The organism is Bartonella sp. AD24XZML (assembly GCF_042196485.1).
GTDB lineage: Bacteria > Pseudomonadota > Alphaproteobacteria > Rhizobiales > Rhizobiaceae > Bartonella.
The window spans coordinates 1-57,671 of record NZ_JBHIQH010000104.1 but is presented as its reverse complement, the minus strand read 5'-3'; the positions used below and the strand labels follow the sequence as shown (position 1 = coordinate 57,671).

General features: G+C 36.2%; 44 protein-coding genes, 2 tRNA genes and 2 pseudogenes. 8 read left to right on the top strand and 40 right to left on the bottom strand.

Translation table 11 applies throughout. From position 1 onward, the window contains the following. Positions 1 to 199 precede the first annotated feature (199 nt). On the top strand, positions 200 to 730 hold the full coding sequence (sodC, locus tag ACFIMX_RS09220) for a superoxide dismutase [Cu-Zn] SodC (RefSeq protein ID WP_375639694.1): 531 nt from the start codon (positions 200 to 202) through the stop codon (positions 728 to 730). Positions 731 to 1,269: 539 nt separating this feature from the next. Here the strand turns inward: sodC and ACFIMX_RS09215 are convergent. The 9 genes from ACFIMX_RS09215 to ACFIMX_RS09175 all read right to left on the bottom strand — a co-directional run bounded on the left by ACFIMX_RS09215 (position 1,270) and on the right by ACFIMX_RS09175 (position 13,729). Continuing rightward, entirely contained in the window at positions 1,270 to 2,208 is a 939-nt protein-coding gene (locus ACFIMX_RS09215; protein WP_375639696.1) for a COG2958 family protein, read from the bottom strand. Positions 2,209 to 2,585: 377 nt separating this feature from the next. Then, positions 2,586 to 5,339, bottom strand: a complete 2,754-nt coding sequence (locus ACFIMX_RS09210) for a DEAD/DEAH box helicase (RefSeq protein ID WP_375639697.1) — start codon at positions 5,337 to 5,339, stop codon at positions 2,586 to 2,588. 22 nt (positions 5,340 to 5,361) lie between these two features. Continuing rightward, complete coding sequence (locus ACFIMX_RS09205) at positions 5,362 to 6,981, bottom strand: site-specific DNA-methyltransferase (RefSeq protein WP_375639698.1); 1,620 nt, start codon at positions 6,979 to 6,981, stop codon at positions 5,362 to 5,364. 83 nt (positions 6,982 to 7,064) lie between these two features. Continuing rightward, positions 7,065 to 7,466 (bottom strand): SUF system Fe-S cluster assembly protein, encoded by a 402-nt coding sequence (locus ACFIMX_RS09200; protein ID WP_273787976.1) that lies wholly within the window; start codon positions 7,464 to 7,466, stop codon positions 7,065 to 7,067. Next, on the bottom strand, positions 7,459 to 8,703 hold the full coding sequence (locus ACFIMX_RS09195) for a cysteine desulfurase (protein WP_375639700.1): 1,245 nt from the start codon (positions 8,701 to 8,703) through the stop codon (positions 7,459 to 7,461). Before ACFIMX_RS09195 ends, ACFIMX_RS09200 begins: the two co-directional genes overlap by 8 nt. A 10-nt stretch (positions 8,704 to 8,713) precedes the next feature. Beyond that, positions 8,714 to 9,976 carry a Fe-S cluster assembly protein SufD gene (gene sufD, locus ACFIMX_RS09190; protein ID WP_375694372.1) on the bottom strand — a complete coding sequence of 421 codons (1,263 nt, stop codon included), beginning with the start codon at positions 9,974 to 9,976 and terminating at the stop codon, positions 8,714 to 8,716. A gap of 11 nt (positions 9,977 to 9,987) precedes the next feature. Beyond that, on the bottom strand, positions 9,988 to 10,743 hold the full coding sequence (sufC, locus tag ACFIMX_RS09185) for a Fe-S cluster assembly ATPase SufC (protein WP_375618156.1): 756 nt from the start codon (positions 10,741 to 10,743) through the stop codon (positions 9,988 to 9,990). Positions 10,744 to 10,902: 159 nt separating this feature from the next. Further along, complete coding sequence (gene sufB, locus ACFIMX_RS09180) at positions 10,903 to 12,414, bottom strand: Fe-S cluster assembly protein SufB (protein WP_375694371.1); 1,512 nt, start codon at positions 12,412 to 12,414, stop codon at positions 10,903 to 10,905. A gap of 139 nt (positions 12,415 to 12,553) precedes the next feature. Further along, positions 12,554 to 13,729, bottom strand: a complete 1,176-nt coding sequence (locus tag ACFIMX_RS09175; RefSeq protein WP_375618157.1) for a cysteine desulfurase family protein — start codon at positions 13,727 to 13,729, stop codon at positions 12,554 to 12,556. A gap of 160 nt (positions 13,730 to 13,889) precedes the next feature. On the opposite strand from ACFIMX_RS09175, the gene ACFIMX_RS09170 reads away from it, so the two are divergent. From ACFIMX_RS09170 to ACFIMX_RS09160, 3 genes are all read left to right on the top strand, one after another. Further along, positions 13,890 to 14,570, top strand: coding sequence for an alpha/beta hydrolase (locus ACFIMX_RS09170; protein WP_375613441.1), 681 nt, complete (start codon positions 13,890 to 13,892; stop codon positions 14,568 to 14,570). 320 nt (positions 14,571 to 14,890) lie between these two features. Next, positions 14,891 to 16,144: a tyrosine--tRNA ligase gene (gene tyrS, locus ACFIMX_RS09165; protein ID WP_375618158.1), complete on the top strand. Its 1,254-nt coding sequence runs from the start codon at positions 14,891 to 14,893 to the stop codon at positions 16,142 to 16,144. 191 nt (positions 16,145 to 16,335) lie between these two features. Further along, positions 16,336 to 16,821: a peroxiredoxin gene (locus tag ACFIMX_RS09160; RefSeq protein WP_375611894.1), complete on the top strand. Its 486-nt coding sequence runs from the start codon at positions 16,336 to 16,338 to the stop codon at positions 16,819 to 16,821. A 338-nt stretch (positions 16,822 to 17,159) separates the two neighbouring features. Here the strand turns inward: ACFIMX_RS09160 and prfB are convergent. The 3 genes from prfB to ACFIMX_RS09145 form a co-directional block, all read right to left on the bottom strand. Beyond that, positions 17,160 to 18,288 (bottom strand): peptide chain release factor 2 gene (prfB, locus tag ACFIMX_RS09155; RefSeq protein ID WP_375694370.1). Its coding sequence is split into 2 segments (ribosomal slippage): positions 17,160 to 18,218 and positions 18,220 to 18,288, totalling 1,128 coding nucleotides; the frame shifts between segments, so codons are not numbered across the junction. A gap of 169 nt (positions 18,289 to 18,457) precedes the next feature. Beyond that, positions 18,458 to 20,923, bottom strand: a complete 2,466-nt coding sequence (locus tag ACFIMX_RS09150; protein ID WP_375694369.1) for a penicillin-binding protein 1A — start codon at positions 20,921 to 20,923, stop codon at positions 18,458 to 18,460. 169 nt (positions 20,924 to 21,092) lie between these two features. Next, positions 21,093 to 22,322, bottom strand: coding sequence for an N-acetylmuramoyl-L-alanine amidase (locus ACFIMX_RS09145; RefSeq protein WP_375694368.1), 1,230 nt, complete (start codon positions 22,320 to 22,322; stop codon positions 21,093 to 21,095). 586 nt (positions 22,323 to 22,908) lie between these two features. Here ACFIMX_RS09145 and ACFIMX_RS09140 point away from each other — a divergent pair. Beyond that, positions 22,909 to 25,539 carry an Rne/Rng family ribonuclease gene (locus tag ACFIMX_RS09140; protein WP_375694367.1) on the top strand — a complete coding sequence of 877 codons (2,631 nt, stop codon included), beginning with the start codon at positions 22,909 to 22,911 and terminating at the stop codon, positions 25,537 to 25,539. Positions 25,540 to 25,627: 88 nt separating this feature from the next. Here the strand turns inward: ACFIMX_RS09140 and ACFIMX_RS09135 are convergent, their stop codons facing one another. The 24 genes from ACFIMX_RS09135 to ACFIMX_RS09020 form a co-directional block, all read right to left on the bottom strand. Continuing rightward, positions 25,628 to 26,239 (bottom strand): invasion associated locus B family protein, encoded by a 612-nt coding sequence (locus ACFIMX_RS09135; RefSeq protein WP_375618164.1) that lies wholly within the window; start codon positions 26,237 to 26,239, stop codon positions 25,628 to 25,630. 1,505 nt (positions 26,240 to 27,744) lie between these two features. After that, the gene (locus ACFIMX_RS09130; RefSeq protein ID WP_375694366.1) at positions 27,745 to 28,584 is read right to left on the bottom strand and encodes a hypothetical protein; all 840 of its coding nucleotides are present in this window, start codon (positions 28,582 to 28,584) and stop codon (positions 27,745 to 27,747) included. Positions 28,585 to 28,848: 264 nt separating this feature from the next. Continuing rightward, positions 28,849 to 32,349: a transcription-repair coupling factor gene (gene mfd, locus ACFIMX_RS09125; RefSeq protein ID WP_375694365.1), complete on the bottom strand. Its 3,501-nt coding sequence runs from the start codon at positions 32,347 to 32,349 to the stop codon at positions 28,849 to 28,851. 4 nt (positions 32,350 to 32,353) lie between these two features. Next, a complete protein-coding gene (locus ACFIMX_RS09120; protein WP_375618167.1) occupies positions 32,354 to 32,641 on the bottom strand; it encodes a succinate dehydrogenase assembly factor 2 in 288 nt (95 codons plus the stop codon). 65 nt (positions 32,642 to 32,706) lie between these two features. Next, positions 32,707 to 33,387: an ABC transporter ATP-binding protein gene (locus tag ACFIMX_RS09115; RefSeq protein ID WP_273791269.1), complete on the bottom strand. Its 681-nt coding sequence runs from the start codon at positions 33,385 to 33,387 to the stop codon at positions 32,707 to 32,709. Then, entirely contained in the window at positions 33,387 to 34,655 is a 1,269-nt protein-coding gene (locus ACFIMX_RS09110) for a lipoprotein-releasing ABC transporter permease subunit (protein WP_375639709.1), read from the bottom strand. Before ACFIMX_RS09110 ends, ACFIMX_RS09115 begins: the two co-directional genes overlap by 1 nt. A gap of 11 nt (positions 34,656 to 34,666) precedes the next feature. Continuing rightward, positions 34,667 to 35,992 carry a proline--tRNA ligase gene (gene proS, locus ACFIMX_RS09105; protein ID WP_375639711.1) on the bottom strand — a complete coding sequence of 442 codons (1,326 nt, stop codon included), beginning with the start codon at positions 35,990 to 35,992 and terminating at the stop codon, positions 34,667 to 34,669. A 202-nt stretch (positions 35,993 to 36,194) separates the two neighbouring features. Continuing rightward, positions 36,195 to 37,871 carry a ribonuclease J gene (locus tag ACFIMX_RS09100; RefSeq protein WP_375618170.1) on the bottom strand — a complete coding sequence of 559 codons (1,677 nt, stop codon included), beginning with the start codon at positions 37,869 to 37,871 and terminating at the stop codon, positions 36,195 to 36,197. Positions 37,872 to 37,916: 45 nt separating this feature from the next. Beyond that, complete coding sequence (locus tag ACFIMX_RS09095) at positions 37,917 to 38,726, bottom strand: biotin--[acetyl-CoA-carboxylase] ligase (RefSeq protein ID WP_375618171.1); 810 nt, start codon at positions 38,724 to 38,726, stop codon at positions 37,917 to 37,919. After that, positions 38,726 to 40,180 carry an NADH-quinone oxidoreductase subunit NuoN gene (gene nuoN / locus ACFIMX_RS09090; protein ID WP_375639712.1) on the bottom strand — a complete coding sequence of 485 codons (1,455 nt, stop codon included), beginning with the start codon at positions 40,178 to 40,180 and terminating at the stop codon, positions 38,726 to 38,728. Before nuoN ends, ACFIMX_RS09095 begins: the two co-directional genes overlap by 1 nt. Before the next feature lie 17 nt (positions 40,181 to 40,197). Next, positions 40,198 to 41,667, bottom strand: a complete 1,470-nt coding sequence (locus ACFIMX_RS09085) for an NADH-quinone oxidoreductase subunit M (protein ID WP_375618183.1) — start codon at positions 41,665 to 41,667, stop codon at positions 40,198 to 40,200. Further along, positions 41,667 to 43,631: an NADH-quinone oxidoreductase subunit L gene (gene nuoL, locus ACFIMX_RS09080; RefSeq protein WP_375618173.1), complete on the bottom strand. Its 1,965-nt coding sequence runs from the start codon at positions 43,629 to 43,631 to the stop codon at positions 41,667 to 41,669. The genes ACFIMX_RS09085 and nuoL overlap by 1 nt, the downstream gene beginning before the upstream one ends. A 6-nt stretch (positions 43,632 to 43,637) precedes the next feature. Beyond that, a complete protein-coding gene (nuoK, locus tag ACFIMX_RS09075; protein ID WP_273791275.1) occupies positions 43,638 to 43,946 on the bottom strand; it encodes an NADH-quinone oxidoreductase subunit NuoK in 309 nt (102 codons plus the stop codon). 14 nt (positions 43,947 to 43,960) lie between these two features. Then, entirely contained in the window at positions 43,961 to 44,581 is a 621-nt protein-coding gene (locus ACFIMX_RS09070) for an NADH-quinone oxidoreductase subunit J (protein ID WP_375618174.1), read from the bottom strand. 94 nt (positions 44,582 to 44,675) lie between these two features. After that, positions 44,676 to 45,167, bottom strand: a complete 492-nt coding sequence (gene nuoI, locus ACFIMX_RS09065) for an NADH-quinone oxidoreductase subunit NuoI (protein WP_375618175.1) — start codon at positions 45,165 to 45,167, stop codon at positions 44,676 to 44,678. A gap of 14 nt (positions 45,168 to 45,181) precedes the next feature. Then, on the bottom strand, positions 45,182 to 46,228 hold the full coding sequence (gene nuoH, locus ACFIMX_RS09060) for an NADH-quinone oxidoreductase subunit NuoH (protein ID WP_375618184.1): 1,047 nt from the start codon (positions 46,226 to 46,228) through the stop codon (positions 45,182 to 45,184). A 22-nt stretch (positions 46,229 to 46,250) separates the two neighbouring features. Continuing rightward, a complete protein-coding gene (gene nuoG, locus ACFIMX_RS09055) occupies positions 46,251 to 48,320 on the bottom strand; it encodes an NADH-quinone oxidoreductase subunit NuoG (RefSeq protein WP_375618176.1) in 2,070 nt (689 codons plus the stop codon). Between the two features lie 68 nt (positions 48,321 to 48,388). Continuing rightward, on the bottom strand, positions 48,389 to 49,693 hold the full coding sequence (gene nuoF, locus ACFIMX_RS09050) for an NADH-quinone oxidoreductase subunit NuoF (RefSeq protein WP_375694364.1): 1,305 nt from the start codon (positions 49,691 to 49,693) through the stop codon (positions 48,389 to 48,391). A 166-nt stretch (positions 49,694 to 49,859) separates the two neighbouring features. Beyond that, positions 49,860 to 50,513 (bottom strand): NADH-quinone oxidoreductase subunit NuoE, encoded by a 654-nt coding sequence (gene nuoE / locus ACFIMX_RS09045; RefSeq protein ID WP_375618178.1) that lies wholly within the window; start codon positions 50,511 to 50,513, stop codon positions 49,860 to 49,862. Then, complete coding sequence (locus tag ACFIMX_RS09040) at positions 50,513 to 51,703, bottom strand: NADH-quinone oxidoreductase subunit D (protein ID WP_375613457.1); 1,191 nt, start codon at positions 51,701 to 51,703, stop codon at positions 50,513 to 50,515. Before ACFIMX_RS09040 ends, nuoE begins: the two co-directional genes overlap by 1 nt. A gap of 120 nt (positions 51,704 to 51,823) precedes the next feature. Beyond that, positions 51,824 to 52,435, bottom strand: a complete 612-nt coding sequence (locus ACFIMX_RS09035) for an NADH-quinone oxidoreductase subunit C (protein ID WP_375618179.1) — start codon at positions 52,433 to 52,435, stop codon at positions 51,824 to 51,826. Positions 52,436 to 52,449: 14 nt separating this feature from the next. Next, positions 52,450 to 53,031, bottom strand: coding sequence for a NuoB/complex I 20 kDa subunit family protein (locus tag ACFIMX_RS09030; protein WP_375606831.1), 582 nt, complete (start codon positions 53,029 to 53,031; stop codon positions 52,450 to 52,452). After that, positions 53,022 to 53,387, bottom strand: coding sequence for an NADH-quinone oxidoreductase subunit A (locus ACFIMX_RS09025; protein WP_005773599.1), 366 nt, complete (start codon positions 53,385 to 53,387; stop codon positions 53,022 to 53,024). The genes ACFIMX_RS09030 and ACFIMX_RS09025 overlap by 10 nt, the downstream gene beginning before the upstream one ends. A gap of 298 nt (positions 53,388 to 53,685) precedes the next feature. Beyond that, positions 53,686 to 53,762, bottom strand: a tRNA-Asp gene (locus tag ACFIMX_RS09020). Between the two features lie 174 nt (positions 53,763 to 53,936). Here ACFIMX_RS09020 and ACFIMX_RS09015 point away from each other — a divergent pair. Beyond that, a tRNA-Val gene (locus ACFIMX_RS09015) sits at positions 53,937 to 54,009 on the top strand. A gap of 29 nt (positions 54,010 to 54,038) precedes the next feature. Here the strand turns inward: ACFIMX_RS09015 and ACFIMX_RS09010 are convergent. The 4 genes and pseudogenes from ACFIMX_RS09010 to ACFIMX_RS08995 form a co-directional block, all read right to left on the bottom strand. Beyond that, a pseudogene (locus ACFIMX_RS09010) lies at positions 54,039 to 54,481 on the bottom strand (XRE family transcriptional regulator). A gap of 49 nt (positions 54,482 to 54,530) precedes the next feature. Beyond that, the gene (locus tag ACFIMX_RS09005; RefSeq protein WP_375639714.1) at positions 54,531 to 55,274 is read right to left on the bottom strand and encodes a hypothetical protein; all 744 of its coding nucleotides are present in this window, start codon (positions 55,272 to 55,274) and stop codon (positions 54,531 to 54,533) included. Next, positions 55,207 to 55,587 carry a hypothetical protein gene (locus tag ACFIMX_RS09000; RefSeq protein WP_375639715.1) on the bottom strand — a complete coding sequence of 127 codons (381 nt, stop codon included), beginning with the start codon at positions 55,585 to 55,587 and terminating at the stop codon, positions 55,207 to 55,209. The genes ACFIMX_RS09005 and ACFIMX_RS09000 overlap by 68 nt, the downstream gene beginning before the upstream one ends. 99 nt (positions 55,588 to 55,686) lie before the next feature. Further along, positions 55,687 to 56,079, bottom strand: coding sequence for a hypothetical protein (locus tag ACFIMX_RS08995; protein ID WP_375639717.1), 393 nt, complete (start codon positions 56,077 to 56,079; stop codon positions 55,687 to 55,689). A gap of 98 nt (positions 56,080 to 56,177) precedes the next feature. On the opposite strand from ACFIMX_RS08995, the pseudogene ACFIMX_RS08990 reads away from it, so the two are divergent. Next, positions 56,178 to 57,312 (top strand): annotated as a pseudogene (locus ACFIMX_RS08990) (tyrosine-type recombinase/integrase). A gap of 209 nt (positions 57,313 to 57,521) precedes the next feature. Beyond that, positions 57,522 to 57,671 (top strand): helix-turn-helix transcriptional regulator (locus ACFIMX_RS08985; protein ID WP_375694378.1); only part of this gene is annotated, 150 nt, incomplete at its 3' end.

The window sequence follows — 57,671 nt, the reverse complement described above, 5'->3', positions numbered from 1 at the left end:
TTTATAGATCAAAAAATAAAAGTTATGTTCAGAAATATATATAAACATACTTTAATTTATTTGCTCTTTCTAAAAACTAATATTTCTATGTAAATTATTTTTCTTAAAGTTAAATTTAAGACACTTATATAACATATAATTAGTATAGATTATTATCTATAGATAATAATCTATTTAAAGATAAGTATAAAGGTATTTCATGAAAAAAATATTATTATTATTATTATTGTTTTTTATGGCATTTTTAATTCATAAAAATTCTGCATTAGCACTATCAAAACAAGTAAATATTTATAAATTAGAATATAACAATTCCAAAAAGGCTATTGGTAGCATTAAAATTGAAGAAACCACATACGGTTTGATTTTCATCCCTAATTTATCTACCTTATCAGAAGGAATGCATGGTTTTCATGTACATGTAAATCCTTCATGTGATACAAAAGATGGTATAATTGGTGGAAGCGCAGGTGGACATTATGATCCGGAACATACCGGAAAACATTTAGGACCTTATAATGTCAATGGTCATCTTGGTGATTTACCAGCACTTTATGTTGATAAGCAGGGATATGCCATAATGAGCGTTCTTGCTCCACGATTAAAAAAAATCTCTGAAATTAAAGGGCGCTCTTTAATCATTCATTTAGGGGCTGATAATCAATCAGATAAACCATTACCGCTTGGCGGAGGTGGAGCACGTTTAGCGTGCGGTATTATTGAAAAATAAAGAGAGTATTGTGGCAGACTCCGACAAGTACACACTCCCTTTACCATAAGGTGTGAGAGAAATTTATTTTTTAAATCTATTTCAAGAAATTGAGTAAACTATGTGAATATTTTATAAAATTAATGTTTTTTTGAATGTTTACTTCGGATAACAAAAAGCTTAATAATCATCAAAATGAACAGTAATAGAAATTAAAGAAATAGTAGTGTAAATTCTCCGTAAGAAGACTTCAATATGAGGAAGTAATATTTTTCATGCTTGATGTAAACAAAGCAAAAAAGTCGAATTTAACCCTCTATAATAGCAAATTTATAATAAATTATAATCATTAAGTCTAGTATCTAATGGAATCACGCTCAATGCACAAAATAGAACAGGCCTAAAACAGAATTTTTACTCTTCCCCTACTCATGAGGTACGTGAGAAAAATTTTAATTGATACAATATCAATATAATAAGTCAAACAAAATAGTTAGAGTAATTTTTCATCACTCTGAAAAAAAGTCTTTTAAACAATAGAGTCTTTTTAAAAATACCCCTCATAGATACATATGATCCCAATCTAGTGGACGCATCTCACCAATTTGATAAAATTGACGAATGAGCTTAATATAATCAAGAAAATCTTTGTTTTCCTCCACTAATCTATTAGCAGTATCCCAATCAATATCACTACGTTCTTTGGCAGGAATTAAGATCTCACTCTCGGAAGAGTTTTCCTTATTAAGTCTTATAAACCCAATTCCATGCAAACTTGAAAGCATCCGAAGCTCTTTTAATGTATCAACTCCTTCAATTTCACTAGCAACTAAATAACTCAAATTAGCCCATGAAGAATTACTAACTGTTTGAAAAAATGCTTTTCGTAAATTTGAACGATTGATGAGAATTTTTACTTCAAAAGACCAAAGCTTTGTCTTTTTATCAAAATATTGCAAAACACAGTCTTTGATTTCACGATTCCATTCCTTGCTTAAATCTTGCATCCCTACGAGATCTGGATAAAGCCATTTATTTCCGCCTGCACCATGTTTATTACGAGAACATTTCTCATTAATGCGTTTGCTATAAACTGCAAGTTCTGACCATAAAAATTTAGATAATAACCGATAAAGATCATGCTCTTTAACAGAGCCATCTTCTGTTCTACTCTTTGCTTTGTCCTCTATTGCATCAATTTCAGCACTATCTGTTTGTTTAGTAAAATAATATTGTCGCGGTCGTCCTTCAGTGGTTTTAATTTCTGGATAACGCTTTTGTAATTGAGGGCGCTGCGATCCTACTTCAGCAACAATTTGCTGAATAAGAGCTGCATCACTATTAAGGGGATTGATTATCGCCGTTGAATGCTTTTGTTTTTGACGGCATTTTTCTGGGTAATTTTCAAATATCCATTGAGCAATTTCTCGAGCTGTAAACTTTTTTGTCGGGTTTTTCTTTAAAAAATTAAAAACAGTGTTTGTTAAATTTAAAGTCATATGAAAAACTCCCCCTTTTATCCTCTGGGTATTTCATTATATTCAGGCGTTTTAAATGAAAGAACAATAAACTGTTTAAGTTTTTTAAAAAAAGAACATTTATCAAATTACTCAATAAAATTAAAATATTTTTTTAATTTATGACTATAACTCAAAGATCTTTTCACATAACGAAAATAAGATTGTACTTTTATAAAAAATTGTAAATGTACTACAAATCACCATAAAAAAGCATAATCTTGTATAACTTTTCTATACATTTTTCCTTTTATTTTAACGTCGTTAGAAAAAAGTTAAAAATAATTATTCAAACATTTGATTAAACCTCACACCCGTCAATTAAAAAAACTTATGTGTTTTATTTTTGAAGCAAAAAGTTATAAGCTCTCAAGTATAGATTCTGAAATGGTAAACTCTGCACACAAACCTTCAAAACTACTATTTGCTTTAATAGCATCATGGGGAATAAGAACATAATACCATTTTTTACCGCCATAAGCCGCCGCATAGCGCGTTGCATGACAACACCATTGAACTGCAGCTTCTCTCTTTTTTAAAACAATAGGATTTTGCATTTCAGAGGCTTTTTTAGGCTCACAAAGATATTTGGCATCCTTTGTTTCTGCAACAAAGTCTGGTTCATAGATTGATCCTTTATCATATTCTATCTTGAAAAAACCTCGAGCAGGTTTCATCCATTTCAAGACTTGTTCATCATCCTCTAATATTTGAGCAAATCGTAATTCCCCTTCTACTGAATCAAACTTTTGTAAAGGATAACAGCATTTTCTAAAGCCGCTGAATACAAGTTTTTTAATATCGCTTTTAATGGCAGGAATATTACGAAAATCAAGAGGAGACGTCCCTTGCGGCAACACATAATGGATAGGTTGTAAAGTTGTAAAACCTCGTGTAACTTTAACCGCATAATCTTTTTGCGTTTCCCATTGATGTTCTCTTAATTGCGCAACAATAAAACTAGTAAGCTTGTGCTGATAGTGAATTAATACGTTCTCAACAGCTGTATCATTGGGTAAATAAGATCGGAAATGTTCTACTATCTGACTAGCTAATTTTCGTAATAAGAGCGTATGATTATCATAATCGACAAAGTCATTATCAATCAAACCACGAATGATGTAGTTTTCAAGATAAGGCTCTTTGACATATTCATTCTTAGATGTGAGAAAAATGCTTTTATGGGTACGCAATTCTCGAATTAAAAGTTCTTTACTAACAGGTTGAAAATTTAAGCTTTCTAGATTTTTTAAATCAAAATCATAAAAATCATAAGTAACATCACGCGAAGGTATGAGTATAATATTTGGAATATCTATTATCAGTTCTGTTAATTGTTTTGTCAGAATTGTCACCACTTTTGATACAAGAGACTTTTGTGATGAAGGCTTAATATTCATAACTTTAATAGCAATTTTTTCTTGTATCTGTGCAGAACAAAGCATTTGAGAACTTGGCAATTTATCATTCTCTTTGATAAGATCCCACGCGATCGCTGCAATATCTTGCTCTTCAGGCGTTAATGTAGGGGAATCTGTATAACGTAATATGATACCTTGTAAATCAGAAGATGCTCCATTTATATCGGAATTACGTGTTACCATCGTTTGCATCAATAAAGCTTCTACTTGACTTGGAACTGTCACTATATCTGTCTTTTCAGAGGATATATCACCCCCTGTTCCAATCTCAATATGCTTTTTTATAATTGAGTTTGGATCGTTCGCACGATCAATAATATCTTGAAAACGATCATGCGCAATAATTGTTAAACGATCAATAGCTTCCACGCCTGTTCTATACCCATAAGGCAAACGCAATCCACGCCCAATTGTTTGCTCTGTTAAAATTTCTGAAGCCGATGCACGCAACGGTACAATAGTATAGAGATTCGTAACATCCCACCCCTCCTTTAATTTATTAACGTGAATAACAATTTCTGTTGGGTCATGAGAATCTTCAATTGCAATCAGCTTTTGAATATTTTGATCTTCTTCTATATTCGACTGTTTTGTATGAATCTCTATAACTTTTCCCTTATAAGCTCCTGCAAAAAAATCATCTGATTCCAATAAATCACGCAATTTCTGTGCATGATCTGTATCTTGAGCGACAACTAAAATAAAAGGCTTAACAAACTTTTTGTTATAATCTTTGGCATAGGCAATTAAATCTGCTTTCACGTTTTTATGGGCATAAATTGCATCTTGTAATTTGATATGTTCTAATTGTTCAGATGTATAATTTTGAGGTTGAAAATCTTTACGTGTAGCAACAGCAGGCTCTTTTACAAAACCATCTCTCATAGCCTCTGCAAGTGAATAACTATAGACAACATTTTTAAAATCTACGGGTTTTGCACCTATTGTTTTTGGTGTCGCTGTAAGCTCTATTCCTAAAACAGGTTTTAACTCATTAATTGCCGCTGCACCAGCAGAAGCACGATAACGATGTGCTTCATCCATTAACAAAACTAAATCAGGAAGATTTGCGAGATAATCAAAATAACTTTCGCCAATTGTCTCTTGTAAGCGTTTAATCCTCGGCATACTAGATTTTAGTGCGCCTTTTTTATTATCTGTTGTATTAATTTTAGAAATATTAAAAATATTGATAAAAGCCGTATCTCTATTCTCAAACAAACGCTTTTGTCCTTGAAAATGGTGTTCATCAACGCGAATACCTTTACCACTTTCATAATCTTCACCTGTAATAATAACGGGTCTATTGGCAATAAATTCACTCATTCCACTGAAAACATACTTCGGACTTTGGGGACTAAAATCCTGTTTTAACTTTTCATAAATAGTCAAATTTGGCGCTAAAACAAAAAAATGGCGACTGCGACCTGTTAAATAAAGATAGCTGATAAAAGCCCCCATAAGTCGCGTTTTCCCAACACCCGTTGCTAAGGCAAAACAAAAAGAGGGAAAGTTTCGTTCAAAATCTTGTACAGAAGGATAAAGATTTTTTATCACTTCTAACTCTGCAAACAAATCAGCATTTTTAGAAAGCTCTATATTTTCTAAGATTTTTACCAAAATATTTAAAGATTCACGTTGAGGATCACGTAACGATAAGCGAGCAGAAATCCTTTTTTCAACAGTGTTCATGAAAAACTCCGCTTTTTATATATTATTCAAATAGATCTAATTCTGCTTGCGCAATATCTTTATTTTTGTTGTTTTCTTTTACCACAATCACTGGTTCAAGATTGGCTACATTTAAACTGTAATCGTCCCTTCCCCATTCGCATTTTTCTAATATTGCACGGGGGATTTTAGTGAGTGTCAGATTTTCAAAGGATGCTGATTTTGTATCAAAGGCTGTACCACAAATCAGCAACGTGCGATGAGAGCCTACCTCTTCACTCATTATACGGAGTTGTTCATGGGTCATAGCGCTTGTTGTGACATAAATATAATCTGTTTCGGTTGAATACCCTTGCATCCAATAATGATTTTCATCAGGTGCATAGGTAAATCCCATATGTTTGCACATTGCTTCTGAAAGCATCGCAGCATTATATTCGCGACTGATAATCCATTGTCCCCATGGATCTTTTTGCAACAGAGAAGGTGCAAGGCGATAATAACGGAATCCACCGCCACCTTGCCAATTGACACTTTTGGAAATTCCCCCTTGATCAGTTCCATCAATGACTTGTTTTAAACGAGGGATAATGTGGGTGTGACAATGCTCACCAAGTTCAATCATAATCCACTTCCTTCCCATTTTATGGGCAACAGCACCGGTTGTGCCAGAACCAGCAAAAGAATCCAGTACAAGATCACCGGGATTTGTAGATATCTTAATAATTCTTTGAAGAAGATGTTCAGGTTTCGGAGTATTAAATAATTCTACTTCATGATTAATAAATATTTTTTTTAATTCATCTTTAGCATTTGCATTATTGGAGAGACCTATCCAAATAGTTTCTGGAATACTTCCTTTATTTTCTGAAAGAAAAAATTTACGGTATAAATTATTTCCTTTAATAAGAAGGCGATCCTCTTTATCTAACTGTTGCATACTCTCTAGATTAACAAGCCAAAGGCGTTTAGAAAAAAACTTCCCTGTTTTGGTGGTGTATTCATATTCAGATCCGCCTTGCTGTCTAGCCCACAACCCAAGAATACGATATGCACCTCTTGAATCATTATCTGGATTTACATATGCTTTTTTTGTTACATCATCTAATTCAATTCGATTAATATAAAATTTTGAAAAGTCTTTTGCATAAACTAAGATATGATCGTGGGTTGTGCTAAAATAACGAGAAGAATTATCCTTTCCTCTTTTTTTATGCCATATGAGATTAGCAACAAAATTATTACGTCCAAATAACTCATCACACAGTATTTTAGCATAATGTATTTCATTGTCATCCAACTGCATAAAAAGCGCACCATCATCCGCCAGTAAATGATGTAACAATTCTAGCCTGTCTCTCATAAGGCTTAGCCATAGAGAATGCTCCAAACCATCTTCATAATGTTCAAAGGCATTGCCTGTATTATAAGGTGGATCGATATAGATACATTTTACCTTTCCCGTATATTCTTGCTCAAGTGCCTTGAGTGCGAGTAAATTATCACCAAAAATGAGTTTATTATCAAAAATATCTTGGGTAGATACTTGGTGCGGAGCGTGATAAGATTTTTCAAGATCTTCCAATAAAATACGAGGCTCTAGTTTTGGGCGTTTTTCTTTTCCAATCCAAGTGAGTTCTAGTTTTTGTTTATTATAACTCATGCGATCGTCCTTAAATTTAAACGCTTATGAAAAGTAAACAGCTTATTCATGAATGGCTAAATTAGAGTCTCTTAACAATACTTTTAGTACCATCCGACAGCAATTTGAGCTTCTTCTGACATACAATCAGGTGTCCATGGTGGATCAAAAGTCATAGTGACTTCAACATACGAAACCCCTTCAACTGCACTGACTGCATTTTCTACCCACCCCGGCATTTCACCTGCAACAGGACATCCCGGTGCTGTAAGAGTCATTTCAATTTTTACTGAACGATCATCTTCAATATCAATACGATAAATCAATCCTAGCTCATAAATATCAGCAGGAATCTCTGGGTCATAAACTGTTTTAAGAGCAGCAATAATGTCATTTGTCATACGATCAATTTCGTCTGCTGGAATTGCTGATATGTAAGATTTTTTATTTTCGCTTACAGTTTCAACGGATTCTGTAGAATGACGCTCTTCAATTGATTCAGCCATTAAAAAATGTCCTTGTTTCTTGCAATGCTTCTACTAATTGATCTATATCCTCTTGAGTGTTATACATGGCTAACGATGCGCGGCAAATAGATGTTAGACCAAAGCGCTGTAATAAAGGCTGTGCACAATGGGTTCCCGCACGTATCGCAACCCCTTTTCTATCAATAAACATAGCAATATCATGGGCGTGAATCCCTTCAATTGTAAATGATATAATAGCTCCTTTATTGGGAGAATGACCATAAATACGCAATGACTCAACCATTTTAAGTTTTTCCTGCGCATAAGCTAAAAGGGACCTCTCATGGGCATGAATCGTGCTACGACCTTTCTCTTGTATATAATCAATAGCCGCAGTTAATCCAATAGCTTCAACGATAGGAGGAGTGCCTGCTTCAAAACGGTAAGGAGGAGCATTATAAAAAACCTTATCGGTTGTTACCTCCTCGATCATTTCCCCTCCCCCTTGAAAAGGACGCATTTCTTCTAATCTATCTTCTTTACCATACAAAACACCAATACCAGTGGGACCATAAAGCTTATGACCTGTAAAGACATACCAATCACAATCGAGATCTTGTACATCAACGGTTAAATGTACTGCTCCTTGAGAACCATCAACAAGAACAGGAATAGAATTTTGATGTGCTAGCTTAATAATCTCTTTAACAGGAGGCACAGTTCCTAATATATTGGACATATGCGTTATAGCAACAAGCCGCGTTTTTTCGCTTAAAGCCTTTTGGAAATCTTCAATGTGCAGAACACCATTTTCATCGACAGGAACAAAAATAAGTTTAACACCTTTTTGTTCACGGAGAAAATGCCAAGGAATAATATTTGAATGATGTTCTATGATCGTTAGAACAATCTCATCACCTTCTTTGAGTTTTGGCATCGCCCAACCATAAGCAACAGTATTAATAGCTTCTGTTGCATTTTTCGTAAAAACAATTTCTTCAGCTTTTTGAGCATTTAGAAAAACACGAACGGTTTCACGAGAATTTTCATAGGATTGTGTTGCTATATTGGCTAAAAAATACATTCCCCTATGCACATTAGCATAACTATAGTGATAATAATTATTCATTGCATTGAGTACTGACATTGGTTTTTGGGCAGAAGCACTACTATCAAGATATGCTAATCGCTTTCCATAAACTTGATGGTGCAAAATAGGAAAATCACGCCGAATTTCTTCGACATTATAAGTAAATGTTTGTACGTTATTTTCCATTTTTTCTACCTTAAACATTTTTTTCAAGCCACTTACTAATGATATTCTCCAAAACGATTTGAATATTATCTTGCTTGATGTCATCAATGAGCTCAGAGATAAATCCTTTAATCAAAAGCGCACGAGCCGTTTTAAAAGGGATACCACGTGTCATAAGATAAAAAAGATAATCATGATTAATATTAGCAACTGTTGCACCATGACCACATGCAACATCATCAGCAAAAATCTCCAGTTCAGGCTTTGCATTAAATTCTGCATCATCTGAAAGAATAAGGCTATTACAAGCCATGCGTGCATCTGTTTTTTGCGCTTTTTGAGAAACACGTATTATTCCTTGGAAAACACCAACAGCCTTATCTGTAACCACATTGCGTATAATTTCGGTTGATGTTGATTTTTCTTCCACGTGACGAACAGTCATTGTAAGATCACTATGTGTTTGTCCTGATAATAAATTTATGACGCGTAATTGAAAATCAGATTCTTCTCCCTGTAATTCAATATCGATTTCTTGGCGATTTAATTGACTCCCTATATTAATGACATAAAGCGATAACTTCGCTCTTTGATCAAGAACAGCACAAAATCGACCAAATTGTGTAGAATTAAAATCACGATTGCGAATGAGAATCCACGTAACATCACTATCAGCAGCAACATTTAATGAAAATATTGAACTGACAAAGGTATCTTTATCATTGCCAACCTGATGTTCAATAAACATAACTTGACTATTTTTATCAACTTTTATATCCGAAAAAATATGAGATTGTCCCCCCATTTGTATATTTTGTAATTCAATGGGGATATTTAACTTTGTATTTTCAGGGATGTGAAAAAGCCAACCATCTGTAACAAAAGCTGTATTTAACTGTCCAATAAAATCTTCATCAGAAATGTTTTGATTTATCTGTACAGAATTATCTTCTAATGCGTTTGAAAGGCGTTTTACTGCAATGTTGTCTACCTTTGACTCTATCGATGTTTTCCCATTGTTTATGGAGAAAACAGCACTTTCTGAAAGCAATGCATCAACCAATTGATTGTCTTGAACTTTTGAAAAATTGCTAATAGACTTCAGTAAGGTACGCAGATTGGTATAATGCCAACTTTCTATTTTACGGGAAGGAAGCCGTGTCGTTTGAAACTGCTCAATAGTTTTCTTGCGGATTTCCTGTACAGCTTTATCACCAGGTAAGTGGTTTACATACTGATTAAAATTACTGAGTATATTTTCTTCAACCGTTAACAAGTTTTGCTGTGCATTCATATTTAATAACCTCAAACCGCTTCTCTAATAAGATCAGCATACCCATTTTGCTCTAAATAAAGCGCTAAGGATTTATCACCGCTTTTGATAATTTGTCCTTTATAAAGAACATGTACCGTATCAGGAATAATATAATTAAGCAGCCGTTGATAATGGGTAATCACCAAAAATGAACGTTTTGAATCCCGAAGTTTATTAACACCATCTGCAACAATTTTTAGTGCATCAATATCTAAACCAGAATCTGTTTCATCTAAAATGCAAAGTGTAGGTTCAAGAAGTGCCATTTGTAAAATTTCAGCGCGTTTTTTTTCTCCACCTGAAAAACCTACATTTAATGGACGCTTTAGCATATCCATATCTATTTCAAGTTTGGCTGAAACTTCTTTAACACATTTTATAAATTCAGGAATTTTAAGTTCTTCGTCACCTCGCGCTTTGCGTTGAGAATTCATCGCAACTTTTAAAAATTCCATTGTTGCTACCCCTGGTATTTCCATTGGATATTGAAATGCAAGAAAAACACCATATGCAGCACGTTCTGCTGGATCCATTTCTAAAAGTGATTGTCCATTATAGAGAATATCTCCTTCTGTTATTTCATAATCATCACGACCAGCAAGCAAATAAGATAAAGTTGATTTTCCGGCTCCATTTTGTCCCATGATAGCGGCAACTTCTCCATCTTGAACTGTCAAGTTTAAACCACGAATAATTTCTGTATCGGTTTCAGCAATACGGGCGTGCAAATTTTTGATCTCTAACATAATTTAATCCTGTTTTGGCTGTTTTTCAGATATCAATGCGTATTATTTTACCTTAGCATCCATCTACTTTTGTAATTACCATAGAGGTTATTTTTAGCATTATGTGCTACCGTTACAGCCTTTTTACATAAAGTCTTCTATTTATCTAATTAAATAAAATTATCCAACACTACCTTCAAGGCTAATACTAATAAGCTTTTGTGCTTCGACAGCAAATTCCATGGGAAGTTTTTGAATGACCTCTTTTACAAAACCATTTACAATTAATGCGATAGCTTCTTCTTCAGGAATTCCTCTTTGCATAACATAAAAAAGTTGGTCATCAGAAATTTTTGATGTTGTGGCTTCATGTTCAAACTGAGCTGTTGCATTTTTTGCTTCAATATAAGGAACTGTATGCGCACCACAATCATTTCCGATTAACAAACTATCACATTGCGTAAAGTTACGCGCATTTTGTGCTTTTCGATGAGCTGTGACTTGTCCCCGATAAGTGTTATTTGAAAAACCTGCAGAAATACCTTTGGAAATAATGCGACTGGATGTATTCTTTCCCAAATGAATCATTTTTGTACCAGAATCAATCTGTTGATAACCGTTTGCAACAGCAATAGAATAAAATTCTCCACGCGCATTATTACCACGGAGTAAGCAGGATGGATATTTCCAAGTAATCGCAGAACCGGTCTCAACTTGTGTCCATGAAATTTTAGAGCTATCACCTCGACAATCTCCACGCTTCGTCACAAAATTATAAATACCGCCCTTTCCATCTTTATCGCCAGGATACCAGTTTTGTACTGTAGAATATTTAATCTCTGCATTTTCAAGGGCAATAAGCTCAACAACAGCAGCATGAAGTTGGTTTTCATCACGTTGGGGTGCTGTACACCCTTCAAGATAAGAAACATAGGAATCTTCAGCGGCGATAATCAATGTTCGTTCAAATTGGCCAGTGTTGCGTTCATTAATCCTAAAATAAGTTGAAAGCTCCATAGGACAACGAACCCCTTTGGGAATATAAACAAATGAACCATCTGTAAAGACAGCTGCATTTAAGGCCGCATAATAATTATCACTTATAGGTACAACTGTTCCTAAATATTCTTTAATAAGCTCAGAATGTTCAATAATCGCCTCTGAAATAGAACAAAAAATCACACCAGCACGTGCCAGCTCTTTTTTGAATGTTGTTACAACAGAAACAGAATCAAAGACTGCATCAACAGCCACCTGCCCCGATACAGACATACTGTCATCAAAAGTGGAGGGATCAGACTGTTTTCTTACTCCTGCCAAAATCTCTTGTTCTTTAAGAGGAATGCCAAGTTTTTCGTACGTTGCTAATAACTCAGGATCCACTTCATCCAAAGATTTTGGTCCTGTATGATTTTTTGGAGCAGCATAATAATAAAGCTCCTGAAAATCAATTTTAGGATATTCAAGACGCGCCCAATGAGGCTCTTGCATTGTCAGCCAACGGCGGTAAGCTTTTAAGCGCCATGTTAGCATCCATTCAGGATCATTTTTTTTAGCGGAAATAAATTTGATAATATCCTCATTTAAGCCTTTTGGAGCTTTATCGGTTTCAATATTGGTTTCAAAACCATATTTATATTGGTCAACATCTATTTCACGTACTTGACGTATCGTTTCTTGTACTGCCGGCATAAATTTTCTCCATTTTTTGGCGTCAAAAACCGGTAACTAAAGTCTTGTTTTTTACAAGATTAAAGTAAGCAAGTTATCTCCTAGGCTATAGGTAAAGCGCAAAAATTTCAATCAAACTTATTTTATTTTTAAAATAATTCTAATTTTTATAACTTTCTGATGATAAATCTTCCCCTTTTTTCCTGCTTATAATTTGAGAAAAAAACGACAGAAAATCATCAATATCTTCAGAAGTTGTGCCACGCCCTAGCGAAATGCGAATGGCACCATTTGGAACATGATACCCCATTGCCTCCAACACTTTGCTTTGTTTTACTTTTCCCGAAGAACAGGCAGAGCCGGATGATAAAGAAAACCCTTCTAAATCAAAAGCAATTTGCATCGTTTCAGCTTTTATATTTTTCACGGTAAAGTAAGTTGTATTTGGCAAACGTTGAACTCTTTTGCCAAAAATCTCAACATTTTTACTTATTTTTTGTAGTCCAGCTTCTAATTTATTGCGTAAATATATTAACTGTTTTATTTCCTCCTGTGTGAAGCAATCAGTCATTGCTGCCCCAAAAGCAGCAATAAGGGGCAATGCTTCTGTTCCTCCACGGAGACCTTTTTCTTGTCCTCCTCCAATAATAAGAGGGTGTGGCATGAGAAGATTACCACATGAAACAAAAGCACCGATTCCTTTAGGACCGCCAACTTTATGTGCAGACAGTATAAAAAAGTCTCCTCCTAACTGATGAATATCCACAAAATTTTTATCTACATATTGTGTCAAATCAACTATAAGAGTGCCTCCTAAATCCCGAACAATAGCGGCGATTTCTGTTAACGGTTGAATAACACCCGTTTCACTATTTGCAGCTTGAATAGCAACAAGAGGTAAACCTTTTGTTTTATCGTGAACCGTTAAGAGTGATGTTAATTTATCTTGTTGTATGAGCCCATCTTGATCAACATCAATGACGCTTATCAATTCTTTAGAAAAACGTCCTCCCTCTGCAACAGAGGGATGTTCAGTCGCTCCAAGGTAAAGATGAGAAAATTTAACTTTTGCTTTCCCCATATTGTAAAAAGGTGTTAACAAAGTCATTGCGGCTTCACTCGCACCAGAGGTAAATACCACGTGATCTGGATCTGTTTTAAGATTTTCAGCGATTTGCCGACGGGACTTTTGCAACAAAGTTTTAGCGGCACGCCCTTCCTTATGAACCGATGATGGATTACCAAATATCTCTAAAGATTCCAGTAACGCTATCCGTGCCACTTTTTTGAGCGGTGTTGTTGCGTTATGATCAAAATATCGGCGTTTTATAACCATTTTACATCGCAATCATTAATCTTATAAATTGATTGAAAAAATAGCGCATTTTTCTTGAAAAGTGCACTAAAAAAAGAATATCTAGTAATTATTTAAGAGATTCTATGGTAAAAGTCGACCAGGGTCAAAGAGAGCATTTTATTGCATTAAGGAGCATTTTATGCCAGAAATTATTTTTAACGGTCCCGCGGGTCGGCTCGAAGGGCGTTATCAACCTTCACAACAAAAAAATGCACCCATTGCGATCATTTTGCATCCTCATCCCCAATTTGGTGGAACTATGAATCATAAAATTGTCTATGACCTCTTTTATATGTTCCAACAACGTGGCTTTACAACTTTACGTTTTAACTTTCGTGGTATTGGTCGTAGTCAGGGTGAATTTGATTATGGAATAGGAGAACTTTCAGATGCTGCTGCTGCTCTCGATTGGGTGCAAACACAACATCCAGACTCTAAAAATTGTTGGGTAGCAGGATACTCATTTGGAGCATGGATTGGTATGCAGCTTTTAATGCGCCGACCGGAAATTGAGGGATTTATCTCAGTTGCCCCTCAGCCTAATGTTTATGACTTTTCATTTCTTGCACCTTGTCCCTCTTCTGGACTTATCATTCATGGCGGTATCGATAAAGTTGCCCCTCCAAAAGATGTTCAAATACTTGTCGATAAATTAAAAACACAAAAAGGTATCATTATTACACAAGAAATATTGGAAGAGGCTAATCACTTTTTCAGTGGATGTCATGAAAAACTTATTGAACGATGTGCCCACTATTTGGATAACCATATCTCCAATGAACTTCTCGCTCCTCCTCCTGAAATACTTTCACTAACTTAGGAAAATACGATAGATTTATAAAAAATTAGCAAAAATCGTCTCTGATCATAACAAAGTAATTTTTTTAGTCTGCATTTAAAACTTTTCTAAATTTTATTCAGGATAGAAATGAGAATAACAGAACACCTTTTTTCTATTACTAAGAAGTTTCTTTTTTAGCGTAAAAAGGAAATAATATCTGTATTATTATCTTTATACTACCAATATGTCTCTTTCTCTTGTGAGGTGTGCGTCAGTTATGATAGATAACACATTAATAATTCATTATATAATCGCCTATTATATAAAATAATGCACTCTTAAATTAGGAAATTAAATCTGTGTTTGCCTTTAAATCTGATTTTTTACACATTATGAGCGAACGTGGTTTTATCCACCAAATTTCAGATGAAAAAGGCTTAGATGATCTTTTTTCCAAAGAAACTGTAAGCGCTTATACTGGATTTGACCCAACAGCATCGAGTTTACATGCTGGAAGTCTTCTTCAGATTATGATGCTTTATTGGTTACAAAAAACGGGTCATCGCCCCATTGCTTTAATGGGCGGAGGGACCGGATTGATTGGTGATCCTTCCTTCAAAGACGAAGCGCGACGCCTTCTGACACAAGATGATATTGCTGCAAATATTGATGGTATTAAAAAGGTATTTGCTAACTATTTGACATTCGGTGTCCGAGAAACCGATGCTTGTATTGTGAATAATGCTGAATGGTTATGCAATTTAAACTACTTAGAATTTTTGCGTGATGTAGGAAAGCATTTTTCTGTCAACCGTATGTTGTCATTTGATTCTGTCAGACTCAGACTTGAGCGTGAGCACTCTTTGTCATTCTTAGAGTTTAATTATATGATTCTGCAAGCTTATGACTTTGTTGAACTTTATAAACGTTATGGGTTGCGTATGCAAATGGGGGGCTCTGATCAGTGGGGCAACATTATTAACGGAATCGAATTAGGACATCGTTTAGGAACACCGCAATTATATGCGTTAACATCACCATTACTGACAACCTCTTCCGGTGCCAAAATGGGTAAATCATTGAATGGGGCTGTATGGCTGAATGCGGATAAGCTTTCACCTTATCAATTTTGGCAATATTGGCGCAATACAGAAGATGCTGATGTAACACGATTTCTAAAGCTCTATACTCCATTGCCGATGGATGAGATTCTTAAACTTTCTCTATTACAAGGAACTGAAATTAACGAAGCAAAAAAAATTCTTGCAACAGAAATTACAGCAATGTTGCATGGACGTGTTCTTGCTGATGCAGCAGCAGAAACGGCTCGCAAGACGTTTGAAGAAAAAACTCTGGGAGAAAATCTTCCAACTGTTGAAATTAATGCCTCAGAATTAAAAAAAGGTGTTGGATTGCTCACTCTTTTAGTACAAGCAGGACTCGCTAGATCTAATAGTGAGGCACGCCGACACGTTCAAGGTGGAGGTGTCCGTGTAAATGATCAAATTATTGAGGATGAAACACATCTTATTATTGAAGGGGATGTCAGTGCAGAAGGAACCATTAAACTTTCTTTTGGTAAGAAAAAACATGTTGTGATGAAACCAGTATAATCTTTTGCTGTTTTGTTTATGTTGTTCACGTCGAGCTTGTTCTTTCAATTCAATCGTTGTGATAGGGCGAGTTTTGTTAGGAAAATAAAGGTCTCTTCAAAACAATAATATTTCTAGAGAGTTGAATAGTTCTTTTCTTCTGTGTACTCTGATATCTTATACCTGTTACACAAAAAAGAAAGATGAAAACAATGACAAGACCAATGAAAGGTGCTCTTGCTCCTGATTTTACTTTGCCGCGCGATGGAGGAGAGACAGTGTGTCTTTCTGACTTTAAAGGAAAGCCTGTTGTTTTATATTTTTATCCAAAAGATGACACCAGTGGTTGCACAAGTGAAGCACTTGATTTCACAAAATTAAAGATGAAATTTGATGAAATCGGTGTTGCTGTTATTGGAATCTCTCCAGATAATGTAAAAAAACATGATAAATTTAAAATAAAACATGAACTTGATGTCATCTTGGTTTCTGATGAAGAAAAAACGACCCTCGAAGCTTATGGTGTTTGGGTTGAGAAAAGCATGTATGGACGCAAATATATGGGAGTTGAACGGAGCACTTTTTTAATTGATGCAAATGGAATAATAGTAGAAGAATGGCGCAAAGTAAGCGTATCTGGGCATGCTGAAAATGTTTTAGCTACTGCAACACTTTTATATCATAATGGTAACTTGTAAATTGAGTGTTTGATTTACCTTCAAAAGCAAAAGTTATTTCCCCTAATTGATTTTAGTTTTTCAATGGATTCAATTTTTACAATATATTGATTTATAAGGATAATGAATTGTTTTACATTTATATTAGTCCCCTGAATATCGCAAATTTTTCTTATTTCAGATTCTTCCTATCACTTGCAATATCATAAGCAGAATTAGCGTGTGAGAAAAAATTGAAGAAAGAAACAAGAAAATCCTCCTTTAAACCTTTAAAGTATCAAAGGCTATATAACATCACAGCATCAATAAAACGAACAGCTTAAGAAAAAATCTATATGGCTTGAAGGAAGGATATATAATTAACGAATATCCTCAATTTTTTTGTCTTGTCCATAAATGCGCCGTGCGAGTGCTGCCTCTATAAATGCATCTAAATTACCATTAAGTACGGATTGTGGATCCGTATTTTCAATTCCTGTACGCAAATCTTTGACAAGCTGATAGGGTTGAAGAACATAAGATCTAATTTGATGTCCCCATCCGATTTCTGTTTTAGAAGATTCAGCAGCATTGGTTTCTTCTTCTCTTTTTTTAAGCTCTTCTTCATAAAGCCGTGCACGCAACATCGACCAAGCCGTAGCGCGATTTTTATGTTGAGAACGTTCTGTTTGACATTGAACAACAATACCCGTTTTTATATGTGTGATGCGAACAGCAGAATCTGTCGTGTTAACATGTTGTCCTCCTGCTCCAGATGCACGATATGTATCAATACGCACATCTGCCTCTGAAACATCAACTTCAATATTGTCATCAATAACTGGATAAACCCAAATGCTCGCAAAAGAAGTATGGCGCTTTGCATTCGAATCAAATGGAGAAATCCGCACTAAGCGATGAACGCCTGATTCTGTTTTTAACATTCCATAAGCATTATGCCCTTTTACAAGAATAGTCGCTGACTTTATTCCTGCTTCTTCTCCATCATGAATTTCTAAAATTTCAACCTTCATTTCATGCTGTTCAGCCCATCGCATATACATACGTAAGAGCATAGAAGCCCAATCTTGGCTTTCTGTTCCCCCTGCTCCAGCATGAACTTCTAAATAGGTATCATTCGGATCTGCCTCTCCTGAAAAAAGTACGTCAATTTGCCTTTTATCTATCTCATTTTTAAGATTACGTATTGATCTTTCTGCATCAGCGATAATTTCAATATCACTTTCTTCTTCGCCCATCGCAATAAGCTCAATGCATTCTTCAAGTGTTTTTGTAAATGATAAAAGACCATTGATTGAATCATCGAGACGTTGACGCTCACGCATCATATCCTGTGCTCGTTGTGCATCATCCCATAATGATGGATCTTCCGCTTTTTGATTAAGATATTCAAGACGCTTTAGTGATTGATCCCAGTCAAAGATGCCCCCTTAGCAATTGTATTGCTTTCTGGATTTCATCAACTAATGTTTCTATTTCTGCTCGCATAATTTAACACCGTATTTTAAAAAACTCTTTTGGTTGTGTCTCTTAGCATTTTATACAAATTTAATAGCTGCTATCAGAAAATGGTACAATTCTATCACTCTATTTACAGAACCGACATTGTAAAAAAGAGATAAAAACCATGACTCATGGCAAAAGGAGATTTTGTCGATTAATACAGCCCACCTGTCCCACTTTCAAGTGCTTTGTTGACTTGTGGAGAAGTCGTTACTGCAGGAACACCTTCTTGAAAAGAATTTGTACTCCCAATAACTTGATATATATCAGCAGGACCAGTCCCTGGTTTAAATGCTTCTATAATGACATCTTGATCTCCTCTTTCGGCAAGCATTCCTGTTTTTCGATTAATTGGCATTAAAATCATACCCTTTGGCATCTTAAAGGGAACATCTGGCTTCCCTTTAAGAGCATCTGCCATAAAATCACCAAAAATAGGTGCAGCTAATGAACTTCCTGTTCCATTATATCCTAACGGAGCTGGTTGATCATAACCGACAAAAATACCAACGACAATGTCAGGAGTAAATCCCATAAACCAGACATCCTTAGAGTCATTGGTTGTTCCTGTTTTAGCGGCAATATGTCGATTAAGATAACGTAAACGTGCCGCAGTACCACGCTGAACAACCCCTTCCATCATCGAGGTAATTTGATAAGCCGTCATAGGGTCAAGAACTTGATCTCGCTCATCAATCAATGTGGGTTCACTTTGATTATTCCATGAATTCGTATTGCAATTTTCGCAAATACGATCATCATGACGATAAATTGTCTTCCCATAACGATCTTGAATTCTGTCTATCAGAGAAGGTTTAATAGAGCGTCCGCCATTGGCAATAACGGAATAAGCTGTAACCATTCGTAATACTGTTGTTTCGCCAGCCCCTAAAGCCATGGGAAGATAAGGCTGCAATTTATCTACGATCCCAAAGCGTTCTGCATATTCAGCGACAAGAGGCATTCCCATATCATTGGCAAGCCGTATTGTCATAAGATTACGAGAACGCTCAATACCATAACGCAACGTTGAAGGTCCTGCAAAGGTACCTCCATAATTTTTGGGTTGCCAAACTTCACCATTATATTGACGAACTTCAATGGGGCCATCTAAAACAACGGATGCTGGTGTATATCCGTTATCAAGAGCTGCTGCATAAACAAAAGGCTTAAAAGCAGACCCCGGTTGGCGATAAGCTTGGGTTGCACGATTGAATTCAGATGCGGCAAAAGAAAATCCTCCCACCATAGCAAGAACGCGCCCTGTATGAGGTTCCATAGCAACAATTGCACCTTCAACCTTTGGAATTTGTTGTAAACGATAAGTGTTGTTTGTATTGGATAGTTTTTCAACAAAAATAACATCCCCAACTTGCAGAACATGAGATAAGCTCTGAACAGTTTTTCGATAACCATTTTCTTTTACAACATGGAGTGCCCATTTTGAATCAGCTTCAGATAAAACAGCAATTTCCCGTTTTTTTGATAATATACCTGAAGCTTCGCGCTGTGGCTGTAAACCAATCTCTACTTTGTTGGGATTAGTAGAAAGAACAACAGCTAAACGCCATTCAGGAACATCACTTAGCCCTGTGATATCTGCAAGTTCTGTCCCCCAATCACCTTTCTCATCAATATGCGCATAAGCTCCACGCCATCCTTGCGCATGATCAAATCTAATTAATCCATCGTGTAAAGCACGTCGCGCAATAAGTTGTAAATGCGGATCAAGCGTTGTACGAATGGAAAGCCCACCTTCATAAAGTGTTTTAGCCCCATAGCGATGTATTAAACGACGCCGCACTTCTTCAGTAAAATAATCAGCTGCAAAAACATAGCTATCACTCCCACGCATTGTCGCTCCTAAAGGTTTAGCTTTCGCTTTTTCACCTTGTTCACGCGTTACATATCCATTTGCAATCATCCGGTCTATAACCCAATTACGCCGATCAATAGCACGTTGTGTATTCTTAAATGGATCATAATTTGCTGGCCCTTTTGGAAGAGCAGCCAAATAAGCACATTGTTCTAGCGTCAGATCATTGACGGATTTATTGAAATAGGTCAAAGAAGCAGCTGCTATACCATAAGTGCCACGACCCAGATAAATTTCATTGAGATAAAGCTCGAGAATATGATCTTTTGAATAAGTTTTCTCAATACGCATTGCTAAAATAGCTTCCTTAAATTTACGTTCTAACGTTGTTTCTGAACTTAAAAGGAAGTTTTTAGCGACTTGTTGCGTTATAGTTGATGCACCCTCTGGACGTCTTCCAGAACCAATATTACGAATATTATTGATCAAAGCTCGAGAAAGTCCTTCAGGATCTAAACCAAAATGATGATAAAAGTTTTTGTCTTCAGCCGAAATGAAAGCATTTATAACAAGCTTTGGTATTGATTGAATCGGTAAATAGAGGCGATGTTTTGTTGCAAACTCTGCCATAAGACGGCCATCAGAAGCATGGACACGGGTCATTACCGGCGGCTCATAAAGTGAAAGAACTTCATAATCAGGGAGTGCATTTGCTTGACCACTGGTCATAACACCCCACGTTATTGCACCATAAAGTCCAATAACAATAAAAAAACGAAGAAGATATCTTAAAAAAATCATCATAAAAACAGCTATCGCTTTCTTAAGAATTAATTAAAGAAAAAAATACGTTACTTCAAACACACCACGCGGATATCACCACAAGATTGAGATCAAGAGAAATTGTTTTCCATCTTTTATTTATACCAGAGTACACTAGAAGCCCATATTGATACTCTATTTTCTCATAAATTTAAAGAGGCTGTACCATTTTCTGCCTATAATCAGCAAATTGACGAATAGAATGAGCAATAGAGGCTGCCATTTGTTTTCTCCAATGAGGATCCTTTAATAACTTTTCATCCTCTTTATTGGATAAATAACCTATCTCTATCAAGACTGAGGGTATATCTGAAGCTCTTAAAACTTGAAAATTAGCATACCGATGTGGTTTATTAATCAAGTTAATATGATTCTTTGATAAACTTGAAATAACACTATTTGCAAAATTAACCGAAAATGTATGTGTCTCACGTCGTGTAAGATCCATCAAAATATCTGTAACTTCGAGCGTTTCATCTGCAGGCAAACCATCAAGCAAATCAACTTTATTTTCATTTTCAGCTAAAGATTTTGCAATGGCATCAGAGGCTTTATCTGATATGGTATACACTGTGGCACCGCGAAGAGAATGTAGATCAATCGTATCCGCGTGAATAGATATAAAAAGATCAGCATCAAACTCTTGCGCTTTTTTAACTCTTTCACTTAGTCTTAAAAAAATATTGGAATCTCGTGTTAAAGCAACGGTAATATGAGAATCCTTTTGTAATTCGTCTCGCAATGCACGCGCAAAGTCTAAAGTCACATCTTTTTCTAAAATTCCAGTAACCCCCCGCGCACCACCATCAATACCACCATGACCAGGATCAAGAACAACACGGAAATTATATGCTGGCATTAACTGTGTTTTTGTATCAAAATTGATCCTTTGCTGTTTTTTTAATATCTCATCAAATTTTTCTTGTGTACTTTTACGAATATCAATCAGCAACTGCCATAAACCATTATTTAATTTTTTTACGACATTTTTTTCAACTACAAAAGCCGTTTTACTTGTCAAAACAATGCGTGAAGTCTGTATGTCAGAGAAAGCATAACGCACATCTGAAAGCATAACGGATAATGTATTCCTTTTCTTTAAAGGCGTATTTTGCATCGAAAAGTCAATTGTAGGTAAATTGATAACCAAACGTGCTGGCCTGTCCAAAATCTGTAAACGAACATTTGGTTTTGAATTAAAAACCGCAATAATACGCGTATGAACACTATCACCAATGGTTCGAAAATTAATAAGTCTCAGAGGATCTGCGGCTTGAAGACTGGTTTGGAGTAGCAAAAAAGATAATAAAAAGTATGTGACGAACACAATAACATCCCCATAAGCTGTTTTCAGCTTTTTGGTAAAAAAAACTCTTATCATAAGCAAAATACTCTACATTACCTTTGTAATAATTTATCTTGGTTACATAAAACGATACACCAATTTATTATCTATTTTTCAATAAAAGCTAAATAAACACCTCAAAACGAAATTAAGGTCATAAAGATATTATAATTATACATGATTTACATTGTTACTTGCCAAACGCATGATATCAACATAAAAGAATATTTATGCTTCCTAACTGATAATAGTCATCTAAATTATCTGTAACTCATATTAAGTTGTCTTTAGAGGTTTTTTGTCTATTATGCGTTGAGACTTTTTTATGGATGAAAAATTTCTATGTTATAACATTAGGATTGCATTACTTAAGATTCGCTGGTTCGGATATCCGAACTGTTTTAAAGATTATTTTACCGGAGACTTTTAAGAAATATGAGTCATAAAAAACAGATGGAAATAATGATGAGAAATGGTGTAAATGCAGTCATGCCTTTGCACGTGGTGTTCCGTCCTGTTTTTCTGGTACCTCCCTTTTATGGCAGACAGCCTTTTATGTTTACGAATAGTTATGGCATTCGTTTGAATAAAATTGTGCATGTCGCCTTCAGGATATTAACTTATGTCAAACAAAATGCTTATAGATGCCTCCCATCCGGAGGAAACACGTGTTGTTGTTGTTCACGGCAACAAAATTGAAGAACTTGATTTTGAATCAGAACATAGAAAACAGCTCAAGGGGAATATTTATCTCGCACGTATTACGCGTGTAGAACCGTCTCTCCAAGCGGCTTTTGTTGAATATGGTGGAAACCGACATGGTTTTTTAACATTTTCTGAAATTCATCCTGATTATTATCAAATTCCCATTGCTGATCGCCTTGCTCTTCTTGAAGAAGAAGAAAAAGAAGCTGTAGGAGAAAATTCTGTAGATACCTTTACGGAAGAAGCAACTAAAAATAAAAAACGCTCCAGAAGAACAAAAAAAAGTGAAAAAAACAATGTTATAGCAGCCGATATTGAAAATGATATCACATCTGAAGCGATAATAATTGATAATACAGAAGAAGCATTAAATGCCAATATCTCTTATGATGAGATTGAAATGGTCGGTGCTGAGGACATCCGTGAAGAGCTCCCGATTTATCAAAGAAAACAAGGGCGCCAGTATAAAATTCAAGAAGTCATTAAACGACGTCAAATTTTGTTGGTACAAGTTATCAAAGAAGAGCGTGGTAATAAAGGTGCTGCCCTTACAACATATCTATCTCTAGCTGGTCGTTACTCTGTTCTAATGCCCAACACAGCACGTGGTGGTGGTATTTCACGAAAAATTACGAACGTACAAGACCGTAAGCGTCTTAAAGAAATCGTAAAAGAATTAGCCGTTCCAAAAGGTATGGGCGTTATCTTACGAACCGCTGGTGCCAATAGAACAAAAGCTGAAATTAAACGTGATTATGAATATCTTATGCGGTTATGGGATACTATTCGCACTTTGACACTCGAGTCAACGGCGCCATGCCTTGTCCATGAAGAAAGCAATCTCATCAAGCGTTCTATACGAGATCTTTATAATAAGAACATTAGTGAAATTCTTGTCTCTGGAGACCAAGGATATCGTGAAGCGAAAGACTTTATGCGTATGCTCATGCCAAGTCATGCAAAAGTTGTGCAACCTTACCGTGATCCTACGCCCATTTTCGCAAGAAATAATATTGAAATTCAACTTGATAAAATGTTGCAACCACAGGTTTCTTTAAAATCTGGTGGTTATCTTGTTATTAATCAAACAGAAGCACTTGTTGCTATTGACGTAAATTCTGGCCGCTCTACGAAAGAATTCTCTGTCGAAAAGACAGCCTTACAAACCAACCTTGAAGCTGCTGAAGAAGTAGCGCGTCAATTACGCTTGCGTGACCTTGCTGGTTTAATTGTGATTGATTTTATTGATATGCTTGAAGAACGCAATGTGAAGCTGGTCGAAAAAAAATTAAAAGATTGTTTAAAAAATGATCGTGCTCGTATTCAAGTAGGTCATATTTCACACTTCGGCCTTTTAGAAATGAGTCGTCAACGTATTCGCATATCGGTTTTAGAAAGTACGACACAGCCCTGCCCACATTGCGCAGGAACAGGAAATATACGTTCTGAATCATCAATTGCGTTACATGTCATGCGCTCAATTGAAGAATATCTTCTTCATAATTCGCAACATAATATTATCGTGCGCACCCCCGTAGCAACAGCGCTTTATGTATTAAATCATAAACGCAATATTCTTGTTAATTTAGAAGCTCGCTTTAAACTTAATATTAGTATTGAAGCAGATGATAGTATTGGAACACAACATCTTGTTATTTCTAAAGGCTCAATAGCAGAGAGAATTTCTCAATCTTCATTGGAAGATGACAATAAGCAAGAAATTGAAGATTCTGTTTTCATAAAAAGTGAATCTATTGAAAATCCTTCTCCCATTGAAACAAACCAAAAGCGTCGGCGTAAAAATCGTCACGGTGAAATTACTGATCATTCTCTCTCCAACGTTCATAAAAAAGAAGATACCTTGAATGATGATTCTTATCGTCGAGGACGTCGTCGAGGACGTCGTGGTGGTCGACGCAATCAAGATAATAGTTTTCATCAGATTCGCGTTCCTTATGCAGAACCAGTGGGAGATTTTGCTAAGCAAGCTTTAGCAGAAATTAAAGCAGCGCATCGCAAGCGTCGTGTTTCACCTGCTAAATCTTTTGAACTTGAAGAAACAAAGAATAATATACAAGCTCTAGATATACAACAACAGAGTGAATCTGAAAAAAATGATACAAATATTAAACCTAAAAAACGTAAAACACGTTCTTCAAAAGTAGTAGAAAATAAACTTTCTTTAGAAAATGATAAAAATATTGCAGAACAAAAATCTCTTGAAGAAAAATCTACAACCAGTTCGATGCGTAAAACTAAAACAAAAAAAGCAGACAAATCTATTCATGAGGTAGAAGATAAAGCTCTTGAAAAGAGTAAAAAATCAACACGTGGAACACGTAAAAAATCATCTTCTAAAGAGACAACGCAAATACAAAAAATATTAGAGCAAGAAACTGTAATCGAGATGGAGAAAGTTATCGAAACCTCTCCTTCCCAAATTGAAGAAACAATTAATCAACCCGTTGTTATTTCATCAACGCCTAATGATTCTTCCAAAACTGAACGTATTGGTTGGTGGAAACGCAGAATTCTTTCGAAAAATTAAGGATTAAAAAAACCGCCACAGAAAATTGTGGCGGTTCAAATAAACAATTATAGAAGACGTTTTGACCAACTTCTATGGTGTGGGTTTATTACTTTTGTTTTGCTTTTTCTTGCTCAGCCCGCATGCGCTCTTCAATTTCTTTTTGCTTTGATTGAATGGCTTGCTGCAGCTTTATTTGTTCTTGTTGGAAATCTTTTTCTTCCATACCAGGACCGGTATAGGCTGCTGTAAACCCATTAAGAGAAAATTCAATAGGATTAGCTGAACCACGGAAATTAACTGTGGTTACAACCATTTTTGTACCACTTTTCATAGCTGCTATAAGCTTATCATCTAAGACATCATTAGCAATACAACTTGGTCCATTACAAATAATATAAGGAATTTTTTTAGAGAACTCTTCACCAATTTTAATGTGAACACCTTCTGGCAAAAAACGACCTGTAGGTACTTGAATACCTATACGTTTCTCATTTTGCTTCCCTTTTATTTCAACAAGATTAAAAGCCGTTAAAGGTTGTCCCGTATTCGATAATACAGTATTCATTGTATTACAAATATCAACATCATGCTGCTTACTGCAAACTTTGTACCAACCTTGTGATAAAGTTTGCGCATTTGCAGAAATACCAGCTATAAGAAAAAGGGCAGCGGCTCCAACTAATACTGAAACAGCAGAATAAACATTTTTATGCGACATGATTAAGTTAATCCTTTCAACGCGCTCTTAAGTAACTTCAAAAAAATATTAAATATAATTCCAACTTAATTTATTAAATTATAATGAAATAACAATTAATTTTACTATTTTTAATTCAATATAAAAAAAAAAGTCAAATTTAGAGAAAAAATACGACGAGCCATTCTAATTTTTATACACTCATATCATTTCCCCTCTTCATCACATTGGTATTTGATGCAATCTATCCATAAAACACCTCTGTGCATTTAAAATAAGATTACACAAACGAATCAATATTGCAATGTTAATTAAAATAAACTCTGATACTACTCTAAAAAACTTACTAATTAAAATTTTTACATTTATTACTCTTCATGTTAAGCTTATAGAACATTAGCAACAAGTGTTGCAATGCATTAAGCTCCAAAATATCAGATAAGTTTTACAGTTTTCCTTATGTGCCTCGTGTGATACACAAAAACAAAATCATCTACGGTATTATTGAAACATTTGATGAATTAAAACCACTGATTGTCTAAAATTTCTGCCCTTGTTTATAAAACAATGGTGATACGCTTTGTAATAAAAATTTTATTTCTATAGCGTTTAACTAAATAGTTTAGTTTAAAAATACGCTACTAAAGAAGTGCTTTTTTCTTAATTAAACAACACATTTTCTTAGAGCAAAAATCTATAACTGCTGAAAATATTTTATTTATAATAAACTTTCTTAAAATATAATAACATATTAATTTATAATAATAATTTATCTTTTTTCTATTTCTATATTGTATGAAAGATCCTAATAGCGCAAACCTTTCTTATATTGAATCAATAAAATTTATCCACTTGTACATCACAAGCAGAGTTAGTTTTATAGATAAAACTACTGAACAAAGGGTTTCCCCCTATGAATCATCTCACGTGCCTAAAGCCATAATAAATTTATGCTTATATATTATACATCTATTATTGCACTTCTGTACAAATATCATCTCTCAGCTTTATAACGTGAATAAAAAATATAGCTTTTATCAATTTATTTTAAGTTATTTCTCAAATAAAATAATTTACTAAAATGATAAATTCTTTTCATCTTTTACAACATCAAAGATATAAATCGTTAATGATTTAAGTTTTGAGAAAAAATGAATTTAAAATATCATTTTGTTTTCCTATATAACACAACTTAGAGCTATAAAACATCTCTCTTATCGTATTAATAAAACAAGATTTAAGATATGAAATGTATCGTCATTAAAATAATTAAACAGAGAAAAATATTAAGCTCCTTACAAACTTTATCGAGCATAAAAAGAAAACATTAAAAAGATATATGAGTTTATTATTTAATATATATATTAAAGCTTATATGATAAGAATAATAGATAATATCTTATGTGTATAAATTACTTTATTATAAATAATGATAAAAACAAAAAATTAAAATATATTTTACTAACATATTTAAACTATTATTTAGTATATTATCTTAATTTCTCTGTATTTGTATAATTAATTTTTTAATTGAATAATTCTTCAACATGAGAACGCATACGATCTATAATATTCTTTTTCTTGTTTGGCAGCATTATATTATGTACTTCTTTAATGGTTCTACAAAGCTCAGGTGCATTTTTAACAAACCAATTATCTCCTGTAAGACTATTTTTTATATCGTCAAATATTTGTTTTTCATAACTATAAGAGCCATCTGTTAGTAATTCTTTAATATCCCTGACTAAACTAGGACTTATTGAATTATTTGCGCCTTTAGCCCAACTAAAATCTTTATCTTTCCAATCAAAATCTTTGCGCAAAATAGCACCTATATCACTCTGCAATATATCCGCTAACGTGTTGCAAGCAATAATAAACATGAGATAATTTTTCATTATCTCATTATCACCTCCACTTTTCTCATTCATTCCCCATTCATTAAACATTTGAGTTTTTTTTAAATAATCTTTTGTTTTAATCAACTTTTCTTCATACACCCCTACTTCGTACTCTCTCGCTATATGTATTCTAAAGATAATTTTTTGTTTTTTTTCAGCTAGATCCTGTAATTTCGAACCAAGATTATAATATTCATTCTTCAGAGTTTTCAGTTTTTTGTATAGCTTATTCCGTTCCTGCAAACGCTCATAGTACTCTGCTTTAGAAATATTTTTTTCCCAAATGTTCAAATGAGACATACTTTCTTCAATAAATTGTATGCTCTCTTTAATATTCTTTCTTTTGTTTTTTAAATGTTGGTATTGTTCATCAGAAGATAACTCAGCGTGAGCGTTTTTTACGCCATATATCAAAGTGAGTAATAAAAAAACGATAATTAGACACTTTTGTAATGAAGAAAGCATGCTATCTTTACCTAAATTTTTTCTTTCTAAAAAATTTACAGGAGCTTATTAGCTTATTATATGCAAGTGCTATTTAATGCGGTTAAACCATCTAATCTATTTTCTTCATTATATCAATACGTATATAATAAAAACCAAATAAATATATAAAGGGTTCTTTATTATAAACTTAAATTTTATTCTTATACAAAATCAATAACTTTTTGTTTTTATAGAATAATTTTATAAAAATAAGTAATAGTTCTGAAATAATAAAGATATTTTTTAAACAGAATGTTGTCCTGCCATTTCGACAAGCTGTGTCATAATATTCGCTGCTCCAACAAGCCTTTCATCCGCTGTGGACCAATTACGAATAAGAGCGATACTTTGATCTGGACGAATTTTTGCCATCGAACCTTGTTTTCCAACCCACTGAACAAGAGCAACACTATTTGCGAAATAGTTATTACGAAACTGTATAACAATCCCCTTTGGTCCTGTATCTAATTTCTCTACATGCGCTTTTCGACATAATGTTTTGATATAAAAGACTTTAAGAAGGTGTTGAACCTCAAGGGGTAAAGGACCAAAGCGATCAATTAACTCCGCTGCAAATTCATCAATTTGTTCTAAATCATCAAGTTCTGTTAAACGATGATAAAGTCCCATACGTAATGATAAGTCAGGCACGAAACTTTCTGGTATCATCACTGTTGTACCAAGTGAAATTTGAGGAGACCATTGATTATCTTCATTTAGCTCTCCATCTTTTAATTCAGCAACAGCTTCTTCAAGCATTTTTTGATAGAGTTCAAATCCAACTTCTTTGATATGCCCCGATTGCTGTTCACCTAAAAAATTGCCTGAACCGCGGATATCCATGTCATGGCTTGCCAATTGAAACCCGTCCCCTAAGGTATCAAGAGATTGTAAAACTTTAAGACGACGATCGGCAGCAGCTGTTAAGACTTTACCAGCAGGAAATGTAAAGAGAGCATAAGCACGTTGTTTTGAACGCCCTACCCTACCACGTAACTGATAAAGGGCAGAAAGGCCAAACATCTCAGCACGATGCACAATTAGGGTATTGGCTGTTGGAATATCAAGCCCCGATTCAATAATGGTTGTTGAGAGCAGCACATCATATTGTCCATCATAAAATGCATTCATGATATCATCAAGTTGTCCAGCCGGCATTTGTCCATGAGCCACAACGAATTTCAGTTCTGGCACATGTGTTTTGAGATATTCTTCTACAAAAGCCAGATCAGAAATACGAGGACAAACATAGAAACTTTGTCCACCACGATAATATTCTCGAAGCAGGGTCTCTCGTATAACAAGTGCATCAAAGGGTGAAATAAAAGTACGAACCACCATTCTATCAATGGGGGGTGTTGTTATCAATGAAAGTTCACGTACACCCGATAAAGCTAACCCTAAAGTGCGTGGTATGGGAGTTGCTGAAAGTGTGAGAACATGAATATCACTTTTAAGCTCTTTTAAACGCTCTTTATGTTTGACACCAAAATGTTGTTCCTCATCAATGATAAGAAGGCCTAATCGTAAAAAATTAACTGCACCACTTAATAATGCATGGGTTCCAATGACAATATCGATTGTACCATCTGAAACACCTTTTTTTACTCGTGCAAGTTCTTTCGCTTTTACAAGCCTTGAAGCATGTCCAATTTTAACCGGTAATCCTTGAAAACGCGAAATAAATGTTTTGTAATGTTGACGTGAAAGCAAAGTTGTTGGTACAACAACCGCAACCTGATATCCATTTAATGCTGCAACAAAAGCACTTCGAATGGCTACTTCAGTTTTTCCAAAACCAACATCACCGCATATCAAGCGATCCATCGGCTTGCCTGAGGCTAGATCATCCAAAACAGCATCAATTGCATTCATTTGATCTTCCGTTTCTTCATAGGGAAAGCAAGCAACGAACTCATCAAATGGTCCAATTGGTGGAAGTAAAGCAGGCGCAGCACGAGTCATACGCTCTGCAGCTATACGGATTAATTGCCCTGCCATTTCCAATAAATGTTTTTTAAGCCGAGCTTTACGTGCTTGCCAAGCAACACCTCCTAATTTATCTAACGTTACCTCTGTTCCTTCTGAGCCATAACGTGAGAGAAGCTCAATATTTTCAACAGGTAAAAAGAGGAGATCACCTCCAGCATATTTAATTTCAAGGCAATCTCGTAAAATTCCAGTGGTTGTGATGGTTTTAAGACCAACAAATTGGCCAATACCGTGGTCGATATGCACAACAATATCACCAGAATTTAAAGCAGAAACTTCAGAAATAAAATTTGTATTATTCTTACGCCGCTTTGGTGATCTGATGAAGCGATCACCTAGGATATCCTGCTCTGCTATAATAGCTAAATCTTCAGCCTCAAAACCATGTTCTATCATGATAACGGCTGCTAATATATGATCTCGTGGTGTTGCTTTGACAGTTTGCAAAGATTTTACAACATCTATTTTTTTTAATCCATGCTCGTCGAGAACTTGTACTAAACGATTCAGAGATCCTTCACTCCAACACGCTAAAAGCACTTTTTTGCCCGCAGAGCGTAAAGATGCGATGTGATCAATAACACTTGAAAAAACGTTTTTTTCCTGCGCATTACGCTCTTTTACAAAATCATATCCTTGTTTAACATTGGTGTGAATAACAGTTTGTTCCAAACTTTGTGGAATATTAAAAGGCGAAAAATCAATACACTGTGAAGATTGTTGTACACATTCCAAAACACGCTCTGGCGTTAAATAGAGAAGACTAGGGTCTATTGGATGATAAGAAGTAGAATTTTCTTTATCATTTTCGCATTCTTTGCGCGCATTATAATAGTCTTCAATAAGACGATAGCGCTCAATGAAGACTTCTTCTATGAGATGCTCAAAAACTATCGGTAAGTTGCCACAATGGTCAAAAAAGCTATCAAGGTTTTCATAAAAAAATGGAAGCCAATGTTCCATACCAACAAAACGCCGACCTTGAGAAATTGCTTCATAAAGCATGTTATTTTTTTGTGATACACCAAATGTACGGGTATAATTGCTTTTAAAACGGCTGATGCGTTCTGGTGTAAGAACAATCTCACTCATTGCCTGTAATAAAAGTTCAGTTTTTTGGCCTGTTGTCCTTTGACTTTCTGGATCAAATACGCGGATACTTTCTAGGGTATCTCCAAAAAAATCAAGGCGTAAAGGTTCAACATCCATCGGAGAAAAGATATCAAGTATTCCTCCTCTTACAGCAAACTCACCAACATCACGGACAACCGTAACGCGTTCAAAACCATTGGTTTCTAGAAATTGAATAAGATTTCCCATGTTATTGCGCTGGCCAACACGTGCGTGAATAAGCTGAGCTTCTATCATTTCACGAGGAGGCAACTTTTGCATAATTGCATTTGCTGTTGTTAATATAATTGCAGAATATGGATCTTTCCGTAAATTTGCTATATGTGCTAATGTTGATAGTCGACGTGCCATAACAGCAATTCCTGGTGATACGCGATCATAAGGCAAACAATCCCATGCAGGAAATTGAAGTACGGGTAAATTGGGTTCAATAAAATTTAAAACTTGTTGTAAATGCGCAATTTTTGTTCCGTCACGGACAACATAGATGAGCGGTTTATCTTGTGCAATTTCTGAACTTAATTTAGCAAGCGCAAAGGCTTCAAATCCATCAGTAACGCCATCTAAAATCATACGAACAGAATTATTTTTGGGAATAACAATTTTTTTAAATATAGGCATCGGATTAATAACTTAAGCAAGTACGATAATTGGCAATATCACGGAAAAGTGGACTATCAACTTCAGAGGGGGGCAAAATTTCTCCAGTAATCCATGTGAGTAAATCACGATCATCAAAAGACATAATATACTCAAGCTCAGAGAGCGTTTTATCATTCATCTTAGTGATATGAGCATCAACATAATGTCCAAAAATGAGATCCATTTCACGAATACCGCGATGCCATGCACGAAAAATCAATCGACGACGACGAGCATCTAATTGATTTTTGTCAACGACAAAAACTGTCATAAAAAATCTCCTTGAATAAAGTAATATAAACTATTCAATTAGTCGTATAAAGTTTTTACCTTGCTTTAAGGAAGTTCTATAATCTTTTGTTCTTTAAGTGTAATTCGACGATGCATTTGCTTAGCCAAAGCGTAATTATGTGTTGCAATAAGAGCAGAAAGACCAGACTGACGAACAAGGATAGATAAAGCTTGAAAGACATAAGCTGAAGTTACTGGATCAAGATTTCCTGTAGGTTCATCAGCCAAAAGAACCGAAGGGCCATTTGCTACTGCACGTGCAATAGCAACACGTTGTTGTTCTCCTCCCGATAACTCTGAGGGACGATGGTTCGCACGATGAGAAACACGCAGATACGTTAATAATTTGCGCGCACGATCTTCTGCTATGGATTTTTTTAATCCTGCTATCATTTGCGGTATCATGACATTTTCTAACGCTGTAAACTCTGGAAGTAAATGATGAAATTGATAAACAAAACCAATATCATTTCGTCTTATAGCTGTTCGCTCACTATCAGAACGCTTTGCACAAGAAACACCCCGTAACATCACATCACCAGCGGTTGGTTTTTCTAATAATCCAGCAATATGAAGAAGTGTTGATTTTCCAGCACCAGATGGTGCAACAAGTGCGACAAGCTCTCCACGATTAAGAATAAAATTCGCTTTATCTAAAACAATGAGAGGCTTATGACTCTCGAAAAAGTGTCTTTCAATCTCTACAAGCTCTAAAATAGCTGTCATTATTCATACCTCAAAGCTTGTACGGGATCTAGCTTAGCAGCACGCCATGCCGGAATGAGAGCAGCAAGAAACGACAAGAATAAAGCCATCATAGCAACCAAGATGGTCTGTTTCCACTCAATTTGTGCAGGCAATTTTGTTAAAAAATAAAGTTGAGGATTAAAAACGTCGACATTAAATAACCAAGATATAAAATCTTGGATATGATTAATATTCGCGGTCGCGATAACACCTAAAATTAACCCCAATATAGTTCCAATAAAACCAATCATCATTCCTGTAATGATAAATATACGCAAAATCGCACTCTGTTGAGCCCCCATCGTGCGTAAAATTGCAATATCATGACTTTTATCTTTTACAAGCATAATCAGCCCTGAAATAATATTTAAAGCAGCAACAAGAACGATCAGAGAAAGAATGAAAAACATAACATTTCGTTCAATCTGTAAGGCTGAAAAAAAAGCCTGATTGCGTGTACGCCAATCAATTAAATAGACCTGTTGATCAACGGCTTTTTCTACAACAGGTTTTATTTGATCAACAGCATCAGGATCATTTAGAAATAATTCTAAAGACTGAACCTTATCTCCCAAATTAAAAAACATTTGTGCTTCATGGAGAGGCATAAAGATAAATATTGAATCATATTCAGACATACCAACTTCAAAAATAGCAACGACTTTATAAGCTTTCACACGTGGGGTAACGCCAAAAGGAGTCTCATCACCATCTGGAGTAATAATACGAATATCTCTTCCAACTGTCAGTCCTAATTTTTCTGCTAAGCCACTTCCAATTGCAACACCTTCTTCTTGATCAAACCGAGAAATCGATCCTAATTTAATGTTTTGAGAGACTGTTTTAAGCTTTTCTAGATCTTGTTTGCGCATACCACGAACTAACGCGCCAGAGCCACCTTGAACTTCACCTTGAACAAGCGCTTGACCTTCAATAACAGGTAAAGCAAACTTCACACCATTTGTAGTTTCTAAAGAAGAAATAAGAGTCTTATAATCAGAAAAACCAGAATCAACTGTTTGAATAATAAGATGCCCATTCATACCAAGAATACGATTGAGAAGTTCTGTACGAAAGCCATTCATCACCGCCATAACAACAACCAGAGCAAATACGCCCAACATAATCCCAATAAGAGAAATAATTGAAATAACAGATGCAACGACATGTTTTTTATTGGGAATCATATAACGAAAAGCGATCATCCACTCATAAGATGAAAAGCATTTGTTTTTCAGCCTCTTCATAATATTTCCTATTAAATTATAGAAAGTTGGCTGAGCACATCTTCAACCTTTAGAGATTTTTTTATTCCTGTTTTTCGATCTTTAATTTCAACTTCATTTTGTGCAATGCTGTTAGGACCAACAATGATTTGCGTTGGCAAACCAATCAAATCCATTGTTGCAAATTTTGATCCAGGGCGTTCATTTCTATCATCTAATAACGGATCAAAACCAACCTTCTTTAATCCCTGATAGAGAAACTCACATACCTGTGTGCATTTTTCATCATCGGGCTTCATATTGATAATCCCAAAATCAAACGGAGCCATCGACTTTGGCCAAATAATACCATTTTCATCATGAGAAGCTTCAATAGCGGCCGCAACAAGACGCGAAGGCCCAATACCATAAGATCCCATAGAGACCACATGCTCTTTTCCATCTTGTCCCATAACTTTTGCTCCCATTGGAGCGGAATATTTAGTACCAAAGTGGAAAATATGCCCTACTTCAATACCACGCGCTGAAAGACGATTATGATCAGAAACTTTAGCCCACTCCTCTTCATTATGCATTTCTTCCGTTGCTGCATAAAAAGATGTCCATTGCTTAACAATATCATCTAAAACAGCTTTATCACTAAAATCGATTGAACTATCTGGAACGGTAAGTTCAAGAAATTGTTTATCACAGAAGATAGCACTCTCTCCTGTTTCAGCCAAAATGATAAATTCATGACTGAGTTCCCCCCCTATTGGACCTGTATCTGCACGCATAGGAATTGCTTTTAAGCCAAGGCGAGAAAAAGTGCGTAAATAAGCAACAAACATACGATTATAAGATGTTTTAGAGCCTTCATAATCAAGATCAAAAGAATAAGCATCTTTCATTAAAAATTCTCGTGCTCGCATCACACCAAAACGTGGACGAATTTCATCACGAAATTTCCATTGAATATGATATAAATTAAGCGGAAGATCTTTATAAGAACGAACATAGGAGCGAAAAATATCTGTTACCATCTCTTCATTGGTTGGACCATAAAGTAAATCACGCTTTTGACGATCTTTAATGCGGAGCATTTCCAAACCATAATCATCATAACGACCGCTTTCACGCCAAAGATCAGCAGACTGAATTGTAGGCATCAATATTTCTATTGCACCCGCACGTTCTTGCTCTTCACGAATAATTTTACAAACTTTATCAAGCACTTTTTTTCCCAAAGGAAGCCAAGAATAAATCCCTGATGTTTGTTGTCGAATCATTCCAGCGCGCAACATGAAGCGATGAGAAACAATTTCTGCTTCTTTAGGATTCTCTTTTAAAAGTGAAAGGAAATATTGAGAAAGACGCATTGAAATAATTAACTCCTAATCAGATCTATCATATCGGACAATTTATCACACCCTCTATTCATCTATAGCCGCATTCTGAATACTTGCAAATATAACGATCTTATCATTTAAAAATTTATTGTGCTTTATTCTCTATTTTTCTTATTTAGCAATAAAATAAAAATGCTCTTCTCTTTTTAAATAACGTAATAGGAAAGTTCTTTTATTTTGACCGATGTAAAAAAACTGTACAGATAGGTTTTTTTTGCCAAATTTCATGAACAGCCGCTCTTACTGCACGTCGTGTTGCCTCTCGAATAAGTTCATTATCTTTCTGTTTCATGCGTGGGATATTATAAACTGTATTTTCTACGATATCTAAAAGAATATCTTTTAAACTTTCCCCCTTTCCATTACTTTCAGGTAACCCGAATGTTGTTAGACCTATATCCCCTAATAATTCATGCTTACTATTTATATGGAGAGAAATAGTAACATGACCAGCATAACTTAGTTTTCGGCGTTCACGAATCCCTAATTCATCTTCATCTCCAATTAGGCAACCATCCTTATAGATGCGTCCAACAGGAACTTGATCAACAACCTTCACAGGCTCTGGTGCAAGACGTAACATATGGCCATTTCTGATATCCATAACAGTTTTAATACCTGCTTGACGTGCTAAAGTTGCCTGAGCCTTAAGATGCATTGCTTCCCCATGTACAGGGACAAGTATTTGTGGCTTTATCCAATCATACATCTGTAAAAGTTCTGAACGACGGGGATGACCTGAAACATGAACAAGTGCATCTTCATTCGTAATAATTTTAATACCCAAATCAATGAAACGATTTTGTACCTCAATAATCGCTTTTTCGTTTCCTGGAATACTTCGTGATGAATAAATAACGGTATCACCAGCGGAAAGTGCAATATTTTTCATTCCATCACGTGACAGTTTAGCTAAAGCAGCACATGGCTCACCTTGGCTTCCTGTGACAATTAAAACAAGATCTTTTCGCGAGATGTAGCCATAATCATCTTCCGTTACAAATGGTGCTAAACCATTCATATAACCAAGCTCTTGTGCAACCATAATACTTCGCTTAAGGGAACGCCCAATGACAAGCACTTTACGTCCAGCAGCTTCAGCTGCAAGAGCAATAGAACGTATCCGACCAATATTAGAAGAAAAAGTTGCTATCGCAACGCGCCCTTCAGCTTTGGAAATAATCTCTGAAAGACTGGCTTGAACTTGCTGTTCTGAAGGAGAGATACCATCCCGACATGCATTTGTAGAATCACAAAGTAATGCTAAAACACCTTTTTTGCCTAAAGCACGAAATCTTTTTTCATCGGTTACAGCCCCGAGTGGAGGAGTATGATCAATTTTCCAATCACCAGTATGAATCACGGTCCCCAAAGAAGTTGTAATTGTTAAAGATACAGATTCTGGTATTGAATGGTTAACGGCTATAGCCTCTATAGCAAAGGAACCTACCTGAAAACAATCACCAGCTTGAAAAATATTGAGTAAAATTTTTTGAGATTCAAAATCTAATTGTTTTTTAGTTTCCAATAATCCTGCCGTAAAAGGCGTACAGTAAATTGGCACTTGTAACTTTGGACATAAATCAAGAACGGCCCCATAATGATCTTCATGTGCATGTGTTAAAACAAGACCCCGTATATTATGTTTTTCACTTTCTAGAAAACGAATATCAGGAAAAACAAGATCGACACCTGGTAATTCAGAACCAGCAAAACTAATCCCCATATCAACTAGCAGCCATTCACGAAGATTTTGGGGACCAAATCCGTAAGCAGCTAAATTCATCCCTATTTCACCTACACCTCCCAGAGGTAAAAAAACAAATTCACATCTATTGGCTGCAACCATAAACATCTCCCAAATCATTAAGGTATCTGATGATAAAATAATTTTTTAATAACGACCTGCATTAACAGAAGCAGCCGAACCAAAATGAACATCTCCAGCTGTTATAATGGCTGTCTGACCATTTTTTTGCTTTATGATGCAGTTAAAATCACTATCAAGACCATCAAAAACACCCTCAATGACTTTTTCATCATTCACCACTTTGACATATTTTCCAAGATGAGCGGAATATAAAAGCCATTTTTTTCGGATTATTTCACATCCTTTTGGTTGTTTCCAAAGAAGGTAATTTTTAGAAAAACACTCCGTCAGAACCGTAAATAATTGTTCTGCATCAATACGCAAACCGATATTCTTTAAGCTTGAAGTGGAATAGGGTGCATCTTCATAATTATATTTCACATTTATTCCAATACCAATAACCAAGGCATATTGTTGTGATGACAATTTTAAAATCTCAAGCAAAACTCCAGAGCTTTTTTCTCCTCTGAGCAAAATATCGTTTGGCCATTTTAAGCTCACAATATTGTTTGTCTGTTTTTCCTCTTTTATCAATTCTTTTATTGCCTCTGCCACACTTACTCCAGCAACAAAACCAAGTTGAGCCGCAGTTTGATGAACAATATCATCAATTAATAAAAGACTAGAATAAAGGTTCCCTTTTGGACTAGACCAAGTCCTCCCTCTTCTTGCTCTTCCCTGTGATTGTTCTTGTGCAACAATCCAAAGATTACCTTGATGACCAGTTTGCGCTTTTCGTTGCGCAATGAGATTTGTTGAATCAACACTATCGTACGCTTCAATAGTGTATCCCTGTTTTTGTGCAAAATCTGATAAAGTATAAACCATATTCATTAAAACAATACTGTTGCTGCTTTTTCTGCTAGCTCAGCGAACCAAACCCCAAAAAGCGCGTAAAATAAAATAAAGAATACAGAAAGACCAAGACAAAATTGAAGCTCTTTCGATAAAGCAACAAAATACGCTTTTGCATCATCAAACCACATAATTTTAATGACTCTCAAATAGTAAAAAGCCCCAACGACAGACGCTATCATCCCAACGACAGCAAGTGGCGTAAGTCCAGCGTGGACAGCAGCAGAAAATGTATACCACTTTCCAAAAAAACCAGCCATAGGAGGTATGCTTGCTAAAGAAAAAAGCTGTATTGTCATCACAACAGCCATAAACGGATTCGTCTTTGCTAACCCTGAAAGATCATAAATATTTTCAACATTTCCATTCTGAGAGCGCATTCCAAGAATAAAGGCAAATGAACCAATCGTCATTCCAAGATAAATAGTCATATAAAGGATAACGCTTTTTATCCCAAGCATATCTCCAGCAGATAAACCAACAAGTGCATAACCCATATGACTGATCGACGAATAAGCCATTAAGCGCTTAATATTATTCTGACCGATTGCAGCAAAAGCACCCAGTATCATTGATGCAATCGCCATGAACACCAAAATTTGTTGCCATGCAGGCATCACGTTATCAACACGCCCTATGGGAATAAAGGTCACCACAATAATACGGATGATTAAAGCCATTGCAGCAACTTTAGGGGCACTAGCAAAAAATGCTGTAATCGGCGTGGGCGCTCCTTCATAAACATCAGGTGTCCACATATGAAACGGAACAGCAGAAATTTTGAAAGCCAAACCAGCTAAAATAAAGACAATTCCAAAAATAACCCCCAATTGTACATTTTTATCTTTTAAAGCAAGAGCAATTTCGTGAAAACCAATTTGACCGGTAAAACCATAAAGCAAAGAAATACCATAAAGAAGCAACCCTGAAGATAATGCTCCTAAAACAAAGTATTTTATACCGGCTTCAGAAGATTTTACATTATTACGATTAATCGCTGCTAAAACATATAAAGCTAAAGATTGCAGCTCTAACCCCATATAAAGCGACAGCATATTACCCGCTGAAATCATAAACATCATTCCAAGGGTTGCTAAAAGAACAAGTACTGGAAACTCAAATATATTAAACTTTTGTGCATTGGCAAAACCAACAGACATGATAAGAGAAAAGAGTGCACCAATAAGCATTAAAATTTTCATATAACGACTAAAGGAATCGATAACGAGCGCATTGGTTTGAAATGAACCATTTTTCGGAAAAATTATAAGAATAATAATAGTTGCCACAAGAAGTGCTATGGCTAAACCTGTCACTGTTAAAGAAGCACGTGTATTGGAATAAACACCAATCATAAGCAGCACGACAGCTCCTAATGCAATTAAAAGCTCTGGAAGAATTAAGACTAATTGCGCTATTATTTCAGTTTGCATGTGCATTCTTCCCTTATCTAGTGCAGTTTATTGATGAGGGTTTCTACAGAAAACGCCGTTGCCTTAAGAATAGGCGTTGGATAGATACCAAAGAATATTGTAAGAATAATCATTGGATAAAGGAGAAATTTTTCTCTTAAAGAAAGATCTATTAATACTTTTAAATTCTCTTTATCCAAGGAACCAAAAACCACACGCCGATAAAGATAAAGGGCATAGGCTGCCGATAAGATAACACCTGTTGTTGCTAAAACAACAACCAATTTATTTACTTGAAAAACACCTATTAAGGTTAAAAATTCACCCAAAAATCCTGAGCTTCCAGGCAAACCAACATTTGCCATAGTGAAAATTAAGAAAACAACAGCATATTTAGGCATATTATTCACTAAACCACCAAACGCTGAAATTTCACGTGTATGCAAGCGATCATAGATAACCCCAACACAAAGAAACAACGCTGCTGAAACAATTCCATGGGACAGCATCTGATAAATAGCCCCTTGTATCCCCTGTTCATTCGCAGCAAAAATACCCATCGTTACATATCCCATATGCGCTATTGAGGAATATGCAATAAGTTTTTTGATGTCACTTTGAACAAGTGCAACCAGTGATGTATAAATAATAGCAATAAGCGATAATGTGAAAACAAAAGGCGCAAAATCTGCTGAAGCGATAGGAAACATCGGCAAAGAAAAACGAAGAAAACCATACCCACCTAATTTGAGCAAGACACCAGCTAAAATAACGGAACCCGCTGTCGGTGCTTCTACGTGAGCATCAGGGAGCCATGTATGAACTGGCCACATTGGCATTTTAACTGCGAAAGAAGCAAAAAATGCAAGCCATAACCATATTTGCATATGAGCAGGAAACTGATAATTGAGTAAAGTTGGTATATCAAGTGTCCCAGCCTCCCAATACATAACCATAAGAGCAACCAGCATAAGCACTGAACCAAGTAAAGTATATAAGAAAAACTTTATACTTGCATAAACACGACGTACTCCTCCCCATACACCTATAATGATAAACATTGGAATGAGGCTGCCTTCAAAAAAAACATAGAATAGCATTGCATCAAGAGCACAAAAAACACCAATAATCGCAACTTCTAGAAGAAGAAACGCAATCATATAGGCTTTTAATCTCTCTTTAACATTCTCCCAACTTGCTAAAATACAGAAAGGCAAAAGAAAAGCCGAGAGAACAACAAAAAGAATAGAAATACCATCGACCCCCATATGATAGCTAATACCACCCCCTAACCAACTAGATTTTTCAACCATTTGAAAATTTTGGTTACTAGGATCAAATCCTATCCAAATAATTAAAGAAATAATAAAAACAAATAGAGTCGTAAAAAATGCGACATTACGTATATTATGGCGTGCTACTTCACTATCATCTTTGATAAACAAAATCAGAAGAACACCAACAAGCGGCAAAAATGTAACCGTAGAAAGAATAGGCCAATCGGTCATTAGTTTACGCCCCCGATCATCATCCATGTAATGAGCAATGCAACGCCGATAAGCATTGCAAATGCATAGTGGTAAAGATAGCCTGTTTGCATTCGAACAACTCTATTTGTAATATCAACAACACGCGCTGCAATACCATTGGGACCTAGACCATCAATAATCTTACCGTCTCCCACTTTCCAAAGAAAAGAACCAATTCTAAAGGTAGGACGAACAAATAAAAAGTTATATAATTGATCGAAATACCACTTTTGGTAAAGAAAATGATACACTCCTGGCATAATACGCGCCATTTTCTTGGGAAGAGAGGGAGCCGCAATATAAAATAAATAAGCCAACATAAATCCAAGAATCATTGCTATAAAAGGCGACCATTTTACCCAATTAAAAACATGGTGGGCATCATGAAGAATGTGATTATGGCTGCTTGTAAATAATGCTCCCTTCCAAAAAGCATTATACAAATCACCAAAAAAGTAAGGTTGGAAAACGACACCAGAAAATATTGCTCCAATAGATAAAAGAAAGAGTGGAATCAACATAACTGGAGGCGATTCATGAACATGATGCATCACATCAACTGTTGCCCGTGGTTTACCATGGAATGTCATAAAGATAAGTCGCCATGAATAGAAACTTGTTAAAAAGGCAGCAAAAACAAGAAGATAAAAAGCATATCCTGAAGCAATATTATGAGATGCAAAAGCAGACTCTATAATCGCATCTTTTGAGAAAAAACCTGCAGTCCCGAAAAGTGTTCCTGGAATTCCAACACCGGTCAAGGCAATGGTCCCGACCATCATCATCCAATAGGTGACCTTTATATGTTTGCGTAACCCACCCATTTTTCGCATATCTTGTTCATCAGATACAGCATGAATCACAGAACCTGCACCAAGAAACAATAAGGCTTTAAAAAAAGCATGCGTAAAAAGATGAAAGACAGCAGCGCCATAAGCTCCAACACCTAATGCCACAAACATATAACCAAGTTGAGAGCATGTAGAATAAGCAATAACACGCTTAATATCATTCTGCACCAACCCCACAGTTGCTGCAAAAAACGCTGTTGTTGCACCAACAACAATAATCACGGTCAAAGTAGTCGAAGAAAGTTCAAAAATTGGCGACATACGTGCAACCATAAAAACACCAGCCGTTACCATTGTAGCGGCATGAATAAGCGCTGATACAGGAGTTGGACCTTCCATTGCATCAGGCAGCCAAGTATGTAAAAGAAATTGTGCGGATTTTCCCATCGCACCAATAAATAATAAAAGACATGTAATGGTAATTGCCGTCTGCCCATCAAATTGCCAATCTAAAAATGTCATATTTTGTATAAAGCTCTTGTCGGCAGCTTTTGCAAAAATAGAGGTAAAATCAACCGATTGGAACAAAACAAAAATACTAAAGATTCCTAAGAGAAAACCAAAGTCTCCAACACGGTTAACTACAAAAGCTTTCATTGCGGCCTTATTAGCAGAATCGCGCTGAAACCAAAAACCAATGAGTAAATAAGAAGCAAGTCCGACACCTTCCCATCCAAAAAACATCTGAATCAAATTATTGGATGTGACCAACATAAGCATCATAAATGTAAACAAAGAAAGATAAGAAAAAAAACGAGACCTTGAAGGATCATGATGCATATAACCAATTGAATAAATATGCACCAATGCCGAAACACTGTTTACAACAATAAGCATGACAGCTGTTAATGCATCAACATGTAAAGCCCAATTAAAGCTTAAGTCACCAACAGTCATCCAATGTAATACCAATACATCAATCGCTGGAATATGACCAAGTGCAATACTGAAAAATGCTATCCACGATAATATGGCAACAACAACCATAAAGCTACATGTTATCAATTCACTCGCACGATCTCCTATCATTTTTCCACCTAGTGCAGCAATTAAAAAACCCAAAAGCGGAAGAAAGACAATCGTATAATACATCACTGGTTAGCCTTTCATTACATTAACATCTTCAACCGCAATGGAACCACGATTACGGAAAAAAACGACCAGAATTGCTAAACCAATGGCAGCTTCAGCAGCTGCTACGGTTAAGACAAATAAAGCGAATACCTGACCAACGAGATCATGAAGAAATGCTGAAAATGCAACAAAATTGAGATTAACTGAAAGCAATATAAGCTCAATGGACATCAAGATAATAATCACATTTTTTCTGTTGAGAAAAATTCCAGCAATACCAATTGTAAACATTAAAGCAGAAACAGTGAGATAATGTGTAATATCAATATACATCTGCATAGCCCCCCTTACATACCTTTGCCTGATTCAACTTGTTTGATTTCAATGGCACTTTCTACCGTTCTAGAAACTTGCTCGGCAATAGATTGCCGCTTTACTCCTAATTTATGACGAAGTGTTAAAACAATAGCTCCAATCATTGCAACCAATAAAATCATTCCAGCAATTTGAAAATAGAAAACATAATCCGTATAGAGAATATCACCTAATGCTTGTGTATTTGTTTGCTGCGCTAAATCTGGCATTGGTTGCGTAACATGCGTTCTCAAGACTGGAGAAAAATAGCTACTCATAAAAACAACAATCAATTCTACAGCGATAATAACACCAATAAGAGCTCCAATAGGAGCATACCGAAGAGTTCCACTCTTTAACTCAGCAAAATCAACGTCAAGCATCATAACGACAAATAAAAATAAAACAGCGACAGCTCCAACATACACAACAAGCAGAATAAGCCCTAAAAACTCTGCTCCTGCAAGTAAAAACAAAGCTGCTGCATTAAAAAATGCGAGGATTAAAAACAAAACAGAATGCACTGGATTGCGTGCTGTAATAACAATAACTGCACTTGTTAGCATAATAAAAGCAAACAAATAGAAAAATGCCGCCGCTAGATCTGTTAGCATAGGCTTCTCCTTAATTATTCAAACAATTGGTATAAACTTCATACCAGATTACAATTTATCGGAAAAATATCCGACACCTCATTTAACGATACACTTAACGATAAGGCGCATCCATCAATATATTTCGAGCAATTTCTCGCTCCCAGCGATCTCCATTCAATAAAAGTTTTTCTTTATCATAATAAAGTTCTTCACGTGTTTCCGTCGCAAACTCAAAATTTGGACCTTCGACAATAGCCTCAACCGGACAGGCTTCTTGACAAAAACCACAGTAAATACATTTAACCATGTCTATATCATAACGGACAGTTCTACGTGTACCATCATTGCGCCGTGGCCCAGCTTCAATTGTAATCGCTTGAGCAGGACAAATCGCTTCACATAATTTACAAGCAATACACCGTTCTTCACCATTTGGATAGCGACGCAATGCATGCTCACCGCGAAAACGCTGAGATACAAAACCTTTTTCATAAGGATAATTAATCGTAGGTTTTGGTGAAAAAAATTGACGCATAGCTAAGAAAAAAGCACTCATAAATTCCAATAGAAGAAGTGACTTTGCCGCCTGAATAAAACCTGACATCGTAAAATCTCCTCTTAAACGAAATCCGTAAACTTTAAAAAAGCAGCAGTTATCACAACCATTGCTAGTGAGAGAGGAAGAAAAACCTTCCAACCAAGCCGCATAAGCTGATCATAGCGATAACGTGGAACAAATGCTTTGACCATAGCAAACCAAAAAAATACAAAACAGACTTTTAAAACAAACCAAATGATACCAGGAACCCAATTAAGCCACCAAACATCTAAAGGAGGCAGCCAACCGCCTAAAAATAGAATAGTTGTTAATGCGCACATTAAAACAATCGCAACATATTCACCAAGAAAAAAGAGCATGTAAGGCGTTGAAGAATATTCAACCATATGACCAGCAACAAGTTCAGATTCTGCTTCCACCAAATCGAATGGAGGACGGTTTGTCTCTGCGAGCGCAGAAATAAAAAATATAATAAACATTGGAAAAAGGACCAACCAATTCCAATCGAGAAAGCTGTTAAAAGGAAGACCAAGAGTTGTACCAATTCCAGAACTTTGTTTATGAACAATTGTTGTGAGATCCAACGAACCACTTATTAAAATGACAGTCACAAGCACAAAACCAATGGAAACTTCATAAGAAACCATTTGTGCCGCCGAACGAAGAGCTCCTAAGAAAGGATATTTTGAATTTGATGCCCATCCCCCCATAATAACACCATAAACTTCAAGAGATGAAATGGCTAAAATATAAAGCAAACCAACATTAATCTTTGCAACCTCCCAACCCTCATTGACAGGAATAACAGCCCAAGTTGATAAAGCAAGTGTCGCTGAAACAAAAGGAGCCAAAAGAAAAACACCCTTATTTGCACCTGCAGGGATAATAGGCTCCTTAACAACAAATTTAATTAAATCTGCAAAAGACTGTAACAAACCCCATGGTCCAACAACGTTTGGTCCACGACGCAATTGTACCGCTGCCCAAATTTTTCTATCTGCATAAAGAAGATAAGCAACTAAGACCAAAAGAACGACCAAAAGAAGAAGTGTTTTTCCGATTATAATGAGTAATGGCAACAGCCAAGTCATAAAGAAATCATACATCATTATTCCTTTTCCTTTGCCCTTACTTTACTGTTTGTGTAGCATGGTTTTTTGCAAGAGATGAACATTCAGCCATAACAGCAGAAGCACGTGCTATCGGATTTGTTAAATAAAAATCTTTAACCATAGAAGTAAATGCTTGACTCTCGAGAGAAACCATTTTTGAACCAAGCGCCTTAAGACCACTTATATCAGAAGGCACTATACCATCAACAGCACAAAGGTGTGGATAATCGTTAAACAAGCATTGCCTTAATTGAGAGAGAGAATCAAAAGGGAGCTTTTGTCCTAAAATATCCGATAAAGCACGCAAAATAGCCCAATCTTCTTTTGCTTCACCTGGAGCAAAACCAGCCCGATTTGTCATTTGAACACGTCCTTCTGTATTCACATAAAGCCCTGATTTTTCAGTGTAAGCAGATGCAGGCAAAATAACGTCAGCAGCATGTGCACCATTATCACCATGGCTCCCAATATAAACTGTAAAAGCTTTTGTATTGGCTAATTCTACTTCATCAGCACCAAGCAAAAATAGAACTTCACAGGTTTTAAGTATATTTGCAACCCCAAACTTAGAAGTAAAGCCTATGTCCAACCCTCCAACAATCGATGCTGCATTATGAAGAACCCCAAACCCATTCCATGTCTCACTAAGAGCACCAATATTATCAGCTAATTTAGCAAGACTTTTTAAAACAGATAAACCTTCATTTCCTGAAACCGCTCCCTCTCCGATAAGAATAAGGGGCCTCTTCGCTTCTTTTAAGACATTAAAAAAAACATTCTCACCACGAATAAGTGTCGTTAATGTATCACTCCCAGATCCAAGGTAAGAATAAGGATAACGTAAATCGACTTTCTCTCCAATTAATGCAATAGGAAAATTACCCATCCGTTGGCGCTTTAAAATACGCGCATTTAAAACAGCTGCTTCATGACGTGGATTAGATCCCACAATAAGCAGTGCATCAGCCTGTTCAATACCTACAATTGTAGGATTAAAAATATAACTCGAGCGCCCAAACTCTGGCGATAAAGCCCCCCCTCTTTGACGACAATCAAAAAGCGTTGAGCCCAAAGAACTCAATAATGCTTTAAGGGCATACATTTCTTCAACAGAAGCAAGATCTCCCGCAATAGCTCCAATTTTTTCTGGAAAAATTTTAGAGATTACCATTTTTATTTTTGCAAAAGCTTCTGTCCAACTGACAGGTTGAAGCTTTCCATCTTTGCGTACATATGGCTTATCAAGCCGCTGAGTCCGTAATCCATCCCAAATAAAACGCGTTTTATCAGAGATCCATTCCTCATTTACATCTTCATTTGTACGCGGCATAATCCGCATAACTTCACGGCCGCGGCTATCAATACGGATAGCACTACCAAGCGCATCCATCACATCAATCGATTCCGTTTTTACCAATTCCCACGGACGGGCATGAAATGCATAAGGTTTTGAAGTTAAAGCTCCCACTGGACAAAGATCAATAACATTTCCCTGTAATTCAGATGTCATAGCTTTTTCAAGATACGTCGTAATTTCAGCATCTTCACCACGACCGATCAAACCAAGCTCAGAAATACCTGCAACTTCCGTTGTAAAACGAACACACCGTGTACAATGAATACATCGTGTCATAACAGTTTTGACAAGAGGTCCAATATATTTATCTTCTACAGCACGTTTATTTTCTGTATAACGAGAACAATCTCGTCCATAAAGCATTGCTTGATCTTGAAGATCACACTCTCCCCCTTGATCACACACTGGACAATCCAAAGGATGATTAATGAGAAGAAATTCCATAACACCTTCACGTGCTTTTTTTACCATCGCCGTATTGGTAAAAATCTCAGGTACCTCACCGTTAGGCCCTAATCGTAAATCACGAACCCCCATAGCACAAGAAGCCTGAGGTTTTGGAGGACCACCCTTAACCTCAACTAAACACATACGACAATTTCCAGCAATTGACAAAGATTCATGAAAACAAAAACGTGGAATTTCTACCCCAGCCGCCTCAGCGGCCTGAAGCAACGTGTAGTAATCAGGAACTTCAATCTCTTTGCCATCAACTTTGATATTTATCATCACCCATCCAAGCTGCGGATAACCCACTTAAAATTTGCATTCGGTTGCTCTTAAAACAAAATCCTTTATTAAACCGCTTCTAAAGCAATATTTTTGCTTTGGACTACATTTCGCGTGTATTCATCAATTCTACGCTCGATTTCCGGACGAAAATTACGTATCAACCCCTGTACAGGCCATGCGGCAGCATCACCAAGCGCACAAATAGTGTGTCCTTCAACCTGTTTAGACACTTCAAACAAAAGATCAATCTCACGTTTTTGCGCTCTTCCCTCAACCATACGCCCTAAAAGACGCATCATCCATCCCGTCCCCTCACGACACGGTGTACACTGACCACAACTCTCGTGCTTGAAAAAAGCAGCTATACGCCAAATTGCCTTGATAATATCGGTTGATTTATCCATAACAATCATTCCCCCTGTGCCAAAAGAAGACCCGACATCTCGCATTCCATCAAAATCCATGATCGCATCGATCATATCCTCACCACGAACGACTGGACAAGAAGCCCCCCCTGGAATAACTGCTAAAAGATTATTCCATCCACCACGAACACCACCCGTATGTTTTTCAATTAATTCACGGAATGAAACACCAAGAGCATCTTCAAATGTACAAGGTGCATTAACATGCCCTGAAACCATAAATAATTTCGTTCCAACATTATTTGCTCGTCCGATTGATGAAAACCACGAAGCCCCCCGCCGCAAAATCGTTGGAACAACGGCAATAGACTCTACATTATTTACTGTTGTTGGACAGCCATAAATCCCCATATTGGCAGGAAATGGTGGTTTAAGCCGAGGTTGTCCCTTTTTTCCCTCAAGACTTTCAAGAAGAGCTGTTTCTTCACCACAAATATAAGCACCCGCTCCATGATGAATAACAATATCACAAGCATGCCCATATTTCGTTTTTTTGCCAAGTAAACCCGCACCATAGCATTCATCAACGGCAGCTTGAAGCGCTTCACGTTCACGAATATATTCACCACGAATATAAATAAAAGCAACATTGGCTCCCATAGCAAAAGTAGCGATTGCACATCCTTCAATCAAAGTATGGGGGTCATGACGTAAAATATCACGGTCTTTACAAGTTCCAGGTTCAGATTCATCGGCATTGACAACTAAATAATGAGGACGCCCATCATTCTGCTTTGGCATAAAGGACCACTTCATTCCAGTAGGAAAACCAGCACCACCACGACCGCGTAAACCCGATTCCTTCACTTCATCAATGATCCAATCACGACCTTTGTCAATCATTTCTTTCAGACCATTCCAATGCCCACGCAACATCGCAGCCTTTAATGATTTGTCTTTTAAACCATAAATATTGGTGAAGATACGATCTTTATCAGCTAGCATACCCCACCTTTTTTTCTATTACCCATAGCATTTTCCGCTTTTCCTCAAATGCAATTTTTAAATATCTTTTCAAGACTTCTTACTTTTCGTTAAATGTTGCCATCATGGGTAGAATAATAAAATATTTTCTCAAGAAAAATACTTAATTATGTTCCCCATTCTTTCCTTATCCTTTTTTGGTAAAAACTTGAGAGATCTTTTTTTCTTTCTCATCATCAATAAGAGAAGTTAAACCACTAATCGGTTCCGACGATTTACGACTATTTTGCGGACCAACCGCTATCTCAGAACCCTTCCCTGCTTCAAATGCATCAATAATTTCTTCAAGGCGTTCAGCTGTAAGATCTTCATAAGTATCTTTAAAAATCATAACCATCGGAGCATTCACACAAGCACCAAGACACTCTACCTCTTCCCATGATAAGGTTCCATCCTGATTGGTCGCAAAAGGTTCATGATGAATTTTTTTCTGACAAACTTTAATCAATTCATCAGAACCACGTAACATACAAGGCGTTGTACCACAAACTTGAATATGCGCTTTTGTTCCAACAGGCTTAAGCTGAAACTGAGTATAAAAAGTCGCAACTTCTAAGACACGGATATAAGCCATGGAAAGAATCTGAGCAATATGCTCAATCGCAGCACGTGTCACCCAACCATCTTGCTCTTGAGCACGCATTAATAATGGAATTACAGCAGACTGCTGACGCCCTGCAGGATATTTTTTTATGGTATTTTTTACCCATATCTGATTTTCTTTTGTAAAAGAAAACTCAGCAGGCTGATAAACATCATCTGCAAGACGGCGTACGGACATTAGCGATCAACCTCCCCAAAAACAATATCAATCGAACCTAAAATAGCTGTAGCATCTGCTAACATATGACCTCTGGTTAAAAAATCCATAGCTTGGAGATGAGCAAACCCAGGAGCACGCAACTTGACACGATAAGGCTTATTGGTTCCATCAGAAACAAGATAAACACCAAACTCACCCTTCGGAGCTTCCACAGCAACATATACTTCTCCAGGAGGTGTATGAAAACCTTCCGTATAGAGTTTAAAGTGATGAATCAGTGCTTCCATCGAGCTTTTCATTTCACTCCGCGTCGGTGGTACAATTTTGCGATCCAAGCTCGAAACCGGTCCATTTTTTTCAGTACTCAGTAAACGCTCCACACATTGGCGCATAATTTTCGCTGATTGACGCATTTCTTCCATACGAATAAGATAGCGATCATAACAATCGCTATTTTTACCTATAGGAATATCGAATTCCATTTCATCGTAACATTCATAAGGCTGACTTTTACGCAAATCCCATGGAACACCAGCTCCACGAATCATAACCCCAGAAAAACCACGTGCCCAAGCTTCATCAATACTTACAACGCCAATATCCACATTACGCTGCTTAAAAATCCGATTTGGGGTCACAAGCGCATCAAGTTTTCCGAGAGAAACAAGAAATGGATCAATAAAATCACCAATATCCTCAACTAAAGATTCTGGTAAATCTTGATGCACGCCACCAGGACGAAAATAATTTGCATGAAGACGAGCACCACAGGCACGCTCATAAAAAATCATCAATCTTTCACGTTGCTCAAATCCCCAAAGCGGTGGTGTTAAAGCACCAACATCCATTGCCTGTGTTGTTACATTAAGCAAATGATTAAGAATACGCCCAATTTCAGAAAACAAAACACGTATTAATTGCCCTCTTTTAGGAACTTTTATATCTAATAACTTTTCAATAGCAAGAACAAAAGCATGTTCCTGATTCATAGGAGCAACATAATCCAAACGATCTAGATAAGGACCAGCTTGGAGATAAGTCTTTGTTTCCATTAATTTTTCAGTACCGCGATGCAACAACCCAATATGTGGATCTACACGCTCAACAACTTCACCGTCCAGCTCCAGAACCATGCGCAAAACCCCATGCGCGGCAGGGTGCTGCGGACCAAAATTGATATTAAAGTTTCGAACATTGACCTCAGCCACAATCAACCCCTTGCTTTTTAAAAAACTTCATATCAAATATCAAAAAATCTATCACGCTAAAAAATATTTAATTATTTAAGAAATACAGTACTTTAATATAATGCCTTATCAAAACCAATATTATTTTTTTTCATCTGCTTTCCCATCACATGGCAAAGTATACTGTCCTCCTTCCCAAGGAGAAAGAAAATCAAAATTACGCATCTCTTGGCGCAAAACAACAGGCTCATAAATCACCCTCTTTGCTTCATTATCATAACGGCATTCAACAAATCCTGTCACAGGAAAGTCTTTGCGTAAAGGATATCCTTCAAATCCATAATCTGTTAAAATCCGTCTCAAATCCGGATGTCCTGAAAATAAAATCCCATACATATCATACGTTTCACGTTCATACCACTCTGCGCCAGGATAAACCGTACAAGCTGAAGCAACAGGAGTATTTTCATCCGTACGAACTTTTACACGTAAGCGTAAATTCTCACGAGGAGATAACAATTGGTAAGAAACATCAAAGCGCTTATTGCGAAAAGGATAATCCACACCACTAATGTCTGTAAGATTAATAAATTGACAGCGAGAATCATCACGAACAAACATTAAAACATCAATAATTGCATCAAGACGTGCCACAATGGTCAATTCACCAAAAGCAAGAACAGTCTCTTCAAGCTTATTTTTTAATTTGTTTTCCAAATAAGCAGCAAGCTCAACCAATGTTTCATCCACCATGACAAGAAAACTCTCTATCGCTCTATGGATCCGGTACGACGGATTTTTTTCTGTAGCAACAATATGCCGTATAATAATGCCTCTGCTGTAGGTGGACACCCTGGGACATATATATCGACAGGCACGATACGATCACATCCCCGCACTACTGAATAGGAATAATGATAATATCCCCCACCGTTTGCACATGATCCCATAGAAATCACATAACGTGGCTCTGGCATCTGATCGTACACTTTTCTTAAAGCAGGAGCCATCTTATTTGTTAGAGTACCTGCCACCACCATCACATCTGACTGGCGGGGTGAAGCTCGTGGTGCATATCCAAAACGCTCATTATCATAATGAGGCATTGAACATTGCATCATTTCGATAGCACAACAAGCCAAACCAAAACTCATCCACATTAAAGAACCGGTACGTGCCCAAGTAATCAAAGCATCTGCCGAGGTAACTAAAAAACCCTTATCTGACAATTCAGCATTGATATCACGAAAAAACTTATCGTCAGATCCTATCAGCCCACCAGTATTTGGATCAATGATTCCTTTTGGTTTTGGAGCCTCAATCGTTGAATTATTAGATCTTAATTCCATTCAAGGGCTCCTTTTTTCCATTCATATATAAATCCAATAGTCAAAATCGCTAAAAACACAATCATCGACCAAAAGCCAAACATACCTATTGATTCGAATGAAACAGCCCAAGGAAAAAGAAATGCAACTTCAAGATCAAAAATAATAAATAAAATTGATACCAAATAGAAACGAATATCAAACTTCATGCGTGCATCACTAAATGAATTAAACCCACATTCATAAGCCGATAATTTTTCAGGATCGGGGGAACGATATGCTACAATGTAAGGTGTAATCAACAAAACTCCAGCAATAACCGCTGACACAATAATGAAAATCAAGACTGGCAAATAAGAGCTCAATAAATAAGCCATAACCCTCTTCCATCGTAACGAAATGCCTGATTTTAACACAATGATTCAATATTGCGTGACCAAACAGACAAATTTAACAATCGCTCTATTAACTCTATTCATACTGCTTCAAAGGCATACAGAGCGATACTTTTCTTATCGGCATAGGTAACGCAGAGCAAAGAAAGACGCAAGCCCTATTCTTATAAACCATATAAAAAGAAAGAAAAAACATATTTATTCCCCAATCAAACACTCCACCACATTACTCATAGCATATGGATATTTTAAAAAGGAAATTTTATAAGGAATCACGAAATGGCGCGAGTGACGGGGCTCGAACCCGCGACCTCCGGCGTGACAGGCCAGCACTCTAACCAACTGAGCTACACCCGCGCATTTTTTTTCGAACCAATTTAATTTGGTACAAGCGGTCGTGTAAGGGGTTCATGCGTTTATGTCAAGAAGGATTATGCATTTTTAAAAAAAAATATCAAATCCTATCTTTATTCTTGCGTTTAGAAAAATTTTTCCTTAAAGAGTTTCCATTCAATTGCTGATCATTGCATTGGGCGATTAGCTCAGCTGGTAGAGCGCCTCGTTTACACCGAGGATGTCGGGAGTTCGAGTCTCTCATCGCCCACCGTATGGCTTTATATTACTATTCAGTTATTAATTCTTCATATATTTTTTAAAGATTAAGGGATGCCTAAATAAAGTTAGGGGAATATGGTTTTTACTCTTTCCTTTACAAAGCGCATTCTTTTTGCCAGCTTTCTCTAACAATTTTTTAATAGTTCTAAATCTTCTTGTGAAATAATGTTTATCAGTCTAGCAAACATACCAACAGCTTCACATCTAAATGTATCAGAAGACTTTATAGTGAAACTTTTACAACAAGAATTCGATTCTCTTTTCAAAATTTCTGCTACCTCTTGATCTAAATCATAGAGTCCAATGATCTTTTCTTCCATGCCAATAGGTAGAGATTTTTTGCTAATCTCTATAGAAGATAAAAATGATACAGATATGTCTAATTTCTTAGCCATATCTAAGAGACGTTTGGAGTGATCAATACGAAGTTTGCGTAAAGTTTTACAAAAGGGTGTTAGCATTTAAATAAAACTCGTAAGAGTATAAGCTTTACGGCATAAACTGAGAAAATTATCCACCAATAATATGTTTCACGCAATCCGCAATGTGATTTACTTTCTTTGCATTAGCAGCAACTCCATTAAATTTTTTTATAATCCAATCAGCTCCTGTTCCAAGGTGTGTAATCCATGTTTTTTGAACAATAGGCTCAACAGCCCTCACAGTTTCTTCAGAAGATGTAGTTAATTCCAGAAATCTTTCACAAACAATTCGAGGCGCTTCAAAATCATTTGCTTCATTACGTACGGTAAACAAATTATCCAAATTATCGTCGTTAATAAGATAAGGGGAATGCTTCGAATAAATTACTTTATTGCCCTTTATGCTCGATAAAGTTTGTAAGGAGCTTAATATTTTTCTCTGTGGATGAATATGTAAATTATTTGCTGACTCATCCAATAAAAAAATTATTCCATTTTTGCTTCTATGCCTGCGAACTTCTGTAAGGACTTTAAAACAAAAAAACCAACTAACCCCTTTACTTCTCTCATGTAAATAAAAAAAGAGGTTATTTGCTTTAATTTGTAAACAATAATCTACAAAACCACTATTAGATTTTTCTATTATACAATCATCAAAAAGGCTCTTCCCTTCAGTAATATCCACCCAACCTTCCTTCACTACTGACTTCAAATAACCATTGATCAATCCTATACGCTGCTTAACAGCATCGTTGTCATCACAATCAACAATATCTTCCTGAAAACCAATACCAAGATTTTTTCTTATTTTGTACTCGATTGGATGAGCCATAAACATACCGACATGCTTGGCTCGCATCTCCAAGGCAAGTATGGGGATTGTAAGTATTTGTGAACATGTTCCATGTTTCTTTCCACCAGTTACTGCCAGCAGGTATTGTCTCATAAGTATAGCCATTGCCGCTAATAATTCTGCTTACAAAGTCATATCTATTCCCATCAAAACCAATAGTGGTTTGTTTGCCATCACTCACATAACCTAACAGACCGGATGCAACTAAAACATTAGCCGCTGGTCCATGGAAATTGATCGTTGTATTGCCAGCTACATCATTTACACCTTCTTGTTTGAAAGAATTCATCATAATTAAAGCCTGTCAAACTGCCACAACTATGGGCATCAAAATGCAATCCTGTGTTACCATAGCGAGACATTAGATCTTTTGCTTCTTGTGTTGAATTGGTCAATCCCAAAAAAGTCTGCCTTCCAGAAGCTTCTGATAGCCCGTGACCAGAAGTTCTGAGATAGCAGAATTGGCTTCTGGGAACACAACAAAATAAAGCGGTGCATTTTTATCCTTCGCATATTGAACCGCATAAACAGCAGCTTCCTCTGGTGGAGTAAAGATGCCATTAAAGGAGACATGAACCTTGCCACCAGAACCTTTTTGTAAATTTTGTTGTTTTTCATCCGTTAAATAATGATATTGCAGCTGTGGGTTTCCATGACTGTCTCTTATAGGATTTCCATTTTCATCGTGATCCACGGTAACTAGATGATAAGACATTGAATTATAATGATAATTCACTGTTTTGTATGTTGAATGAGAGTCTCGAATAACGTAGGATTCTCTCATTTCAAAGCTGTTTATCTTGAATCAATCAAAACCACTCATTTGCACATAACAAGTGGGATGAGTGTGTGGATCAAATTTGTATAAGAAAGGATTAAAAAATGGCTCTTATGAACCGTCTTAATGCAAGATCTGTCGCAACATTGGGGGCTGGTAAATATAATGATGGGCGCCGGCTTGTTACTTCATAAGCGTAAAGATGGCGGTGCTCAATGGCTTTATCGTTATACCATTCATGGTCGGCGCCGCGAAATGGGCTTGGGTGCATTAAGACATGTCTCTTAAAAAAAAGCCCGTGAATTAGCAAACCAATGGCGTTCTGTTTTGCATGAGGGTCGTGACCCCATTAAAGAGCGCAATAAACAAAAGCGTGAAGCAATAAGCAATCTTCATTATTTAAAAGATATTGCTTTAGAGACTTTTGAAAGTCGTAAAGCTGAATTAAAAGGGGATGGTAAAAATGGGGATTGGTTTTCGCCTTTAAAACTGCATATTTTACCTAAATTAGGCTGTCTTCCCGTTTCTGAGATTACCCAAACAGAGATACGCAATACCCTTGCTCCTATTTGGCATACAAAAGCTGGAGTTGCTTATAGAGCTCTCAAGCGTCTCAATATGTGTCTCAAACATGCGGCAGCACTAGGATTGGATGTTGATTTACAAGCAGCAGAAAAAACACAAGCTTTATTAGGCAAACAACGTCATAAGGTTACTAATAGACCAGCTATGGATTGGAGAGAGGTTCCGGCTTTTTATAAAACACTTTGCCAAACAACAACCCTAACACATCTGGCTTTGCGCTTGCTTATTCTGACAGGGGTTCGCGCAAATCCTTTGCGTCATATGCGTGAGGATCAGGTTGATGGCGATATATGGACTATCCCTGCTGAAAATATGAAAGGAAAGCGTGATACAACAAAAGAGTTTCGCGTGCCTCTATCAACAGAAGCATTAAAAATTCTAAAACAAGCGCGTTTGCTCTCTCGCAATGATTTCTTCTTCTCTGCAACCGGTCTCGGTCCCCTTAGTGATAAATGCATGTCGATTTACATGAAAAAAAATAATTTTGAAGCCTGCCCGCATGGTTTTCGCTCTAGTTTACGCGATTGGCTTGCTGAAACAACCGATGCCCCCTATGAGGTCGCTGAAACTNGTGCCTATCGTCGTACTGACTATCTAGAACAGCGTCGTGTCTATATGGATAAATGGGCCGCTTATGTCACTGGTCAATCTTAAGATATGGGGTGAATAACCCCATTATCTGTGGATAACTTTCTCTCTCTTCTCTCTCATTCTTTCTCAATAACACTCATAAATTATCACATGAGAATTTATATGATAAAATATTGTTTTCTATAAATAAAATACCTTCAAAAATGAACCAAAATGTGCTTAATAAATAGGCATGATTTGTTACCATTTTTTTATTATGAAAGGATTTTAGAATGACAGAAAATGATAGTCTTTTAACAGACCGTGAAAGTGCAAAATTGCTTCATATGAGTGTCTCAACATTCCGCCGTCATGTTACCAATGGCTCTCTCCCAAAACCCTTAAAATTTGGTTTTTTATCCCGTTGGTTACAATCGGATCTC

What these genes read in the sequence shown, in the direction of transcription:
- sodC (WP_375639694.1), top strand. Translation starts at nt 200, where the DNA reads ATGAAAAAAATATTATTATTATTATTATTGTTTTTTATGGCATTTTTA.
- ACFIMX_RS09215 (WP_375639696.1), bottom strand. Translation starts at nt 2,208, where the DNA reads ATGACTTTAAATTTAACAAACACTGTTTTTAATTTTTTAAAGAAAAAC.
- ACFIMX_RS09210 (WP_375639697.1), bottom strand. Translation starts at nt 5,339, where the DNA reads ATGAACACTGTTGAAAAAAGGATTTCTGCTCGCTTATCGTTACGTGAT.
- ACFIMX_RS09205 (WP_375639698.1), bottom strand. Translation starts at nt 6,981, where the DNA reads ATGAGTTATAATAAACAAAAACTAGAACTCACTTGGATTGGAAAAGAA.
- ACFIMX_RS09200 (WP_273787976.1), bottom strand. Translation starts at nt 7,466, where the DNA reads ATGGCTGAATCAATTGAAGAGCGTCATTCTACAGAATCCGTTGAAACT.
- ACFIMX_RS09195 (WP_375639700.1), bottom strand. Translation starts at nt 8,703, where the DNA reads ATGGAAAATAACGTACAAACATTTACTTATAATGTCGAAGAAATTCGG.
- sufD (WP_375694372.1), bottom strand. Translation starts at nt 9,976, where the DNA reads ATGAATGCACAGCAAAACTTGTTAACGGTTGAAGAAAATATACTCAGT.
- sufC (WP_375618156.1), bottom strand. Translation starts at nt 10,743, where the DNA reads ATGTTAGAGATCAAAAATTTGCACGCCCGTATTGCTGAAACCGATACA.
- sufB (WP_375694371.1), bottom strand. Translation starts at nt 12,414, where the DNA reads ATGCCGGCAGTACAAGAAACGATACGTCAAGTACGTGAAATAGATGTT.
- ACFIMX_RS09175 (WP_375618157.1), bottom strand. Translation starts at nt 13,729, where the DNA reads ATGGTTATAAAACGCCGATATTTTGATCATAACGCAACAACACCGCTC.
- ACFIMX_RS09170 (WP_375613441.1), top strand. Translation starts at nt 13,890, where the DNA reads ATGCCAGAAATTATTTTTAACGGTCCCGCGGGTCGGCTCGAAGGGCGT.
- ACFIMX_RS09160 (WP_375611894.1), top strand. Translation starts at nt 16,336, where the DNA reads ATGACAAGACCAATGAAAGGTGCTCTTGCTCCTGATTTTACTTTGCCG.
- ACFIMX_RS09150 (WP_375694369.1), bottom strand. Translation starts at nt 20,923, where the DNA reads ATGATGATTTTTTTAAGATATCTTCTTCGTTTTTTTATTGTTATTGGA.
- ACFIMX_RS09145 (WP_375694368.1), bottom strand. Translation starts at nt 22,322, where the DNA reads ATGATAAGAGTTTTTTTTACCAAAAAGCTGAAAACAGCTTATGGGGAT.
- ACFIMX_RS09140 (WP_375694367.1), top strand. Translation starts at nt 22,909, where the DNA reads ATGTCAAACAAAATGCTTATAGATGCCTCCCATCCGGAGGAAACACGT.
- ACFIMX_RS09135 (WP_375618164.1), bottom strand. Translation starts at nt 26,239, where the DNA reads ATGTCGCATAAAAATGTTTATTCTGCTGTTTCAGTATTAGTTGGAGCC.
- ACFIMX_RS09130 (WP_375694366.1), bottom strand. Translation starts at nt 28,584, where the DNA reads ATGCTTTCTTCATTACAAAAGTGTCTAATTATCGTTTTTTTATTACTC.
- mfd (WP_375694365.1), bottom strand. Translation starts at nt 32,349, where the DNA reads ATGCCTATATTTAAAAAAATTGTTATTCCCAAAAATAATTCTGTTCGT.
- ACFIMX_RS09120 (WP_375618167.1), bottom strand. Translation starts at nt 32,641, where the DNA reads ATGACAGTTTTTGTCGTTGACAAAAATCAATTAGATGCTCGTCGTCGT.
- ACFIMX_RS09115 (WP_273791269.1), bottom strand. Translation starts at nt 33,387, where the DNA reads ATGACAGCTATTTTAGAGCTTGTAGAGATTGAAAGACACTTTTTCGAG.
- ACFIMX_RS09110 (WP_375639709.1), bottom strand. Translation starts at nt 34,655, where the DNA reads ATGAAGAGGCTGAAAAACAAATGCTTTTCATCTTATGAGTGGATGATC.
- proS (WP_375639711.1), bottom strand. Translation starts at nt 35,992, where the DNA reads ATGCGTCTTTCTCAATATTTCCTTTCACTTTTAAAAGAGAATCCTAAA.
- ACFIMX_RS09100 (WP_375618170.1), bottom strand. Translation starts at nt 37,871, where the DNA reads ATGGTTGCAGCCAATAGATGTGAATTTGTTTTTTTACCTCTGGGAGGT.
- ACFIMX_RS09095 (WP_375618171.1), bottom strand. Translation starts at nt 38,726, where the DNA reads ATGAATATGGTTTATACTTTATCAGATTTTGCACAAAAACAGGGATAC.
- nuoN (WP_375639712.1), bottom strand. Translation starts at nt 40,180, where the DNA reads ATGCAAACTGAAATAATAGCGCAATTAGTCTTAATTCTTCCAGAGCTT.
- ACFIMX_RS09085 (WP_375618183.1), bottom strand. Translation starts at nt 41,667, where the DNA reads ATGACCGATTGGCCTATTCTTTCTACGGTTACATTTTTGCCGCTTGTT.
- nuoL (WP_375618173.1), bottom strand. Translation starts at nt 43,631, where the DNA reads ATGTATTATACGATTGTCTTTCTTCCGCTTTTGGGTTTTTTAATTGCT.
- nuoK (WP_273791275.1), bottom strand. Translation starts at nt 43,946, where the DNA reads ATGTATATTGATATTACACATTATCTCACTGTTTCTGCTTTAATGTTT.
- ACFIMX_RS09070 (WP_375618174.1), bottom strand. Translation starts at nt 44,581, where the DNA reads ATGCTAACAGATCTAGCGGCGGCATTTTTCTATTTGTTTGCTTTTATT.
- nuoI (WP_375618175.1), bottom strand. Translation starts at nt 45,167, where the DNA reads ATGTCAGGTTTTATTCAGGCGGCAAAGTCACTTCTTCTATTGGAATTT.
- nuoH (WP_375618184.1), bottom strand. Translation starts at nt 46,228, where the DNA reads ATGTATGATTTCTTTATGACTTGGCTGTTGCCATTACTCATTATAATC.
- nuoG (WP_375618176.1), bottom strand. Translation starts at nt 48,320, where the DNA reads ATGATAAATATCAAAGTTGATGGCAAAGAGATTGAAGTTCCTGATTAC.
- nuoF (WP_375694364.1), bottom strand. Translation starts at nt 49,693, where the DNA reads ATGCTAGCTGATAAAGATCGTATCTTCACCAATATTTATGGTTTAAAA.
- nuoE (WP_375618178.1), bottom strand. Translation starts at nt 50,513, where the DNA reads ATGTCCGTACGCCGTCTTGCAGATGATGTTTATCAGCCTGCTGAGTTT.
- ACFIMX_RS09035 (WP_375618179.1), bottom strand. Translation starts at nt 52,435, where the DNA reads ATGGTGGATGAAACATTGGTTGAGCTTGCTGCTTATTTGGAAAACAAA.
- ACFIMX_RS09030 (WP_375606831.1), bottom strand. Translation starts at nt 53,031, where the DNA reads ATGGAATTAAGATCTAATAATTCAACGATTGAGGCTCCAAAACCAAAA.
- ACFIMX_RS09025 (WP_005773599.1), bottom strand. Translation starts at nt 53,387, where the DNA reads ATGGCTTATTTATTGAGCTCTTATTTGCCAGTCTTGATTTTCATTATT.
- ACFIMX_RS09005 (WP_375639714.1), bottom strand. Translation starts at nt 55,274, where the DNA reads ATGGCTCATCCAATCGAGTACAAAATAAGAAAAAATCTTGGTATTGGT.
- ACFIMX_RS09000 (WP_375639715.1), bottom strand. Translation starts at nt 55,587, where the DNA reads ATGATGAATTCTTTCAAACAAGAAGGTGTAAATGATGTAGCTGGCAAT.
- ACFIMX_RS08995 (WP_375639717.1), bottom strand. Translation starts at nt 56,079, where the DNA reads ATGAGAGAATCCTACGTTATTCGAGACTCTCATTCAACATACAAAACA.